59 protein-coding genes (2 of these 59 only partly in view) are annotated in these 56508 nt (G+C 58.5%); 45 read left to right on the top strand and 14 right to left on the bottom strand.

The window, feature by feature from the left end:
- From BK670_RS16805 to BK670_RS16770, 8 genes are all read left to right on the top strand, one after another.
- A protein-coding gene (locus BK670_RS16805; protein ID WP_123451409.1) for a low molecular weight protein-tyrosine-phosphatase crosses the window boundary here: on the top strand, window positions 1-366 show its 3' portion. 75 nt of this gene lie to the left of the window's left edge; the window shows 366 of its 441 coding nt (coding positions 76-441); its start codon lies beyond the left edge, outside the window; its stop codon occupies window positions 364-366.
- Between the two features lie 39 nt (window positions 367-405).
- The gene (locus BK670_RS16800; RefSeq protein ID WP_123451243.1) at window positions 406-2634 is read left to right on the top strand and encodes a polysaccharide biosynthesis tyrosine autokinase; all 2229 of its coding nucleotides are present in this window, start codon (window positions 406-408) and stop codon (window positions 2632-2634) included.
- A gap of 39 nt (window positions 2635-2673) precedes the next feature.
- Window positions 2674-3756 (top strand): glycosyltransferase, encoded by a 1083-nt coding sequence (locus BK670_RS16795; RefSeq protein WP_123451241.1) that lies wholly within the window; start codon window positions 2674-2676, stop codon window positions 3754-3756.
- Window positions 3757-3771: 15 nt separating this feature from the next.
- Window positions 3772-4884, top strand: coding sequence for a polysaccharide pyruvyl transferase family protein (locus BK670_RS16790; protein WP_123451239.1), 1113 nt, complete (start codon window positions 3772-3774; stop codon window positions 4882-4884).
- Entirely contained in the window at window positions 4881-6113 is a 1233-nt protein-coding gene (locus BK670_RS16785) for an MATE family efflux transporter (RefSeq protein WP_123451237.1), read from the top strand. Before BK670_RS16790 ends, BK670_RS16785 begins: the two co-directional genes overlap by 4 nt.
- Entirely contained in the window at window positions 6104-7207 is a 1104-nt protein-coding gene (locus tag BK670_RS16780; protein WP_016986717.1) for a hypothetical protein, read from the top strand. The genes BK670_RS16785 and BK670_RS16780 overlap by 10 nt, the downstream gene beginning before the upstream one ends.
- Window positions 7208-7219: 12 nt before the next feature.
- Window positions 7220-8266, top strand: coding sequence for an acyltransferase family protein (locus tag BK670_RS16775; RefSeq protein WP_123451235.1), 1047 nt, complete (start codon window positions 7220-7222; stop codon window positions 8264-8266).
- Between the two features lie 207 nt (window positions 8267-8473).
- On the top strand, window positions 8474-9604 hold the full coding sequence (locus BK670_RS16770) for an SGNH/GDSL hydrolase family protein (protein WP_123451233.1): 1131 nt from the start codon (window positions 8474-8476) through the stop codon (window positions 9602-9604).
- A gap of 110 nt (window positions 9605-9714) precedes the next feature.
- On the opposite strand, the gene BK670_RS16765 is transcribed toward BK670_RS16770, so the two are convergent.
- Together BK670_RS16765 and galU are read right to left on the bottom strand one after the other, a co-directional pair.
- On the bottom strand, window positions 9715-10128 hold the full coding sequence (locus BK670_RS16765; RefSeq protein WP_123451231.1) for a phosphohexomutase domain-containing protein: 414 nt from the start codon (window positions 10126-10128) through the stop codon (window positions 9715-9717).
- 29 nt (window positions 10129-10157) lie between these two features.
- On the bottom strand, window positions 10158-10991 hold the full coding sequence (galU, locus tag BK670_RS16760; RefSeq protein WP_123451229.1) for a UTP--glucose-1-phosphate uridylyltransferase GalU: 834 nt from the start codon (window positions 10989-10991) through the stop codon (window positions 10158-10160).
- A 390-nt stretch (window positions 10992-11381) separates the two neighbouring features.
- On the opposite strand from galU, the gene galE reads away from it, so the two are divergent.
- The 6 genes from galE (at window position 11382) to BK670_RS16730 (ending at window position 17581) form a co-directional block, all read left to right on the top strand.
- Window positions 11382-12398 (top strand): UDP-glucose 4-epimerase GalE, encoded by a 1017-nt coding sequence (gene galE / locus BK670_RS16755; protein WP_123451227.1) that lies wholly within the window; start codon window positions 11382-11384, stop codon window positions 12396-12398.
- 230 nt (window positions 12399-12628) lie between these two features.
- The gene (locus BK670_RS16750) at window positions 12629-12865 is read left to right on the top strand and encodes a hypothetical protein (RefSeq protein ID WP_007910552.1); all 237 of its coding nucleotides are present in this window, start codon (window positions 12629-12631) and stop codon (window positions 12863-12865) included.
- A gap of 90 nt (window positions 12866-12955) precedes the next feature.
- Window positions 12956-14071: a polysaccharide biosynthesis/export family protein gene (locus BK670_RS16745; RefSeq protein WP_016985642.1), complete on the top strand. Its 1116-nt coding sequence runs from the start codon at window positions 12956-12958 to the stop codon at window positions 14069-14071.
- An 11-nt stretch (window positions 14072-14082) separates the two neighbouring features.
- On the top strand, window positions 14083-14748 hold the full coding sequence (locus tag BK670_RS16740; protein ID WP_123451225.1) for a YjbF family lipoprotein: 666 nt from the start codon (window positions 14083-14085) through the stop codon (window positions 14746-14748).
- Window positions 14748-15506, top strand: a complete 759-nt coding sequence (locus BK670_RS16735) for a capsule biosynthesis GfcC family protein (RefSeq protein WP_123451223.1) — start codon at window positions 14748-14750, stop codon at window positions 15504-15506. The genes BK670_RS16740 and BK670_RS16735 overlap by 1 nt, the downstream gene beginning before the upstream one ends.
- A complete protein-coding gene (locus tag BK670_RS16730) occupies window positions 15503-17581 on the top strand; it encodes a YjbH domain-containing protein (protein ID WP_123451221.1) in 2079 nt (692 codons plus the stop codon). Before BK670_RS16735 ends, BK670_RS16730 begins: the two co-directional genes overlap by 4 nt.
- Window positions 17582-18850: 1269 nt before the next feature.
- Here BK670_RS16730 and BK670_RS16720 read toward each other — a convergent pair.
- The 3 genes from BK670_RS16720 to BK670_RS16710 all read right to left on the bottom strand — a co-directional run bounded on the left by BK670_RS16720 (window position 18851) and on the right by BK670_RS16710 (window position 22290).
- Window positions 18851-20245 carry an undecaprenyl-phosphate glucose phosphotransferase gene (locus tag BK670_RS16720; protein WP_123451219.1) on the bottom strand — a complete coding sequence of 465 codons (1395 nt, stop codon included), beginning with the start codon at window positions 20243-20245 and terminating at the stop codon, window positions 18851-18853.
- Window positions 20246-20637: 392 nt separating this feature from the next.
- On the bottom strand, window positions 20638-21270 hold the full coding sequence (locus BK670_RS16715) for a winged helix-turn-helix domain-containing protein (protein WP_123451217.1): 633 nt from the start codon (window positions 21268-21270) through the stop codon (window positions 20638-20640).
- A gap of 279 nt (window positions 21271-21549) precedes the next feature.
- Window positions 21550-22290 (bottom strand): winged helix-turn-helix domain-containing protein, encoded by a 741-nt coding sequence (locus tag BK670_RS16710; protein WP_123451215.1) that lies wholly within the window; start codon window positions 22288-22290, stop codon window positions 21550-21552.
- Window positions 22291-22878: 588 nt separating this feature from the next.
- On the opposite strand from BK670_RS16710, the gene BK670_RS16705 reads away from it, so the two are divergent.
- The gene (locus BK670_RS16705) at window positions 22879-23712 is read left to right on the top strand and encodes an undecaprenyl-diphosphate phosphatase (protein ID WP_123451213.1); all 834 of its coding nucleotides are present in this window, start codon (window positions 22879-22881) and stop codon (window positions 23710-23712) included.
- On the opposite strand, the gene BK670_RS16700 is transcribed toward BK670_RS16705, so the two are convergent.
- Together BK670_RS16700 and dusA are read right to left on the bottom strand one after the other, a co-directional pair.
- Window positions 23713-24084 (bottom strand): DUF2388 domain-containing protein, encoded by a 372-nt coding sequence (locus BK670_RS16700; RefSeq protein ID WP_123451211.1) that lies wholly within the window; start codon window positions 24082-24084, stop codon window positions 23713-23715.
- 75 nt (window positions 24085-24159) lie between these two features.
- Complete coding sequence (gene dusA / locus BK670_RS16695; protein WP_123451209.1) at window positions 24160-25170, bottom strand: tRNA dihydrouridine(20/20a) synthase DusA; 1011 nt, start codon at window positions 25168-25170, stop codon at window positions 24160-24162.
- A gap of 102 nt (window positions 25171-25272) precedes the next feature.
- On the opposite strand from dusA, the gene BK670_RS16690 reads away from it, so the two are divergent.
- The gene (locus BK670_RS16690) at window positions 25273-26397 is read left to right on the top strand and encodes a site-specific integrase (protein ID WP_185036780.1); all 1125 of its coding nucleotides are present in this window, start codon (window positions 25273-25275) and stop codon (window positions 26395-26397) included.
- A gap of 1 nt (window position 26398) precedes the next feature.
- Here the strand turns inward: BK670_RS16690 and BK670_RS16685 are convergent, their stop codons facing one another.
- From BK670_RS16685 to BK670_RS16660, 6 genes are all read right to left on the bottom strand, one after another.
- Window positions 26399-26674: a pyocin activator PrtN family protein gene (locus tag BK670_RS16685; RefSeq protein ID WP_123451205.1), complete on the bottom strand. Its 276-nt coding sequence runs from the start codon at window positions 26672-26674 to the stop codon at window positions 26399-26401.
- A complete protein-coding gene (locus tag BK670_RS29975; RefSeq protein ID WP_259697571.1) occupies window positions 26671-27204 on the bottom strand; it encodes a hypothetical protein in 534 nt (177 codons plus the stop codon). The genes BK670_RS16685 and BK670_RS29975 overlap by 4 nt, the downstream gene beginning before the upstream one ends.
- A 98-nt stretch (window positions 27205-27302) precedes the next feature.
- Window positions 27303-27722: a hypothetical protein gene (locus BK670_RS16675; protein WP_123451203.1), complete on the bottom strand. Its 420-nt coding sequence runs from the start codon at window positions 27720-27722 to the stop codon at window positions 27303-27305.
- Window positions 27723-27780: 58 nt separating this feature from the next.
- Entirely contained in the window at window positions 27781-28098 is a 318-nt protein-coding gene (locus tag BK670_RS16670) for a pyocin activator PrtN family protein (protein WP_123451201.1), read from the bottom strand.
- Between the two features lie 158 nt (window positions 28099-28256).
- Window positions 28257-28541, bottom strand: a complete 285-nt coding sequence (locus BK670_RS16665) for a phage antirepressor KilAC domain-containing protein (protein WP_123451199.1) — start codon at window positions 28539-28541, stop codon at window positions 28257-28259.
- 10 nt (window positions 28542-28551) lie between these two features.
- Entirely contained in the window at window positions 28552-29142 is a 591-nt protein-coding gene (locus tag BK670_RS16660; protein WP_123451197.1) for a hypothetical protein, read from the bottom strand.
- 337 nt (window positions 29143-29479) lie between these two features.
- On the opposite strand from BK670_RS16660, the gene BK670_RS16655 reads away from it, so the two are divergent.
- On the top strand, window positions 29480-31237 hold the full coding sequence (locus BK670_RS16655; protein ID WP_123451194.1) for a hypothetical protein: 1758 nt from the start codon (window positions 29480-29482) through the stop codon (window positions 31235-31237).
- A 28-nt stretch (window positions 31238-31265) separates the two neighbouring features.
- Here the strand turns inward: BK670_RS16655 and BK670_RS16650 are convergent, their stop codons facing one another.
- On the bottom strand, window positions 31266-31997 hold the full coding sequence (locus tag BK670_RS16650) for a LexA family protein (protein WP_123451192.1): 732 nt from the start codon (window positions 31995-31997) through the stop codon (window positions 31266-31268).
- Window positions 31998-32076: 79 nt separating this feature from the next.
- On the opposite strand from BK670_RS16650, the gene BK670_RS16645 reads away from it, so the two are divergent.
- The 28 genes from BK670_RS16645 to BK670_RS16510 form a co-directional block, all read left to right on the top strand.
- Window positions 32077-32337: a hypothetical protein gene (locus BK670_RS16645; RefSeq protein ID WP_123451189.1), complete on the top strand. Its 261-nt coding sequence runs from the start codon at window positions 32077-32079 to the stop codon at window positions 32335-32337.
- Window positions 32338-32668: 331 nt separating this feature from the next.
- The gene (locus tag BK670_RS16640) at window positions 32669-33187 is read left to right on the top strand and encodes a phage regulatory CII family protein (RefSeq protein ID WP_185036779.1); all 519 of its coding nucleotides are present in this window, start codon (window positions 32669-32671) and stop codon (window positions 33185-33187) included.
- Window positions 33180-33407, top strand: coding sequence for a TraR/DksA family transcriptional regulator (locus BK670_RS16635; RefSeq protein WP_123451407.1), 228 nt, complete (start codon window positions 33180-33182; stop codon window positions 33405-33407). Before BK670_RS16640 ends, BK670_RS16635 begins: the two co-directional genes overlap by 8 nt.
- Window positions 33397-35613, top strand: a complete 2217-nt coding sequence (locus BK670_RS16630; protein ID WP_123451185.1) for a VapE domain-containing protein — start codon at window positions 33397-33399, stop codon at window positions 35611-35613. The genes BK670_RS16635 and BK670_RS16630 overlap by 11 nt, the downstream gene beginning before the upstream one ends.
- A complete protein-coding gene (locus BK670_RS16625; protein ID WP_123451183.1) occupies window positions 35606-35965 on the top strand; it encodes a PA0613 family protein in 360 nt (119 codons plus the stop codon). Before BK670_RS16630 ends, BK670_RS16625 begins: the two co-directional genes overlap by 8 nt.
- Window positions 35966-36493: 528 nt before the next feature.
- On the top strand, window positions 36494-36838 hold the full coding sequence (locus tag BK670_RS16620) for a phage holin family protein (protein WP_123451181.1): 345 nt from the start codon (window positions 36494-36496) through the stop codon (window positions 36836-36838).
- 145 nt (window positions 36839-36983) lie between these two features.
- Entirely contained in the window at window positions 36984-37574 is a 591-nt protein-coding gene (locus BK670_RS16615) for a terminase small subunit (RefSeq protein ID WP_123451178.1), read from the top strand.
- Between the two features lie 4 nt (window positions 37575-37578).
- Entirely contained in the window at window positions 37579-39603 is a 2025-nt protein-coding gene (locus tag BK670_RS16610) for a phage terminase large subunit family protein (protein WP_123451176.1), read from the top strand.
- A gap of 1 nt (window position 39604) precedes the next feature.
- A complete protein-coding gene (locus tag BK670_RS16605; protein ID WP_008087653.1) occupies window positions 39605-39811 on the top strand; it encodes a phage head-tail joining protein in 207 nt (68 codons plus the stop codon).
- Window positions 39811-41292 (top strand): phage portal protein, encoded by a 1482-nt coding sequence (locus BK670_RS16600; protein WP_123451174.1) that lies wholly within the window; start codon window positions 39811-39813, stop codon window positions 41290-41292. Before BK670_RS16605 ends, BK670_RS16600 begins: the two co-directional genes overlap by 1 nt.
- The gene (locus tag BK670_RS16595; protein WP_123451172.1) at window positions 41289-42437 is read left to right on the top strand and encodes a head maturation protease, ClpP-related; all 1149 of its coding nucleotides are present in this window, start codon (window positions 41289-41291) and stop codon (window positions 42435-42437) included. The genes BK670_RS16600 and BK670_RS16595 overlap by 4 nt, the downstream gene beginning before the upstream one ends.
- A gap of 2 nt (window positions 42438-42439) precedes the next feature.
- The gene (locus BK670_RS16590; protein WP_123451170.1) at window positions 42440-42784 is read left to right on the top strand and encodes a head decoration protein; all 345 of its coding nucleotides are present in this window, start codon (window positions 42440-42442) and stop codon (window positions 42782-42784) included.
- A 62-nt stretch (window positions 42785-42846) separates the two neighbouring features.
- Window positions 42847-43842, top strand: a complete 996-nt coding sequence (locus BK670_RS16585) for a major capsid protein (protein ID WP_123451168.1) — start codon at window positions 42847-42849, stop codon at window positions 43840-43842.
- A 2-nt stretch (window positions 43843-43844) separates the two neighbouring features.
- Window positions 43845-44165, top strand: a complete 321-nt coding sequence (locus tag BK670_RS16580) for a head-tail joining protein (protein ID WP_123451166.1) — start codon at window positions 43845-43847, stop codon at window positions 44163-44165.
- On the top strand, window positions 44162-44827 hold the full coding sequence (locus BK670_RS16575; protein ID WP_123451164.1) for a hypothetical protein: 666 nt from the start codon (window positions 44162-44164) through the stop codon (window positions 44825-44827). The genes BK670_RS16580 and BK670_RS16575 overlap by 4 nt, the downstream gene beginning before the upstream one ends.
- Window positions 44820-45332 (top strand): hypothetical protein, encoded by a 513-nt coding sequence (locus BK670_RS16570; protein ID WP_123451162.1) that lies wholly within the window; start codon window positions 44820-44822, stop codon window positions 45330-45332. The genes BK670_RS16575 and BK670_RS16570 overlap by 8 nt, the downstream gene beginning before the upstream one ends.
- The gene (locus BK670_RS16565; RefSeq protein ID WP_123451160.1) at window positions 45329-45892 is read left to right on the top strand and encodes a phage baseplate assembly protein V; all 564 of its coding nucleotides are present in this window, start codon (window positions 45329-45331) and stop codon (window positions 45890-45892) included. Before BK670_RS16570 ends, BK670_RS16565 begins: the two co-directional genes overlap by 4 nt.
- A gap of 417 nt (window positions 45893-46309) precedes the next feature.
- Window positions 46310-46561, top strand: a complete 252-nt coding sequence (locus tag BK670_RS16560) for a hypothetical protein (RefSeq protein WP_123451158.1) — start codon at window positions 46310-46312, stop codon at window positions 46559-46561.
- A 5-nt stretch (window positions 46562-46566) separates the two neighbouring features.
- Window positions 46567-46893 (top strand): GPW/gp25 family protein, encoded by a 327-nt coding sequence (locus BK670_RS16555; RefSeq protein ID WP_123451156.1) that lies wholly within the window; start codon window positions 46567-46569, stop codon window positions 46891-46893.
- Window positions 46890-47777: a baseplate assembly protein gene (locus BK670_RS16550; protein ID WP_123451154.1), complete on the top strand. Its 888-nt coding sequence runs from the start codon at window positions 46890-46892 to the stop codon at window positions 47775-47777. The genes BK670_RS16555 and BK670_RS16550 overlap by 4 nt, the downstream gene beginning before the upstream one ends.
- 1 nt (window position 47778) lies before the next feature.
- A complete protein-coding gene (locus BK670_RS16545) occupies window positions 47779-48387 on the top strand; it encodes a phage tail protein I (protein ID WP_123451152.1) in 609 nt (202 codons plus the stop codon).
- Window positions 48380-50263 (top strand): phage tail protein, encoded by a 1884-nt coding sequence (locus tag BK670_RS16540; RefSeq protein WP_123451150.1) that lies wholly within the window; start codon window positions 48380-48382, stop codon window positions 50261-50263. The genes BK670_RS16545 and BK670_RS16540 overlap by 8 nt, the downstream gene beginning before the upstream one ends.
- Window positions 50263-50799 carry a DUF4376 domain-containing protein gene (locus BK670_RS16535; protein WP_123451148.1) on the top strand — a complete coding sequence of 179 codons (537 nt, stop codon included), beginning with the start codon at window positions 50263-50265 and terminating at the stop codon, window positions 50797-50799. Before BK670_RS16540 ends, BK670_RS16535 begins: the two co-directional genes overlap by 1 nt.
- A gap of 105 nt (window positions 50800-50904) precedes the next feature.
- On the top strand, window positions 50905-52071 hold the full coding sequence (locus BK670_RS16530; RefSeq protein ID WP_123451147.1) for a phage tail sheath subtilisin-like domain-containing protein: 1167 nt from the start codon (window positions 50905-50907) through the stop codon (window positions 52069-52071).
- A gap of 13 nt (window positions 52072-52084) precedes the next feature.
- Window positions 52085-52588 carry a phage major tail tube protein gene (locus tag BK670_RS16525; protein ID WP_123451145.1) on the top strand — a complete coding sequence of 168 codons (504 nt, stop codon included), beginning with the start codon at window positions 52085-52087 and terminating at the stop codon, window positions 52586-52588.
- A gap of 14 nt (window positions 52589-52602) precedes the next feature.
- Window positions 52603-53202, top strand: a complete 600-nt coding sequence (locus BK670_RS30075; protein ID WP_123451142.1) for a phage tail assembly protein — start codon at window positions 52603-52605, stop codon at window positions 53200-53202.
- 151 nt (window positions 53203-53353) lie between these two features.
- Window positions 53354-56158, top strand: a complete 2805-nt coding sequence (locus tag BK670_RS16515; RefSeq protein WP_123451140.1) for a phage tail tape measure protein — start codon at window positions 53354-53356, stop codon at window positions 56156-56158.
- 9 nt (window positions 56159-56167) lie between these two features.
- A protein-coding gene (locus BK670_RS16510) for a phage tail protein (RefSeq protein WP_123451138.1) crosses the window boundary here: on the top strand, window positions 56168-56508 show its 5' portion. Its footprint extends 505 nt past the window's final position; 341 of the gene's 846 nt are visible here — the first part of the coding sequence; it begins with the start codon at window positions 56168-56170; its stop codon lies beyond the right edge, outside the window.

Raw genomic sequence — 56508 nt, 5'->3', positions numbered from 1 at the left:
GCGTTAGGTTCCGCGGCCATCACGGTGACGTCCGCAGGTCTTGCTGCCCGAGTCGGTGAAGGCGTCGAGGCTTCGGCCCGGCAGGTTCTCGAAGACCATGGGCACAGCGCCGAAACGTTCAAGGCACGGCAACTGACCGCGGACATCGTCAATGACTCAGACCTGATTCTGGTCATGGAAAAACAGCATGTTAATCAAGTACTGAAGATTGCCTCTCACGCCAGAGGCAAAGTGTTTCTGCTCGGCAAGTGGCAGAGCGAGCGCGAAATACAAGACCCGTATCGTCAAGGCAAGGCCGCTTTTATTCATGCCCATGCATTGATTGAAGATGCTGTTAGTTCATGGGCACAGCGCCTCGGGCATTGATAAATATTCTTCAGATCAGTGAATGGTAAGAACAGACTTATGCAGTTACCGTCAGTAATCGGCACCCGTGACAACGATCAAGACAGTATTGATCTGCTCGGCATATTTGGCAGCCTGATCGACCAGAAATGGTTGATCGGTGCACTGACCGGGGCCTTTATGGTCACCGGCGTGGCCTATGCGGTTTTGGCCACGCCCGTGTACCTGGCGAATGCGCTGGTACAGGTCGAGCCGAAAAAGAACGACATGCTCGGGTTTTCCGACCTCAACAGCATGCTCGGTGGGCAATCGCCATCGGTGACCGAAATCGGCATCATCAAATCCCGCGCAGTGATCGGCAAAACCGTCGACGACTTGCGCCTGGACATCGATGTCACCCCCAACACCTTCCCGATGATTGGCGGCTTTCTCGCGCGGCGTTATCGCGGCGAGACCGAGACCAGTGTCGCGGCGCCGCGTTTCGGCTTGAACAGTTACGCCTGGGGCGGTGAGCGCCTGGAGTTTGCCCGGCTCAATCTGCCTAAAGAGCTGTTGGGCAAAAAGCTCAGCCTGATCGCTGGCGAACAGAAGCGCTTCCAGTTGCTCGATGACAACGACAACCTGCTGGTTGAAGGGATCGCCGGCGAAGCGTTTGCGCAGGACGGTGTAGAAGGGCAGATCACTCAGTTGCTGGCCAACCCCGGCACGCGTTTCGAAGTGGTGCGCAATCCACGGATCGTGACGATTCAGGGTTATCAGGACGCGCTGGATATCTCCGAGCAGGGTAAGGAGTCGGGGATTATCAAACTGGCGCTAGCCAGCAGCGACGCCGCTGAAGCGGTGAAAATCCTCAACAAGATTGCCGCGCTGTACGTCGATCAGAACGTGCGCCGCACCTCGGCGGAAGCGGCGCAGAGCCTGGCCTTTCTGCAAAGCCAGTTGCCCCAGGTCAAGCGTGATCTGGCCAAGTCCAGCGATGCGCTGAACGTCTACCAGACCCACGGCAAGACCGTGAACATCTCGCTGGAAACCCAGTCGGTGCTCGGTCAGTCGGTGGCGCTGGAAACGCGAATTTCCGAGCTGAAAATGCAGCAGGCGGAGATGGACCGCAAATTCACCAAACAGCACCCGGCCTATCGCGCGTTGATGAGCCAGATCGGCGAGCTGACCCAGCAACAGAAGTCGCTGGAAGGCAAGGTTGGCGATTTGCCCGCCACGCAACAGGAGTTGCTCAACCTGACCCGCGATGTCGAAGTGGCCTCGCAGATCTACACGCAACTGCTGAACAAATCCCAGGAGCTGGACATCGTCCGCGCCGGTGCCGTCGGTAACGTGCGTCTGGTCGACGCGGCGGACGTTGACCTGACCAGCCCGGTCAAACCGAAAAAAGCTCTGATCGTGCTGATTGCTACCTTCCTCGGTGCCTTCGTCGGCGTGGCGCTGGTGCTGCTGCGCAAATCCCTGAGCCGTGGTCTGGAAGGTCCCGAAGCCATCGAGCAGCTCGGTTTGCCGGTGTACGCGTCGATTCCGTACAGCGCCTTGCAGGATGAAGAAGACAACAAAAAGGGGCGCGCCCGCGACGGCGTCGACAAACCGGCGTACCTGCTGGCCCTGCGTAATCCCACGGATCTGTCGATCGAATCGATCCGCAGCTTGCGCACCTGCCTGCACTTCGCCGGGCTTGATTCAACCAACAACCGCATCATGATTTCCGGGCCGAGCCCGCAAGTCGGCAAGACCTTCGTCTCGTCCAACCTCGCCGCGGTCATGGCTTTGAGCGGTCAGCGTGTGGTGCTGATCGATGCCGACATGCGCAAAGGCCACCTGCACAAAACCCTCAACACACCGATCACCAACGGTTTGTCCGATCTGCTGGTCAAGCGCTGCAGCATCGATCAGGCGATCAACAAGATCGAAATCGACAACCTGCACTTCATCAGTCGCGGCCAGGTGCCGCCGAATCCTTCCGAACTGTTGATGCACGCCAATTTCCGCGAACTGCTGGCGGAACTGAGCGAGCGCTACGACCTGGTGATCATCGATACGCCGCCGCTGCTGGCGGTGACCGATGCGGCGATCGTTGGCCGTGAAGCCGGGATCAGCCTGATCGTCACGCGCTTCGGGGTGAACCCGGCCAAAGAGATCGAACTGACCATCCGCCGCTTCGCGCAGAACGGCATCGAGTTGAAAGGTGCGGTGTTCAACGGCGTCGAGAAGCGCGCGGCCAGCTACTACGGCAACGGCGGCTACGGCTATTACAACTACGAATACGCATCCGACAAATCCTGAGTCTTGGCGATTGTTCATTCTGTTTGAAGTGGGTGAGTTGTGAAAAAAATACTGCACGTGGCAGAGACGATCAAAGGTGGCGTCGCGACCGTTATCCGCACGATTTCGGCTTCTCCCGAAGATGACGCCGCGAATTACGAGCTGGTGTATCTGGTGCCGGATGATCAGGCCAAAGAACTACACGGTATCGGCCCGCAACAGATTCGCACCTTCCCGCGTACCGGGCGCAACGTGCCGTCGCTGTTGCGTTTTGCCTGGCGTTTGACCCAGGTGATGCTCAAGGAAAAACCCAACGTGGTGCATTTGCACAGCACCTTTTCCGGGGTGATCGGCCGTTGCGTGTGCGTGCTGTTGCGACCGTGGCGCCAGCCGAAAATCGTCTACTGCCCGCATGCGTTTTCGTTCCTCATGGAGAGCTCGCCGACCAAGCAGAAAGTCTATGCGTGGATCGAGCGGGTGCTGCAGAAAGTCACTGACGTGATCATTTGCGTCAGTCAGTACGAACTCGACAAAGCCGCGCGCTTCGGCATCGAGCGCAAGCGCATGAAGCTGATCTACAACGGCATTCATCGCAAGGATGACGCACCGAAAGCGGCAAGCCCCGAGCCGATTCATCTGCTCTTCGTCGGCCGCCTCGATTACCAGAAAGGCTTCGACGTGCTGCTCAAGGCCTTTGCCAAAGTGCAGCGCAAAGACTTGAAGCTGACCGTGGTCGGCAGCGCGGTGAACGAGGATTCGGTGGAATGCCCACCGATGGACGCCGTTGAATACCTGCCATGGGTCACGCCGAGCGAAGTGCAGGCGCTGTATCAGAAGGCCGATGCGCTGATTGTGCCGAGTCGCTGGGAAGGTTTCGCCATGGTGCCGCTGGAAGGCATGGCCATGGGTTTGCCGGTGATCGCCAGTAACTGCACCTCGCTGCCGGAACTGGTCACCAATGAAGTCTCCGGTTATGTCTTCCCGTCCGGCGATCACCAGGCACTGGCCGATGTGCTGACGATCATCCAGAAGCCACGCCTGCTCGACCTCGGCAACGAAGGTCGGAGCATCGTCCGCGAGCGCTTCAGCGCCGCGTTGATGATTCGCCAGACCTACGACCTGTATCGCGCTCCCACTTTTTAAGTAGAACTCAAGCATATGAACGTAACGATTTTGCATGGCTACAGTGCGTCCAACTCCGGTGACGGTTTGCTCGTCGATCTGGCCATCGCGCTGGTGCAGCGCAACTTTGGCGAAGACACGGCGATCAGTGTCGTGGCCTCCGATCCGGATTCTTTCAGCTACTTGCCGCACCCGCGTTTCGACGCGCCAGTGATGGCGGCCAAGGGTTTGGGCCGGGTCAAGCAAGCGGTGTTTCTCAATCAGTCCTACGCCGGGCTGGCGGATCTGTTGAAGAAAACCGACCTGATCGTCGGCGTCGGCGGCGGCTACATGCGCTCGAAAAGTGCCTTCGAACACATCAAGTTGAAGCTCGGCCACGCCAAACAACTGGAAACTGCGATCCTCAGCAAAGTGCCGTCGGTGTACCTGCCGCAAAGCATCGGCCCGTTTCACGGCGAGAGCAGCAAGATCGTCGAGCACTACGCCAACGCCGACGCAGTATTCGTCCGTGACAATCGCTCTTCGGCCATGTTCGATGCCTGTGCAAACGTCTACCGCGCGCCGGATCTGGCCGTGCAATCGCTGGCGAGCAAAATCCTTCAGCAAGCGAAGTTCACCCGCTGCGCGTCGTCACCGGCCACGGTGTGCGTAGTCCTGCGCAAGCCGCCGGAGTGGAGCAAGGAAAAGAAAGTCGCTTACGTGGCCAACCTGAAGTTGCTGCTGCAGCGTTTGAAGAACAAAAGCAAAGTGGTTTGCGCCGTACAGAGCGCGGTGCGCGGCAACGATGACGGCGCGTTTTATCGCGAACTGGGCATCACTGAAGATCTGCTGTCGTTGAAGGCGACGATTGCCAAATATCAGCCGGACCTGGTGATTTCCGTGCGTCTGCACGGCGCCATTGAGTCGCTGCTTTCCGGTGTGCCGGCGTACCACATCAGCTATGAGCGCAAAGGCTTTGGCGCCTATCAGGACATGGGCGTGGACGACTGGGTGATCAACGGCGGCGACATCAATGTCGACACCATCATCGACACGGTTTACGCGCCGGATGCGTTGTCGAACTTCGGCAAACGCCTGACCGACACCTGCCGTGAAATCGAAGCGAAAACCGTGGCCATGGACGAGATCATCAAAGGTGTCGTTCGATGATATTTCGGCTACTGCTTCGCGGCGGAGCCTTGGGCGCGAAGTTTTTGCTGGTGTTGGCGATCACCCATTACCTCGGGTATGAGGCGTTGGGTTTTTACGGCGTGGTGGTCGCGGCGTCGCTGATTGCGTCGAAGTTCTACAGCGTCGGCTTCAGTTCCGAGATCAATCGCTTGATCAGTGTCGGCGGCAGTTCGCGCCGGGTAGTCGACAAGGTTTTGCTGCTGTATCTGGCAGTGGGGCTGCTGTTGTCGGTGGTGACGGTGCTGATTTATTCACTGTTCCAGACGGTTGAAGCGACGGCCGCGCTGATCCTTTGCGTGACCCTGGTGTTGCTCACTGAGCACCTGTCGTTCGAGATCAACTCGTTTGTGTTTTCCGCGCAGAAAGCCACGGCGGGCGCACTGCTGTTTTTCATCAAGACCGGCCTGTGGGCGGTGTTGGCCGTGGGCGGGATGATGCTCGGGTGGGTCTCGGGTATCGCCAGTGTGTTGTGGCTGTGGGTGGCCGCCAACGTGCTGGTGATCATCGCCGGTTACCTGATCGTGGTGAACGTTCATCACGGCCGAGAAGCCGGGACACTGGCCACCGCAACGGTGTGGAAAGCGGGATTACCGTTTTACCTTGGCACCGGGTTGATCGCGTTGAGTCAGTACGCCGAGCGGTTTCTGATCGCCGACCTCGAACCGTACGCCAAACTGGGCCAATACGTGTACGCGTGGTCGGCGGCGAACACCTTGCAGACGTTGTCGTACGCGGTGGTGGCGGTAGTCGGTATTCCGCTGCTGGCCAAGCGTTTTCAGGCTGATCAGCAGGCGTTCACGGTCAAGCAACTGTTCATCAACAAGTGGGTCATGCGCTCACTGCTGGTGTCGGCGGCGGTGGCGGTGGCGATCTATGTGTTTTTCAACGTGGTGCTCGATTACGTCGCCACCAGCGTGCCGCGTCCGGACAACGCCATTCTCGGTGTGCTGATTTTTTCCTTCGCCTTGCGCGCGATTGGCGACATCGTCTGGGGCGGTTTGATCGCCTCGAAAAACAGCCGGGTGTCACTCGCCAGCGCGGCGATCTGCCTGTTGGTGTCGGTGCCGGTCAGCTATGTGTTGATCAAGCACTATTCGATTTACGGCGCCGCTTGGGGCAACGTCTTCGCGATCATCGTGCAACTGCTGGTGATTGCCGTACTGACCCGCGCGACGGCCGGGAAAAAGGCCACATTGTCATGGGCCTGAAACTGCCGTGCATCGAGTTTCGTGGCAAGCGACTCGATTCGTATGTTTCGTTCCTGATCCTCTTCACCGGGCTGTTTCTGTCGGTGGCGATGCCGCTATTGATCCCGCGTGATCCGGGGCCGGATGCGATGACCTTGTGGTCGTCCTACGCCCGCGCCGACAACTGCAATTTCTGGAACCCGTTCTCGCCGGATCGCTCGTCCTACGAGTGTTCGGCATTCCTGCTGCGGCCCACCGGGATCAACCTGACCAATGCCTGGGCCTACGGCATGTTCTGCAATTTCTTCCTCACGGCGATTCCGGTGGTGGTGTTCCGGCGCATGCCGTTGGCGATCTTTGGCACCTTGTGTCTGTGGGGCATCGTGCGCTCGTTCTTCCTCGAGAATCTGACCAAGGAAATCATCGTCTCGGTGGCGGTGTTGAGCATTCTGCTCAGCTCGCTGACGCGCAAATATCGCGGCGGTTTTTTCCTCTCGGCGGTGATCTACGGTGTGCTGATCCGGCCCTACTGGATTCTGTTTTCGCTGTCGTGGGTTGGCGTCTGCGTGATGAAAAAGTACGTGTCGCGCACGACGTTCTTTCTGATGCTGTTCCTGTTCTACCTCGCAGTGGCAATGTCGATCCAGCTCGCCTTGGGCTTTCCGGTGTCGTCGATTCGCGCCAGTAACAATGAACTGCGCACGGCGGGCGAGGAGGGCTCGAAATCGTTGATCGTCTCGTGGCTCAGCGGCAGCGACTTCGTCTCGCAAGCGCTGGACTCGATGATCATCTTCTTCCGTTTGTCGTTTCCGGTGGAGCTGATTCTGTTGTCCGGTCCGGGCCAGGTGATCTTCGTCGCGTTGATGATCATGACCGCGTTGCTGCTGTTCAAAGTCATCACCTCGACCGATTACAAAGGCGCGCCGATCCAGACCAAACCCAAGGAACTGATCGCGATTCCGCTGGCGTTCCTGCTGGTGCAAGGTCTGTTCGAGCCGGACTTCGGCTCCTTCGCCCGGCACTTTTCGATGGTGGTGCCGGTGTTGTTTGTCGGCCTGGGCTTGATGCTGCGGGCGAACAAACCGGTGCAGGTTGAATCACGAATTCTGAATTGAGGCAGGTGCTTTATGTCGAGCAAGAAAAAGTCCCTGGAGATCGAAACCCTGCGCGGCCTGGCGTGCCTGTTGCTGGTGCTCTATCACGTCATCGGCCCGCTGGGCGGTGGCTTGAAGATCGACATCGGCTCGCCGTTCCGGGTGATCGCCGACTCGATGGTCTATGTGCGCATGCCGCTGTTCACCTTCATCTCGGGGTACATCTATTCGATCTACAAAATTCGCGGCAATGACTTTTCCGCGTTCTTCAGCGGCAAGGTGCGTCGCTTGATCGTGCCGCTGTTTTGCGTCGGCGTGCCGTTCTCGGTGTTGCAAGCGGTGGGGCCGGGGGTGAACAAGGATGTCGGGGTGATCGACGCGTTGTTGTCGTTCTGGGTGCCGATCAACCACTTCTGGTTCCTGCAGGCGGTGTTCATTATTTTCATGTTCGTCGGATTGCTGGAGTGGCGCGGGATGCTGCGTTCGGCGACGCGCTTGTATGGGCTGTTTGCGTTTGCGGCGCTGCTGTTTCTGTTGCCGCCGTTCAAGTTCGATGCATTCGGGATCAACGGCGCGATTTACCTGCTGCCGTTTTTTGTCGCGGGGATGATTGGCCAGGAAAACGTCGACGCGCTGAAGCAGCGCTTCAAAGTGATCGGGCCGCTGGTGTTTGTGTTGATCTCGCTGACGTTGCTGTATGTGGCGGCGATTGATCGTGAGTTGATTGTCGATCGTCGCAGTCTGATCGGTCTGACCGTGGGTTGCGTGTCCTGCATCGCTTTGCTGTCGAGTGATATGCGCTCCAAAGCGCTGACCTGGCTCGGTGGCTATTCCTATGCGATCTTCCTGTTCCATGTGCTGTTCGCCGCGACGTCGCGGTTTGTGCTGGGGCGGTTGGGGGTGAAGGATGAGAGCCTGCTGGTGCTCGGTGGTTTGACCTTTGGCTTGCTCGGGCCGGTGCTGTTGTCGATGGTTTTCAGTCGATTCAATTTCACCTCGGTGTTGTTTCTTGGGGAGCGGGCGGCGAAGAAGAAAGCGGCGGCGCCTGTCACCCCGGTGGTGCAACCACAAAACAGCTAAGAGCTTCGCGAGCAAGCTCGCTCCCACACTAGGGCCGTGTCGTACACAAGATCTCTTGTAGGAGCTGCGGCACGCTGCGATCTTTTGATCTTGTTTTTGAAGCGCAGGATCAAAAGATCGCAGCCTCGTTTCACTCGACAGCTCCTACAGTTGATCTGTGTACACCCCGGCATTCAGTGGGCCATTCCAGACTGAAGGAAATTTTGCATGTTGGCAGTAGATGATGCGCAACCGGTCGCAGCGTCGGTGGTTCAGGTGGGCGATGCCCGTGAGCGTTTTGCGCAATGGCGTGAAGGCAAGGCCGGCAAGGTTCTATCGGTCTCGGTGATCGGCGACAGCTACAGCGCCGGGCAGGATTTCTACCTGAACAAACTGGTGCAGCGCGTGGCCGGTGAGGTGGGATTTGCCGGGCCGGGTTATGTCGGTTTCAACCACGGTGCCGCGTTGGGCGGCACGCATTTCAAATACACCCGCAGCAGTGACAAGTACTTTGGCGGCGACTGGAAGGTTTCAGACCTGGGGCAAGCGAGCCCGGACAGCCGCACGGTGACAGGCCGGCCCGGCGCGTGGTTGCAGGTGGATGCCAATCCTTCGCCGCGCATCGATACGGCGGTCACTCAGGCGAAACTGCTTTATCTGGGTAACGGCGAATCCAGTGAGATCCGCTACCGCTGGACACCCACGCAAGACTGGCAACCCCTGAATCTTGAAGGTGAAGGCGTACAGGAAGTACCGCTGACAGGGCTCCCGGCCGCGAAAGACTGGTCCTTCAAACTGGAAGTGGTGAAGGGCGCACCGACGTTGTTCGGCCTGTGGATGAGCAACGATCAGAACGGCGTGCGGGTCTCGAAACTGGCGGCATCGGGTGCGGCGTCTGCGGACTTCTATCACAAGGATCCGCAATGGCAGGTGCAGTGGAAAGCCGCGGTGTCGAGGATCCCGGCCGACGTTTACCTGATCATGCTTGGTGGCAATGACCAGGGTTTCGGCGTGAAGCCTGCGCAGTATCTGCAGAACGTTCAGGGTCTGGTCGGGATGCTGCGTGAGATTCAACCGAAGGCGAGCATCAACCTGATCATGCGCCAGGACACTACGCGCTCCAGCGCTTATCCGATGTCGGCGTACGCGCAAGTGCTTGAACCTTGGGCGCGCGAGCAGCATCTGGGGTACGCCAACCTGCAATGTGCGTTCGGGCCGGACGTCAAACGCTACGCGGCGGCAATGATCGGCCCGGACAAGATTCATCCGGTTCCGGCCACGGGCGGGAAGGTGATTGCGGATTACTTTTATGGCTGGATCATGGGCGTCAAGGACCGGTGCGACGCCGCTCCGAAATAACACGGTAAACCCACGGTAGGAGCTGCCGAAGGCTGCGATCTTTTGATCTTGTCTTCTAAAAAACAAGATCAAAAGATCGCAGCCTTCGGCAGCTCCTACATCGGGAGTGATCAGACGTCTTGCGTGAAGGCGTCGACTTGCTCGAGCAGCTCCGCAATCTTCTGCGGCATCAACCGCGTATCACACCGCGTCTCAACGTTGATGATGATCGCCGGGTCGTTGCAGCAGATGCGCACGCGAAAGCGCCAGTCGCTGAAGATCACCTTCAGACCATCCTGATCATCCATTTCCAGCGCCTGCTCGCCATACAGGTTTTTCAAATGAGCGAGCAGGGGATAGGGATCGCGCAGCGGCCGGCGGATATCACCGGACGCCGGAAACACGCCAATCCGCTCCACCAGCAAAATCGTGCCCAGCCAGGACTCGTTGGCGCTGGGCAACGGCTGATGGCGGGACAACCAACTCATCACCCCGAGGTTACCCACCTCGCGTTCAATCTCTACGGAATGTTGTGCAATGTTCATGGTGGCCTCGTCGGGAGAAGGGAGCCGTCTCAGCGGCCCTTGAGATAGACGTTTTCGTAGCAGAAATTGGTCGCCTGCAAGTAACCCTCGGCGTCACCGCAGTCAAAGCGCAGACCTTTGAATTGGTAGGCCAGCACGCAACCGTTTTGCGCCTGTTTCATCAGTGCATCGGTGATCTGGATCTCGCCGCCCTTGCCCGGCTGGGTGTCGGCGATCAGGTCGAAAATGTCCGGGGTGAGGATGTAGCGACCGATGATCGCCAGGTTTGACGGCGCGTCTTGCGGGGCCGGTTTTTCCACCATGTTGTTGACCCGGTAGATGCCGTCGGAGATCAGCTCGCCGGCAATTACCCCGTACTTGTGGGTCTGGTCGGCCGGGACTTCCTGGATGGCGACGATCGAGCAGCGGAATTTTTTGTACAGCTGAATCATCTGCGTGAGCACGCCGTCACCTTCCAGGTTCAGGCACAGGTCATCGGCCAGCACCACGGCGAAGGGTTCATCGCCGATCAGCGGACGACCGCTGAGAATCGCGTGGCCCAGGCCCTTCATTTCCACCTGACGGGTGTAAGAGAAAGTGCAGGTGTCGATCAGCTCGCGGGTGCCGGCGAGGAATTTCTCTTTCTCGGTGCCGCGAATCTGGTGTTCGAGTTCGTAGCTGATGTCGAAATGGTCTTCCAGCGCACGCTTGCCGCGACCGGTGACGATGGCCATGTGTTGCAGACCGGCGTCCCGCGCTTCTTCAACGGCGTACTCGATCAACGGCTTGTTGACGATCGGCAGCATCTCTTTCGGCATGGCTTTGGTGGCCGGCAAGAAACGCGTGCCATAGCCGGCAGCGGGGAACAAACATTTACGAATCATAAAAGTATCCTGGACAGTCATGGAACACAGGCGACGGATGCGAGCCATAAACAATGGCTGCAAGTTTCAATATTGATTGAAGGACTACTTTAATACCTGAGTCAGGTTGTTAATGGCAATTAGTTGGGCCGGTAAAACATGACAATGTTATGAGATGTCGGCGAGTGCGTTATTAGTTATTTTTAGTCGGTATCTGTTGATAGTGATGAGTGCGCAGGGAGTGCTAATAAGTAACGGGCAATACAGTGTGACCTGCAAAAATATTTATTGCCAGTCATTGAACTAGTTTTGTTTTCGGTTGTTGTCGCCTTATTTGTGTGGATTGTGACACATCTTCAATGAATCAGGCTTGACACGCTACTTGTCACTCATTCAAAGACGGATCGCACTATGAAGATTCTGGTAACGGGTGGTGCCGGCTATATCGGCTCGCACACCACACTTGCACTGCTTGAAGCAGGTTATGAAGTTGTCGTACTGGATAACCTTTGCAACAGCAGCGAAGCCGCGTTGCAGGCGGTTGAAGGCATTTGCGGCAAGAGTGCCTGGATGATCCGCGGCGATGTCTGTGACCGGGCACTGCTCGACCGGATTTTCCGCGAGCACAACATCGAAGCGGTGCTGCATTTTGCCGGCCTGAAAGCGGTCGGCGAGAGTGTGCGCAAGCCGCTGGAGTACTACGAGACCAATGTCAGCGGCAGCATCAATCTGTGTCAGGCGATGGCGGCGGCGGGGGTGTTCCGGCTGGTGTTCAGCTCATCCGCTACGGTGTATGGCGAGCCTGAGCAGATGCCGATTCGCGAGGATTTCCCCACCGGCAATCCGACCAATCCCTACGGCCAATCCAAGCTGATTGTCGAGAATGTCCTGCGTGATCTGAGCCAGGCCGAGCCGCGCTGGAGCATTGCCTTGCTGCGCTACTTCAACCCGATCGGCGCCCACGCCAGCGGGCACATGGGCGAAGACCCCAACGGCATCCCGAATAATCTGGTGCCTTACATCAGCCAGGTTGCGGTCGGCAGCCTTCAGGAGTTGTCGATCTTCGGCAACGATTATCCGACCATCGATGGCACTGGCGTGCGCGATTACATCCACGTCGTCGATCTGGCGGACGGCCACTTGAAGGCGTTGCAATCCATCTCCGAACGCAGCGGCATTCATACTTGGAACCTCGGCACCGGCGATGGCTACAGCGTGCTGCAAGTGCTCCACGCGTTTGAGCAAGCCTGCGGGCAACCGGTGCCATACCGGATGATGCCGCGTCGTTCCGGGGATATCGCCGAGAGTTGGGCCGACGCCTCCAAGGCGGCAAAAGAGCTGGGCTGGAAAGCCACGCGCAACTTGCAGGACATGGTCACTGACACTTGGCGCTGGCAATCGAATCATCCTCAAGGCTACTCGCGATGATGGCCATTTAGTCCAATGTTATTTTCAGTCAGGTTGTTAGATAACGTCGGGAAATTACACTGGCAATGCCTTTTACAAGTCCGTAGATATAAACCTGCCGTTCGACTTTTATCAGTTGGGTAAGACTGTGAAAGAACGACGGATCATGTTCGCGCTTTTTGCGGACTTGAACTCACCACCGCTAACTCAGACGAGTTTTTTAACAAGTCGAATGTTAGAAAGGAGTTGATATGAAAAAAGTGATGGCAGTTGCCCTGTTGACGATGTTGAGCAACTGGGCTGCCGCCGCTGAAGCACCGCTGACAGCGGTAACCAATGTAGGTGGCAACGTGGCGGCTTCTCAAGCGCCCGCAGCCAGTACTGCAATGGTTGCCAGTGCTGTAGCGGCGTCTAACAGCGGTGGCAGTGCCAACGGCGGTACCACCGGTACGACGGGTACCACCGGTACAACCGGCACGCATAACTAACAGGAAGTTCTGTTAGTGCAGTACAAGGTCGCCCGACGCAAGTCGGGTGACTTTGTTTTTGGATTCGCCCTTGAATAGCGTAGTGCCATTATGACTCGTAGTGTTTATCTTTTAATGTTGGCAAGTCTCGCTTTGCAAGGTTGCATGTTTTCCCCCGGTCAATACCTCAGCACCAGTGACATCACCCGCCAGGGTGCCAGCGAGAGCAGCCGGGTCGAGCTGATTCCGATCACGCCGAAGCTGATTGCCATGAACCGCGCCACGCAAAAGCGTGAGTCGCTGCCGCCGGAGTTGTTGGCGACCCCGGCCGAATACCGCATCGGCAACAATGATGTTCTGTACATCACCGTGTGGGATCACCCTGAGCTGACGGCCCCGTCCGGCGCGCAACAACAGATCGATGCCAACGGCCGTCTGGTGCGCTCCGATGGCACGCTGTATTACCCGTTCATCAAGGAAGTCCAGGCCACCGGCCGGACCATCCAGCAACTGCGCTCGGACATTGAACAGCGGCTGTCGGCATTTATCGCCGAGCCGCAAGTGGATGTCGCGGTGTTGCGTTTCGCCAGCCAGAAAGTCGTGGTGACCGGCGCGGTGGCCAAGGCCGGCCCGCAAGCGATTTCCACCAACCCGCTGAGCGTGGTCGAGGCCCTCGGTTCGGCCGGCATCGACACCAACAACGCCGACCTGTCCGGGTTGTTGCTGACGCGCAAGGGGCGCACGTATCCGCTGAATCTCGACTCGCTCAATCAGCAGGATTCCGAGTTGCAGAACGTTTACCTCAAGGGCGGCGATCAGCTGTATCTGCCATACAACGACAACAAGCGCATCTACGTGATGGGCGAGGTCAATCAGCCCCGTGCGTTGAGTTTCAAGACCGCGACGATGAACCTCACCGACGTGCTCGGTTCGGTTGGCGGCCTGGCACAGACCACCTCCAACGGCAACGCGGTGTACGTCATTCGTGGCGTGGAAAACCTCGATGTCGAACCGGCCAAGATCTACCAGCTGGAAGCCGAATCGCCGACCGCCATGGCCCTCGCTTCGCACTTCGAAGTTCGCCCGCAGGACGTGGTGTATGTCGGGCCTGCCAACGTGACTCGCTGGAACCGTCTGATCAGCCAATTGGTGCCGTCGGCATCGATTGTCGGCACCGGTGCTTCCGCTGCGAAGAACTGGAGCGAATACAGTAACAACAGCAAATAAGGTCGCCGACTTTGAACATTTTGAAAGTTGGCCTGTGCCTGATGGCGGCCTCGTTGCTGTGCGGCTGTAACCCGCTGATGAGCGCTTCGTTGAATAACCTTAAAGCGGCGGTTGTCGGCCCGGATGAAGTCGACGTGTCGGCGGCCGAAGTGGCCGGGGTCAACTACCCGCAACTGAAACTGACCACGCCGTCCGGCTCCGGGGTGCTGGCGCTGGTGCGCGAGCGGGAAGACCTGCAGTTCTGGGTCGCCTCGGGCAAACAAGTGCTGCTGCTGCGTAATGGTCTTGCTGTGCGCAGCATTGGCCTGGGCCTGGAAGGCGATCTCGATGGCACGCGGCTGGCCGATGACTCGCCGTTCAAACAAGGCCTGCATCACGTCGCCGACGGGTTCACCACGCGGCGCTGGATCGACCTCTACAAGGGCCAGGAAGTCGGGGTGATCGTCAACAGCCGCTTCTCGCGCCGCGCCGAACAAACCCTGCAGATTCTCGACAAGGAATACACCGTGCTGCGTGTCGATGAACACATTGACGCCCCGGCCATCGGCCTGAGCGCGACCAATCGTTACTGGGTCGACCCGCGTGACGGTTTCATTTTGCAGAGCGAGCAGCAACTGACGTCGCAGTTGCGCGTCAAGGTTGTGCAACTGACCCCAGATCGCAGGCACCTGCCGTGATGCGCCTGAAAATGTTATCGGCGAGCCTGATGCTGGTCGCCAGTGTGAGTCAGGCGGCCGTCACGGTGTCGGGCGATGTCGCCAATCCCGGGCCGGTCGCGTTGCCACCGGGCGGGCGCTTGCTCGATGTGATCGGTGAAGCCGTGCCGAATGCCGAAGGCTATTGGCTGGCGGGCGGATTGCTGCGGCAGTCGCTGATTGAAGAGCAGACGCGGCTCAAGGTCGGCGTGCTGTTCGATCTGGATGTGCTGCAACGTATGTCGATGCTGTTCGACCGGCCGAGTCGTGCGGCGCTGGCGCAGCGTCTGGCCGAAGAAGTGCGGCAGATGCCGGTGACGGGGCGGCAGATTGCCGATCTCGATCCGGTCGCATTGGAGGTTGGCTTCGCGCGCAACATTCGCCTCGACGACGGCGATCGTCTGGTTTATCCGAAACGCGTCGATGAAGTGCAAGTGCTGGGCGCGGTCGCCGAGGCGTGCCACTTGCCGTATCAGCCGTTGCAGGAGGCGCGTGAGTACCTGGAAGGCTGCTCGATTCTGGCCGATGCCGAAGCTGATTATCTGTGGCTGATCCAGCCCAACGGCGTGTCGCGGCGCGTCGGCATTGCCCACTGGAATCGCGAGTCCGGGCAGTTTCCGGTGGCCGGCAGCAAGATTCTGGTGCCGGTGAAAAATGATGATCTTGATCCGCCTCTTCCTGAACTGAATCAGCAGTTGGCCGAATTCATTGCCACGCAGTTGGCTGAGGTGGTTCGTTGAAGTTACGTTTTGCAGCTGTGTTGTTATTGCCCTGCGGTCTGGCTCATGCCGAGCCGCGCATTACCCAGAATGACTTCGGTGGCACCGGTCTGTTGCAGACGCCGACCGCGCGCATGGCCCCGGCCGGCGAGTTGAGCGTCAACGCCAACCGCACCGAACCGTACAGTCGCTACAGCGTTTCGTTGCAGCCGCTGGACTGGCTCGAAGGCTCGTTTCGCTACACCGCGATCACCAACCGGCCGTACGGCTCGGAGGCCCTGAGCGGCAGTCAAAGCTATAAGGACAAGGCGGTCGACGTCAAAGTCCGGCTGTGGCAGGAAAGTCACTGGCTGCCCGACGTGGCCCTGGGCTTCCGAGACATCGGCGGTACGGGTTTGTTTTCCAGTGAGTTTTTCGTCGCCAACAAGCGCTACGACAATTTCGATTTCAGCGCCGGGATTGCCTGGGGTTACCTCGGTAATCGCGGCGACATGGACAATCCGTTGGGTTACGTCAGCGACCGCTTCGATACCCGTCCGGCCCTGGAAGGCACCGGTGACGTCAACTCGGGTTCGTACTTTCGTGGCCAGCCATCGTTCTTCGGTGGCGTGAGCTATCAGACGCCTTGGGATCGCCTCAGCCTGAAACTCGAGTTCGAAGGCAATGACTACAAGCATGAGCCGAAGGAAAACGAGATCAAACAGGACTCGCCGATCAACCTCGGCGCGGTGTTCAAAGTCACCGATTCGGTCGATGTCAGCGCGGCGTGGGAGCGCGGTAATACGGCGATGTTTGGCGTGACCTTCCACACCAATTTCGTCAGCCGCAAAGCGCCGGCCAAGACCTACGACCCGACCCCGGAACCGCTGCCGGCGAAGGCACCGAACACAGCGATGGATCAGGTCAACTGGGCCAACGTCTCGCAACGCTTGCAGCAGAATGCCGGTTACAAGGTCGAGCGCATTACGCAGCGTGATTCCGAGCTGATCGTGTATGGCGAGCAGCAGCGCTACTTCCATTCGTCGAAGGCGGTCGGGCGGGCGAGCCGGATTCTCGATAACAGCGTCAACGACGACATCGACTGGTTCACCGTGGTCAACAAGCGCTACGACCTGCCGCTGGAAGAAACCAGCGTACCGCGCCAGACCTTCCGCGAAGTGATCAACAATGAGGAACCACTGGAGTCGTTGCACCGCACCACCGAAATCAACCCGGCGATGCCGCACAACGAGAAGACCCTCTACACCGAAGCGCCGCAGCATTTCAGTTATGGCGTAGGGCTGGGCTTCAAGCAGAACGTTGGCGGCCCGGATGGCTTGCTCTATCAATTGAGTGCTGATGCGGACGCTGAATACCGCTTCAACCGCAACACCTGGTGGAGCGGTTTGCTCAGTGCCAACCTGGCCAACAACTTCGACAAGTTCACCTACGACGCGCCGAGCGGTTTGCCGCGTGTGCGCACGGATCTGCGTCAGTACCTGACCACCTCCAACACCACCATGCCGTTGTTCCAGGTCAGCCATGCCGAGCAACTGGATAAAGACCTGTATGGCATGGTGTATGGCGGTTATCTGGAGTCGATGTTTGCCGGTGTCGGCGGTGAGGTGTTGTTCCGCCCGACCGGTGAGCGCTGGTCGGTGGGTGCGGATCTGAACTGGGTGCGTCAGCGCGATTTCGATCAGGGTTTTGCCCTGCGTGATTACTCGGTGGTGACCGGGCATGTCACGGCGTATACCGATTTGCCGTTCGATACGCTGGCGGCGGTTAGCGTCGGGCGCTATCTGGCCGGTGACTGGGGCGGCACGCTGGACATCTCGCGGGAGTTTTTCAATGGCGTGCGTTTCGGTGCGTGGGCGACGATCACCACGGCGGGTAGCGCGGAGTATGGCGAAGGTAGTTTCGACAAAGGCATCTACCTGTCGATCCCGTTCGACGAAATGATGAGCATGTCGACCATGCGCCGCGCGAACCTGGTCTGGGCCCCGTTGACCCGTGACGGTGGTGCGCGACTCAATCGCAGCTACCAACTGCACTCGATGACCGATAGCCGGGAAGGGGATATGTTCTATCGCAATTTCGAGAAGATCACTGAGTAACCTCCAGTCTTCCGAAAACCCTGTGGGAGCTAGCCCTGCTAGCGATGGCGCCAGGTCAGCCGACATCGACTTCGCCTGATTCGCCGCCATCGCCAGCAGGCTGGCTCCCACATTGGTGATCTGTCACGCCACAAATCCCGATCCCAAGCCCAAATCCCACATTGGATACTGGTTACACCACAGATCCTGAGCCGATCCCGATTCCCCTGTGGGAGCTAGCCCTGCTAGCGATGGCGCCAGGTCAGCCGACATCGACTTCGCCTGACCCGCCGCCATCGCCAGCAGGCTGGCTCCCACATTGGTGATCTGTCACGCCACAAATCCCGATCCCAAGCCAGTTCCCACATTGGATATTGGTTACACCACAGATCCTGAGCCGATCCCGATACCCCTGTGGGAGCTAGCCCTGCTAGCGATGGCGCCAGGTCAGCCGACATCGACTTCGCCTGACCCGCCGCCATCGCCAGCAGGCTGGCTCCCACATTGGCGATCTGTAACGCCACAAATCCCGATCCCAGCCCAAATCCCACATTGGATATTGGTTACACCACAGATCCTGAGCCGATCCCGATACCCCTGTGGGAGCTAGCCCTGCTAGCGATGGCGCCAGGTCAGCCGACATCGACTTCGCCTGACCCGCCGCCATCGTCAGCAAGCCAGCTCCCACATTGGTGATCTGTCACACCACAAATCCCGATCCCAAGCCCAGCTCCCACATTGGATATTGGTTACACCACAGATACTGAGCCGATCCCGATCCCCCTGTGGGAGCTAGCCTGCTGGCGATGGCGCCAGATCAGCCGACATCGACTTCGCCTGACCCGCCGCCATCGCTGGCAAGCCAGCTCCCACATTGGATATTGGTTACACCACAGATCCTGAGCCGATCCCGATTCCCCTGTGGGAGCTAGCCCTGCTAGCGATGGCGCCAGGTCAGCCGACATCGACTTCGCCTGACTCGCCGCCATCGCCAGCAGGCTGGCTCCCACATTGGTGATCTGTCACGCCACAAATCCCGATCCCAAGCCCAGCTCCCACATTGGATATTGGTTACACCACAGATACTGAGCCGATCCCGATCCCCCTGTGGGAGCTAGCCCTGCTAGCGATGGCGCCAGGTCAGCCAACATCGACTTCGCCTGACCCACCGCCATCGCCGGCAAGCCAGCTCCCCCAGGTTTTTGCATCCCACCACAATCTACTCCCACCCCCAAATCCCAGGCACAAAAAAGGGGACTTTCGTCCCCTTGCGGTGTACAGCGTTGAACCTCAGTAAATATCCTTCGACAACAAGGTAAACGGCGTCTTCACCAGGATCTTCAGATCCAGCCACAACGACCAGCTGTTGATGTACTGCAGGTCAATCTCCACACGCTTTTGCATCTTGTCGATGGTGTCCGTTTCACCGCGGCAGCCGCTGATCTGAGCCAGCCCGGTGATCCCCGGTTTAATCCGGTGACGCGCCATGTACGCGAGGATTTTCCCCGAGTAATAGTTGTTGTGCGCGACGGCATGCGGGCGTGGGCCGACCAGGGCCATGTGCCCCTGCAACACGTTGAACAGTTGCGGCAGTTCATCCAGCGAAGTGCGGCGAATAAAGCGACCGACTGCGGTAATGCGCGAGTCATTACGGCTGGCCTGCTTCACGTCACGGTCATCGTGAACACGCATCGAGCGAAACTTCCAGACCTTGATCACCTTGCCGTTCCAGCCATGGCGATCCTGCTTGAAGAATACCGGGCCGGGCGAGTTGATCTTCACCGCCAACGCAATGATCAGCAGGATCGGGCTCAGCGCGATGATCGCCAGAAACGCCACGGTTTTCTCGACCAGACTCTTGCTCAAAGCAGCGGTAGGGCGGCTGGTCAGCGGGCTTTCGTTCAAGTAGATCGCCGGCAGACCGTCCACAACCTTCACCGAGTGATTGAGCAGGGTCAGACTGTTCAGGTCCGGCACCCACACCACGTCGACGTTGGCGCCCAGCAAATCGACATACATCGCTTCGATTTTCGCCGCTTCGCACAGCGGCAAGGTGATGTACAGCCGGCGGATGTCATGTGCCTCGATCAGCTCCAGCAACTGTTCCTGATCACCGACCACACGCGGTGCATCGGAACCCAGCGCAGACACCTCACCATTGCTGACCAAACCTACCAGCGGCAGGTTTTCCAGTTGGCTGAGCTTCTTCGCCAGACCCAGCGCCAGTTCGCCAGTGCCGACGATCAGCGTCTTGTGTTCGCTTTTACGCGACCGTTGGTAGTACTTGGAAAACGCATGCAGCGGCGCGTAGAGAAACGCCTGACCGAGGAAGCCATACACCGCCCAGCTCAGAATCACCTGCCGCGAAAACAGCTCATCGGCCTGGCAGACAAAGGCGATGCACGCCAGCGCCGCCATGGTCATCGACCAACCCATGAACAGTCGACCGAGACCGGTCAGGTAGTTGTCACGCTTGCGATAAACACCGCTAAACGTATAAGCCGGCACCGACGCCAGTACCGCCAGCGTTGCACACATCCGGTAGTAGAACGCGACCGTCCCGGTGTGCTGTTCGGCGAGTATGAACAACAGCGTCACGACAAAGCCTTGTGCCAGCGCCCATTGGCCCCAAAAGGTCAGTCCCTTGAGGCCTGTGCTTCGATTGATACTTAAAGAAAGATCCATACGGTATCCCCAAAAGACGTCCATTCAGGTTTCAACAGTTGAAATCCGAGTTGTTATGCAGACTTATTGTTTTTGTTGTAACGAGTGTCCTGAGGTAACAACATCGATATGCCGAACTGTCGTCAGTCAATAGACTAAGTTATTGGCTGGAGTGGTGTCTGACGAGTTCTAACAAGATGGCATAGTGCCAACTTTTTAATAATTAAATAGAAGGGTGTTAGAAAAGGTCGCAGAGCGGGGGGTGAATAAATGATGTTGTATTTGTTACTGTTGGAGGGGTGGAGGCAGGGAATGTTTAATTCAGGGAGGAAGATGAAGCCAAACAGAGTGCTCTTGTTATTTTTGTAATCGCACTTTGGTCTGTTTGTTCTGTTCGTGGAAGTCTTGCGGGGTTACGCGACGACTTCCTGAATCAGGCAATAACCGCGATTTCTGACGGCACGAAACAGTCGCTCTCCATTACTGGCGCTTTTGAATTTGTCTTGCAGGCGACTCAGGCACATTTCCAGGCCGCGATATTGTTCCGGTTCTCGACCGATGCTGAGAATCAGCTCGTCACGACTGACAACGCGCTCTTCATGGCTGAGCATTTTCCTGACCAATGCTGTTTCCAGGCCTGTCAGGTTGATTTCGACACCCTCTTTGACCAGCGCACCCTGATCAGGGTGGAGATGCCAGGTTTCATTGCCGGGCATATCACCTTCAACGGCAGGCGGCATATTGCGGGACTCCCCGGTAATTACCGGGACATTCTGGAAAGGATTAGCCGATTGTGCGGCGCGCCATTCGGACTCGAGCGTGGCCAATATTCGCTGAGTATCGTGCTCGATACTGCGCGGGACATTTTTGCGGTTGATGCCTGGATATGTGAACTCCATCACCATCGGAGCGGAAGAGGGCGAATCAACCCCTTCAAACGAATTGAAACGTTCACTGGACAGCATGCTCTCCAGTTCGCGTTGCGACGTTGTACTGTGAGTCACGACAACAAAATATTTCCTTGGGAGGGTTGTACTAGTTTCCATGTCTCTCTCCTGAATACATACCAAAATTGGCTAAAAGATAAATCGGCAGGCGAGCAATGACTTCCTCGGAAGTAATCGATAGGCAGGGTTTGGGCCCAAAAATGGCCCTCGATAAATTCCACTCGATCTGCTGCTATGTTATGGAGTTTTATTGTTATGGGTCGTGTTGTCGCGCTCATTCAATTGCTTGATTTCAAACAGGCGTGAAGCAGAACGGGAGCTATATGGTTGCATTAGACGATCCTTCGTACGTATGCAAAAGGGATGGCTGCCCGAGAGTCAGGCAGTCGATATCAGACCTCGCAGCAGGCGATAGCCATAGCCGCGAATGCTCTGAATCGCGTTTGTACCATACATCTCCTTGATTTTTCCACGCAAGCGACTGATTGACTTCTCCAGTGCTCGAGGGTCGTAGAAATTGGTGTTGAGGCCCATGATGCTGGCGATTTCATCATGGCTCAGAATGTGATTACTGGTTTGCGCAAAGGCTTCGAGGATCTTCATTTCGGCAAACGAGATATCGAGTTTCTTGCTGGTGCTCATCAGGCAGATACGGGTCGGATCAAGCGTCAGATCGATATCGCGTTGCCATTCTTCACTGTTGAAGAACTCGCCCAGCAACTCGGCACCATCGTCGGAAAGGGTATTGAGCTTGATACAAACATCCGCGCCAGCCAGATAATATTTGATCTTGTTGAAGGCGCCGCGACCGGTGATGACCGCGCATATGATCGGTTTCAAGTTGTCGCTGCGCAGGTTCTCGACCAGGGCAAGATTGTCTTCGAGGGCCTGTGGGCTGTCGATAACAAGGAAGATCGCTCGATACGAACCAGACTGTTCATTTAACTGATATGAACTAGTGTACGCGCTGGCTTCGAGCGCCATATCGGTACGTATATGCTGGGCGACTAGCGCTTTGAAATGTTCAGCCACGCCACGGGTACGACCCAGAGTAAGAACACCAGGTTCGTCATTTGTCGGGCGCGGGCATCTAGTCGCTAAGTTCCCTGAGAGCATCATGCATTGACTCGAATTAAGTGCTGACATCGGGATGTTAAAGCACCGGTTCTCATCTGTGACTGACAATTGGTAACATTCACGCGATTTTTAGACGTGGCTCCCGAGTTTTCTAACAATAATTAAGCATTTCAAGCTTTTAGTTGATTTTCTCGGAAGGGTGAACTACTGCTTAGATGGTGGCGATATGCAATTGTGCCACTATTTTGAGCTTATTGCGATAGCCTTGTCCATGTCCAATTGCCACTGTCTGGCCATCTCTGGATAATGTGATATTGATCACACTTTATTGCCAGAGCAACTTTTTTCTGCAAAAAGGCCTAAATATTTTCTGCGTAGTTTCGTCAGCCGACGATTACTAACATGGCTTGAGTGTGGCAATTCATAAGACCTATTCTTCAAGATCAAAAGATCGTCCGATCGCGGCCCGAACCTTCGGCAGCTCCTACATTTGAAATGCATTCCCCTGTAGGAGCTGCCGAAGGCTGCGACCTTTTGATCTTCATAATGTGCCAATTGTGTAACTTCAGATACTCAACCCCTGAGTGTTATTACCCGGTCGCTCGTCAAGAGCGCTCTGACGGAGGATTAATGGATTTCTGGACCCTTTTCCAGGTGTTGATATTAGGTGCGGTAGAAGGCCTGACCGAGTTCTTGCCGATCTCGAGTACCGGCCACCAGATTATCGTCGCCGACCTGCTGGAATTCGGCGGCGAACGCGCCATGGCGTTCAACATCATTATTCAACTGGGTGCCATTCTTGCCGTCGTCTGGGAGTTTCGACCGAAGATCTTCGACATCATCAAAGGCCTGCCCACCGAACGTAATGCCCAACGCTTCACCCTCAACTTGCTGATCGCCTTTCTGCCCGCCGTGGTGTTGGGCGTGTTGTTCGCAGACGCGATCCACCAATACCTGTTTAACCCGATCACCGTCGCCGTGGCACTGGTCGTCGGCGGCATCATCATGCTGTGGGCCGAACAGCGCAGTCATGTGATCAGCGTCGAACACGTCGACGACATGCGCTGGTCTGACGCGCTGAAGATTGGTTTCGTACAATGCCTGGCGATGATTCCCGGCACCTCGCGCTCCGGCTCGACCATCATCGGCGGCCTGCTCTTCGGCCTGTCGCGCAAAGCCGCCACCGAGTTCTCGTTCTTCCTCGCCATGCCCACCATGGTCGGCGCCGCCGTGTACTCCGGCTATAAATACCGCGACCTGTTCCAGCCCAACGACCTGCCAGTCTTCGCCCTCGGCTTCGTCACCGCGTTCATCTTCGCCATGATTGCCGTGCGCGGCTTGCTCAAGTTTATTGCCAACCACAGCTACGCCGCGTTCGCCTGGTACCGGATCGCGTTTGGCTTGCTGATTCTGGCGACGTGGCTGTTTGGCTGGGTCAACTGGACGGCCGCAGCGGCAGCCTGATCATTGCGCGCTGATCAACGCCGCAACGGCGAGATCGTTTAACGCTGAATTCGGCGACTCCTGGCGATAGCGCTGCAAGGCCGACGTGAAATACGCGGCCTGCAGCATGCCGTCGCTGGCCAGATAGAGTCGCGCGTCTTCCTGCTCCTCGGCGGAGTAAACGCGTTTAAAGCTTTCCGTGGTGTTATTGGTGGCAGAGAAGGGCGTCAGCAACAGCACCATGATCGATAGGCCAGAGAACTGCGTCACCTCCCACGGTGTTTCGGTACGGCCCATGCAAAAGCCATCGCAGTGCGCATAAACGTCGGAAGTGAAGCAGAACAAGGCGAGGAGGGTGAAACGCTTGAAAGCAGAAAAACTAAACGCGGGCATAAACAAAAGACATCCTGTCAGTACAACAAAACACCGGGCAACGCTCATGCATCGCCCGCACACTCAAACCATCAATCAACGACCTTCAAGTAACTCAGCCGCCTGATCCAGCAACGCCAGCGGATCCTTGGCCTTATGAATATCCACCGACAACAACTGACGGAATTTCCGCGCCCCCGGGAACCCCGTGCCCAAGCCCAGCACATGCCGTGTGATGTGATGCATCGCCCCACCGGCCAACAAATGCTCGGCTATATAAGGACGCAACTGCGCCAGCGCCTCAGCCCGACTGATCACCGGCGCCGAACTGCCAAACAACTGCTGATCCACCTCCGCCAGCAAATACGGATTGTGATAAGCCTCACGCCCCAGCATCACGCCGTCGAACGTTTGCAAATGCTCGTGGCAAGCCTCCATCGTCTTGATCCCGCCATTCAGCACAATCTCCAGCTCCGGAAAATCCGCCTTCAACTGCGCTGCCACGTCATAGCGCAATGGCGGAATGTCACGATTCTCCTTCGGCGACAACCCCTCCAGAATCGCAATCCGCGCATGCACGGTGAAACTGGTGCACCCGGCATCGCGGACTGTGCCGACGAAATCACACAACTCCGCGTAACTGTCCCGACCGTTGATGCCGATGCGATGCTTCACCGTTACCGGAATCGACACCGCATCACGCATCGCCTTCACACAATCCGCCACCAGTTGCGGGTGACCCATCAGGCAGGCGCCGATCATGTTGTTCTGCACACGATCGCTCGGGCAGCCGACGTTTAGGTTCACCTCGTCGTAACCGTGTTCCTGAGCCATGCGGGCGCAGGCGGCCAGATCCAACGGAACGCTACCGCCCAACTGCAACGCGAGAGGGTGCTCGGCTTCGTTGTGACGGAGAAAGCGTTCGTGATCGCCGTTGAGCAGCGCGCCGGTGGTGACCATTTCGGTGTAGAGCAGGGCGTTCTTCGATAGGAGGCGTAGGAAGAAACGGCAATGGCGGTCCGTCCAATCCATCATGGGCGCAACGGAGAACCGCCGAGATAGCGCAGGGCTTGAATTTACTGGGCTGGAGTGGGTGTTTGGTACCATTTGGCTCAACGTATTTATAGCGTGTTTTTAGGCGTTTTCAGGCGTTTTTTCGATTGCACTGGTACAATGTACCAATCACTCTCGGAATTGTACCAGTCGACCATGGCAACGATCAGAGCACGAAAACGCACCGATGGCTCAGTCAGTTACACGGCACAGATACGCCTGTTTCGCGATGGAGCGCAAGTCTACCAAGAGAGCCAGACCTTCGCCCGGAAACAGGCGGCACAAGCGTGGGTGCGGCGACGTGAGGCAGAGCTAAATCAGCCTGGTGCGATTGAGCGCGCGAACCGCAAGGGCGTCAACGTAGAGGACATGATCAAACAATACCTGGCCGAAATTGAGAAGGTCCGGCCGCTGGGAAAGACCAAAGAAGCCACCCTCAATGCTATTGCAGCATCGTACTTTGGTCAGACCGTGGACTCAGATATCAATAGTCAGCGGTTGGTGGACTTTGCGCTTTGGCGAATGAGCAAGGAGGGCGGTGGTGTTCAGCCACAGACTGCAGGCAACGATCTGGCGCACCTTGGGGCTGTCCTTTCGATCGCGCGACCTGCTTGGGGGTATGAGGTAGACCCACACGCGATGGCGGACGCTCGGAAGGTGCTTCGGAAGTTGGGCTACAACATGAAGAGCCGAGAGCGCGACCGACGGCCGACCAAGGAGGAACTGAATGAGTTGCTCGAGCATTTCACTGGCATGCAGCAACGTCGACCCAGTTCGATCAACATGCTTAAGGTTATTGGCTTCGCGGTGTTCTCCACGCGTCGACAGGATGAGATCAGCCGAATCCGATGGGAAGACGTCGATGAAACGGGTCAGCGGGTGCTGGTGCGCGACATGAAGAACCCAGGGCAGAAGATCGGCAATGACGTTTGGTGCCACCTTCCAGATGAAGCATGGAGCATTCTGCAGAGCATGCCAAAAGAGCGTGCGGAGATTTTCCCGTACAACTCGTCATCGATCTCCACGGCTTGGGCGAAGGCATGCAAGTTTCTGGAAATTGAAGATCTCCACTTCCACGATCTGCGACACGATGGTGTGAGCCGTTTGTTCGAAATGGATTGGGATATTCCGCGAGTAGCCAGTGTTTCCGGGCATCGTGACTGGAACTCGTTACGTAGATATACCCATCTGCGAGGGAGGGGTGACCACTATGCCGAATGGCCGTGGTTAGAGAAGGTTATCCAGGCGCCCGTGAAGCTTGGCGCCTGGGGTAAGCAGTGAATCAGCTAGCTCGGCGGTATCCGTTGAGCTGGTTAAATTCTTTCACCGCAGCCTCCCGTTGCAGATCTAGATAAGCCGCCAGATCAGTAATGTGAATACCTTTTGCGCTTTTTTGGCTCGGCTCCATCCGCGTGATCGGGATTTTGATCTGCCCGGCCATGACCTTGCGCTGGAACATATCGGTGGTTAGGTGCGTAAAGTAGTCCTTGCAAACCATGTCCAGTGGGATGATCGCCTGGCCGTTGTACTGAGCCATCAGGATGAAAGCAGTGTTCATTTTACCTCCTGGACTGCGGGTTGATCCTGTTGTTCTCTCCTGAGTTTCAGCCATTCCGGCGCTGCCTGCTTCCACGCCCGACGCATCCATGCTGCGAAACCCGCTTTATAGGCGTAATGCTCGCGGGCGAACGTGTCAGACGTACTCGCTCCTGGTGTCCTGATGTACGTCACGCGCTTTATGCAGTACTGCAGGCCTTCAGGTATTGGAAACTCTTTCTCGAACTCGACTGGCTCGTCGATCTGAACTACTTCGACGACCAGCCTTGGCGGTCTTTCGAAGATGCATTCAGGGTGCGTATACCCCACAGCAGGCTGCGCGGGCGGGCGATTCTGAGCGATTAGCGTTGCATTGGGTGTGGCTGCCTCGCGCAGCTTTTCGTGGGGTATAAGCGCCTCGGTGGTGCTGTTGGAAGGAGCAATAATGCCTGCTGCTGCGCAGCAGAGGCTGTTTGTTTCTGGTGTGTCGACGCTGGTTTTCTTGCAGAGCAAAGCGGTCGTGGATTGAGTGTTGTGCGGGTCCTTTTGCATGCCGCTTTCCTCCGAGGTTCGAATGCGCGTGGGTTCATCTGCCGCTGGTGGGGCGTGAGCCGGGATGCGGTGGGTGTTGGATTGGGGGCAGATCTGGCTCATGCGGCGCTCTCTTGATTTGCCGGCTCCAGAAGGGCTGCGATGGCGAGCGCTTGATCGCGCAAGACGCGGGTTTCGCGCTCGAGTTTTTTTCCCGTGCGGAACGCTGCATATGTGTCGGCGGCAATGCGAAGTTTTTCCGCGATCTCGAGCAACGTCTGGCGTTCGGGTTCGCCAAGCGTCAATGCTTGCTGAAGGCGCTTGCTGAATTGCGCCAAGCGAGCGTGGTCAGCCTTGATGAAGTCGAGGGAGGCCCTTAATTCGCGGATGGTCTTGGCGCTTTCTACGCGCTGGATGTTGTCGCTTTCTTTCATGCCGGCAGACATGCCGTCGCTGTGGCCCATGAAGTAGCCGGCCCATACTAGTAGTCCGGCCAGAATGATCAGGGCGATGAGTGCGCAGATCTGAATTGCGGTCATGTGGTGTGCTCCTGTTGATGTCACAGGCTGGTGGTGGCAGCCGTTCGGTTTGTGGGTGTTACTCGTTGGTGTCGTCCTGCTGTCGCTGCATGTCTTCGTCGGCCTGGTAGGCGCGGATGTCTATCAGGGAAGCGACGTGCCGGATGTGTGCGTACTTAGGTGCCTTGCGGCTGGTGTCCAGCGTGGTGATGGGGAGCTGGATGCGACCGCTGCTGATCTCGGCGACGAAGGACTGCTCGTTGAGGTTGCGAAAGTACTGCTCGCGCACTTTGTCGAGCGGGATCAGAACATCGCCGAAGATGCGGTAAAGCAGTTCGACGGTGGCTGACTCCGGCGCCGGGTGCAGGAGCAGCGGTTTTTGTGCTGTGTTACTCATGGCTTTGTTGGGCCTCCTTGCGTTGTTTTCTGGCCGGGTGGTTCCAGGCGTTCAGGCAGTGCGTTCTGGTCAGCTCGCGCAGATGTTCGGGCACTTCGAGGAGCGCGGCGTTGCGCTCCTCTCGTGTCCGCATAGCGATGATCTGGCGGGCGTATTCCCTAGGCCACGTCACGGTTGTCTGCCGGGATGGCGGGTAGATCGATGCCCAGTTGTTCGGCTAGCCAGCGGATGCCAGGTTGTTTGATCCGGGTTGACTGGCTGTACTGCATGCCGAGCTGGTCGTGGTACCACTGGCCGTCCTTGATTCGCAGGTACTCGCGGTCACGGTTGGGGTAGGCCGGCAGGTTCCGTTCGTTGAGCAGGCCTTTTTCCCGCATGCGAGCGATTAGCTTGGGCCGGGTCAGGCCGAGTTGTGTTGCGGCTTGGGCGAGGGTGCGTTCCATGGTGTGCCCCTCATGCCGCGTGCGCAGCAGGAGTTGCTGCTGCAGCAAGGTGGTAGATGGACTCGCTGACCTTGCCGTAGATCTCGACATCGGTGCCGTAGGCGGTGAAGCAGCGGGTGTGCGGGCTTGTGTTGCCGATGCTCAGGATGATGGTGACGCCCGAGCGTGATTGCGTGCGGTGCAGCGCGACCTTTAGGGGGTAGTCGAAGCCCATGTCGAGGCTCAGCACACCGCCGGTGCGGACCAGCTCGAAAACGCGTTGTTTGTCCGAGACTTCGAAGCGGCCGTATTCGCGGGTGGCATGCGGGCGGTGCACCAGGTCGCTGGTGTTGCTCGCGTCGAACGGGCCATTGGCGATTTCTTCGATGAAGTCGGCCAGCTTGAGGTGCGTTTTCTTGTCGTTCTGCAGGGTCAGCGTGTGGCGTTCGCTACCCAGCTCGACGACGAAGGTGCTTTCCAATGTGCCGCGTTCGACCTTGAGCCGGAACGCCAAGCACTCACGCTTGGGCGCTGTTCTGAGGACGTGGTTAAAGGTCTCGCTCAGGTTGACCTGGGCATTCAGCAATTGCAGGGTGCGGTTGTCGATTTTGAACTTGATCATGCTGCGTGCCCTCCGCCGTTCGGATCGAATGGGGTGGAGGCTGTGCGAGGTTGCTGCTTCGGTTTGGTGGTGACAAACGAGCAGCCGCTTTCGCGGGCCAGACGGCGGATCTCGAAGATTCGGAAGGGGTCAGCAGCGGCCGGGTGGACGTGCAGGGTTGCTGTGGTGTGCATGGTTTTGCCTCGCTCTGTGGTGGAAGAGTGAGGTCAATATCAACTGTCAGTTGATATTAGTCAATGATTTTGTTCGCTACCAGGTGCGAGCTGGTGGCGCATTGACATAGTGAGAAAGATTCTATATTGATTTGAATTCATAAAGTATTTCAAAAGGATTGGATATGGTAGGTGCGGTGGAAGAAATTAATAAAGACAAAGCTAAGCACGAGAAGCCGCTGATCTGCGTGTTTGATGTTGATCCTAGTGTAACTGATGCGCTAATTGAAAAGCGTTATGACGTGGTTTCGGCATCGTTAGGAAAACCTATTCGGGTAGGAAACAGAAATAGGGGCGATGCGAAACATGTGAAACTAAATTTTAGCCTCCCAGAAAATTTACACGAATATGATGTCGTTGTGATTGATTTGGGTGGGGAGATAAAAGAGACTCAATACACTTCCGCCCCGCTAGGAAATGCTACGGGCGGTGTCGCCTACGCTTTTTATAGTGCATACCCTGAGAGTTTATTCAATCCAAGACCTGGCGGAATGCATATCGTCGGAGGTGAGCTGGATCTTTTATTGAGGAAGTTGTCAATAGTTGTGATTTTTTCCAGTACTATTGAAGAGGCGAATTACCAGACCGTCAAGATTGATAGGGGAGGGAGTTCGTGGGATGAATCGTACTCTTGCTCGACTAGAAACTTGTATGCAGGGTTTCCGTCATGTTCCAATAAAGTAGGGCGACGCATAAAATCGCCTGAGGTCGAAAATGTTTATTTTTCGCTAGTTAAAAAGTATTTTGGTAGTAGTCAATATCAAGTTGTTTTTGAGCATCCAACTTATTGGGATTCAGACCAGTTTGCATCCGTTCAGAATGAAGATTTTGTTCCTCTGGTTCTTAATGACAGCGATGAGATAATTTCTTATTTTCATGCGGTGGGGGAAGGGGCTGTTTTTGTATTCCCTCAAGTTGAGGATAAAGCAGGTTTTATCAAGGATTTATTTGAGCACTGTTTGGCTGAGCACTTTCCACAAGTCTTTCCATTTAGTGGGCAATTCGCATGGCTGGACAGTGGGAATTTCCCTGTGCCGGGAGAGATCGAGCTACAAGCTCATAGGGTGAAGTTGGAGGAGGTCTATAGATCACAAGTTGCAAAAGCTGAAAATGATCTTGTTGCTTTGAAGGAAGAGTACAAATTTCTAAGGGATTTGATATCCGAAACTGGCGATTCACTAGTATGTGCTGTCCAGCATTATTTTCGGTGGTTGGGGTTTGATTCGGTCTTAAATCAAGACGAGGAAGCTGAAGGGGTTCTAGAGGAAGATTTGCAGATTGATTGTGGAGACAAGCTATTGGTCGTAGAGGTGAAGGGTATTGGGGGAACCTCAACTGACAAAGCGTGTTCACAGATTACAAAAATAAAAAATAGAAGGATGAAGCAAAGGAAAAGTTTTGATGTTTACGGTCTTTATATTGTTAATCATGAAAGATATGTGGCGCCAGATAATAGGAAGAACCCGCCATTTACGGAACACCAATTACAGGATGCTTTACTGGATGAGCGAGGGCTCTTGACTACGTACCAACTGTATTTGGCTTTCTTTCTGATAAGAGATGAAATCCTAAGAAAGGAAGATGTGCGGGAGCAGTTGTTCGCTTTTGGGCTCATAAATTTGATCCCTTCCGATATGAAGTCGCTAGGGCAGCCATCTGAATATTTAATGAATGGTGCTGTTGTTGTCGTTGATCTTGACGGGGGGGGAGTAAAAGTAGGGGATACTGTTATTGCTAAGAAAGACATGCATTATAGCAAGCATATCATTCAGTCGCTGCAGGTGGATGGGGTAGAGGCTGAGCAAGTTAGTGATGGAGTCGTCGGGATAAAGTCTGCTACCAAGTTTCCTAAGAAAGCGGAAATTTTCATTTATTCAGAATGATAGCTTAAGTTGTGGGCTGTTTTACAGCTTATTCGGGTATAAACGAACCCACAACTTTTCCACATATATGGGTTTCTTCTGTAATGTCTATTATTGGGTATTGCGGGTTAATCGGACGTAAAAACTGTCGACCTGCATCCTCTACAAGGATTTTGAACGTAGCTTCATTAGTGCGGGGAACCCTGGCAATTACTCGGTCACCAGTTTTCGTTTCTGCCTCAGGATCTACAAAAATAATGCATCCTGTAGGATAGCTTCGCCCTGGGCCCGGATTCGTCATCGAATCCCCTAGAACTTTTAAAGCGTAACCATGACTGCTGATCGGAACAGGGCACGATAGCCAAGAGTCAGCATCATAATTCTCAAAATTAGAGATTGCCTCACACCATGCACCTGCTTGAACCCACGATATCAATGGAACCTTACCAAAGCGCTGATTGATTTCGCAGACGTTGCCTCCCTCACCAACTGCTATTTTGCGAACATTACTCTCACCGGTTTGCTCTTTCGGCAGCACGCCGTACTCAAGCCATTCACGCCTTATCTTTAGCCATGAGCAGAGTGCAGTCATGCTGTCAGCTTCTGCCATCGCTTCTCCATTCAGCCACTTGCTGATGGCCTGCGTGGTCTTTTCGACTCCCATGCTTTTCAACTGACGATGGATATCCACCCCACGACCCCGTCTGCGTATGCCGGCATCGTCGAGAGCTTCGTGTAGGCGCTCACTGAAAGCTGCGCGGAGAAAGTTTTTATCAACCATTAGTTGAGAGTCTCATAAAGGTTGCGCAATAGTCAGTTGATCTATAACATCAACCACGGGTTGATAATTGGAGGTTGTCATGCTGGACCCCGCAGATTTTCCGAGCGCGATTGCATTCGCGTTTGAAGCCGTAGGCGGCATCGGGGCCGCCGCGAAGGTATGCAATAGAAGCTATCAGGCGTTGAACAAATGGCGTCGGGCCGCATGCCTGCCGCGAACGGATTACACAGGTGAAACCAAATACGCCGAGCTGCTGGCGACCGCTGCAAAGCAGAAAGGCAACGCCTTCCAAGCAGCTTGGCTGCTGAACGCTTCGGCCCCTCACAAAGCTGCAGCGTAGCAAGAAAAAAGGCGACCCAAGGGCCGCCCAGTTCCTCCCGGCACGCACCACCACAGCGCTGTCGGGTCGCGATTAAGATAGGCGGGCACACCACATGCAACCACTTCTCTTCATCGCGCTTTTCCAAGGCTCGGAAGCCTTGGTGTTGCTGCCTCTTCCACCACAGATTTGGCAGCTGTTGCGCCAGGGGTGAGCAACGGATTGCTCGTCCCGGCACGGTGCCGGTATCGATCCCTAAGATCTAGCCGGCGTTTGGGCCCTTTCAAGCCACGCGGCAAATGTATCACCACTGCATGTCGCGCGGCACTGGCAACTTACAAGGATTAATGCCATGAGCCGTATTGCTCTGAGTTCTGTTGAGCGGGCGCAGCGGGAAGTTTTGCCGCTCGATCTCGCGCTTTACCATGCTGCCCGGGACTACCCCGGCGGCGCCGCAGCCATCGCCGCCACCACCGGCCGGAATGCAACCACGCTGCAGCACAAGTTGTCCCCAACCCACCCCAGCCACACGGTGAACATTCAAGAGTTCGGCGAGATTCTGGAGTTGACAAAGGATCGCCGTATTCTCGATGCAGTGCATGCTTTAGTAGGTGATACGACTTGGCAGGAATTGGCTGAGGCTTACACGAATGACATGCCTGAGACACTGACCACCGGGATTGCCGAGTACTTCCGGCAGGTGGCGGATCTGGCGGATACCTGGGCCAAGAGCATTGGCGACGGGGTTGTTTCCGATGAGGAACTGGCCGCGATTCGCCTGCAGGTGTTTCGTGGGATTCAGGGGCTGTTGGGTTTGTTCAACCGCGCCACGTATGTCAACCAGACGACGGGGGGTGTTGATCGTGGCTGACATTGCTGACTTCGCTAATGACCTGGTGCAAGAGCGTATCGATCAGGCGCTCGCTGCACGCAACGCCGCTAAATCTGCATTGGCGGCGCATTCGTTTTTATTCTGTGAAAACTGCGACAGCCCAATTCCCGAGGGACGGCGTTTAGCTGTTCCTGGCTGCACGCAATGCGTGAGCTGTCAGGAGGTCAAAGAGATCATGGAGGCCATCCATGCTCGATGAAGTGTTGGGGCAATTCGCGGACTACGGCCTTGAGCCTGCGCAACCGCTGGTGCTTGGCAAGCTGACCCGGTGTAAGACTTCGCAGGACAAAGGCAAGGAAAAGAACGGTTGGTATGTCGTCCATGAACAGCACACGGAGAAAGGCGAGACGCTGATCTTCGGTGCGTTCGGTGACTGGCGTTCTGGCGAGTCTCAGAAGATCAAGGTCAAGGCTGGACGGATGTCGCCTGAAGAACGCGAAGTTATGCGCGCTCGACAGGAAGAGGCCAAACGCCGCGCGGCTGAGATATCGGCCAACGCGGCACGTCGTGCGGCCAAGCGAGCGGCCGGTATGTTCAAGCGCATGCCGGTGAAGGGCCGTAGCGACTATCTGGATCGCAAGCAGATTGTCGGCTTCGGCGTTCGGTATGCGCCACGCTCCGGTGCGTTTCTGGTGCCGATGAGCAATGTGCGCGACGAGATTGTCGGCCTGCAGGTGGTGTTCCCGACCAAGCAAGAGGACACCGGACGGGACAAGTCCTATTGGCCTTACGGCATGTCCAAGGAGGGTGCTTTCCATCTGATCGGGCCGCACCCGGATCCGGGCGAGCCGGTACTAGTGTGTGAGGGCTATGCGACCGGCGCAAGTCTGCATATGGCCACGTCACTGACCGTGGCGGTTGCGTTCGATGCGGGCAATTTGCTGGTGGTTTGCAAGGCCATGCGGGAGCGCTTCGCCGGTTGCCCGCTGATCATCTGCCGAGACGATGACTGGAAAACCACCAAGCCGAATGGCGAGGCGTGGAACCCCGGTGAAGAGAAAGCGAACAACGCGGCGCTGATTGTTGGTGGCCAAGTGGTTGCGCCGATCTTTTCCAGTGAGCGGGAAGCCAAGTGGACCGACTTCAACGATCTGCATATCGCGGAAGGTTTGGAGGCGGTACGCCGTCAGGTGTTGGCGGTGGTCAAGCCACCGGCCGCTGGTGGTTGGAAGGACATGTTGGCCCGCAGTGAGAGCGGTGCGTTGATTGCGCACATGCAGAACGTCGAGTTGATTCTGGCCAACGATGAGCGCTGGGCCGGTGTGATCAGTTACAGCGCATTCAGTTCCAAGATCGTGAAGCTACGTGCGGCACCATATGGCGGCGGCACGGGTGATTGGGCGGACATTGATGATGTGCGGGTGATGAAGTGGCTCGCGCAGCAGTACAACTTGCGGGTCAAGGCCTCGCATGTGATCGAGGCGGTGAGCGTTGTTGCGCATGACCATGCGTTTCATCCAGTGCGGCAGTACCTGCGCAAGCTTGAGTGGGATCGGGTGCCGCGTCTTGAAAGCTGGCTGACGGAGGTCATGGGTGTTAAGGCCACGGATTACTCCTCAAAAGTCGGCAAGCGTTGGATGTTGTCGGCCGTCGCGCGAGTGATGAAGCCGGGTTGCAAGGCTGACTCGGTGATGATTCTGGAAGGGGCACAGGGCGCCGGTAAGTCGACGGCGATGAGTATCCTCGGCGGCGAGTGGTTTATGGACACGCCGTTTGCGCTGGGTGACAAGGACGGCTTTCAGGCGATCCGGGGCAAGTGGATCGTCGAGCTGGGCGAGCTGGATAGCTTTAACAAGGCCGAGAGCACGAAGGCCAAGCAGTTCTTTTCGGCGTCCACTGACACTTATCGCGAGAGCTACGGCCGCAGAACGATGGACGTGCCACGCCAGTGTGTTTTCGTGGGTACGACCAACCAGGACGAGTACCTCAAGGACGCCACCGGCAACCGGCGTTACTGGCCGGTCGCGTGTACCAAGGTCGATCTGGAGTTGTTGCGCTCGATGCGCGATCAGCTGTGGGCCGAGGCGGTGTTCTGTTACGACGCGGGCGATCTCTGGTGGGTGACGCTGGATGAGGCGCCTATGTTCGGCGAGGAGCAGGATGAGCGCTTTGTTGTGGATGAATGGGAAGGACCGATTCTGACCTGGTTGGAAGAGTCGCAGATCGGTGAGACCACCACCGGGAGCGAGGTGCTGGCCAATGCGCTGAAGTTGGACTTTGGGCATTGGGGCAAGCCGGAGCAGATGCGGGTCGGGGCGATCATGCATCGGCTGGGTTGGCGACGTGTGCGGTTGCCTGCGTTGGCTAAGAGCGGGCAGCGGCCATGGGCTTACAAGAAACCGGAAGGGTGGGGCGGTGCCTCGGCGCTGCAGCGTGAAGCGTTCGAGGAGCCTTGTTTTGATTAAGGAGATCGATTCGCTGCTTCGGTTATGGGCGCAGGAGCTGCATTCAGAACATTCGAAAGGAGGGCTGGCTGGGGGAAATATGGTTGCCATGATGATGGAGAGCAACGGGCAACTGATCAGAGGGCGGCGTGCATTCCGTGCGCCGCTCGAAAGTTCGTTGGACATTGAGCTGATCGTGAACAAGCACCTCGCGCCAGAGCTGGTGACGGTGGTGCGGGAGCATTACTGCACGCTCGATCTGGATATGCGCTTGCGGTATGCCCACTGCGGTTGTGGCCGCGATACGTACTATCAGCGTTTGCATGAGGCGCATCTGCAGATCTTCGGCGTGATGATGGGGCTGGCTGCGTGACCCCAAGCATTCGTCCGGCTGTTGCTGTCCCGCTGGCCCGTCTTGTCTCGCTGCGTTTTGATGCAGTGGGACAGGTGCGGGCCTTGTCGTTGTTGGGCTGTCCCACCGTCCCGCCTAGAAGTGCCTCCCTCCCGTGTGAGCGTAGCGGGCAAGCAGTACGCGCTTACGCGCGAACGCGTGTTCTTTAAATTTCTACCTTTACACGAGAAAGTAGAAAGATAAGTAGGACAGTGGGGCGAGGCCCTGAATTTAGGCGTTCTCAGGTGTCCTACTTCGACTCTGAATAGTGGGACATATGGGACACCGCCGAGGCAAGAGAATGCCGAGTAGGTGTATTCGCCGACATTCGCTAGGCGTTCACCCTACGTTGCCCACTTATTCACCGGGTGGCATTAAAACAGGGTTGCTGCCACCGGAATCGACCTGTAAAAAGTAGTCATCTTCGATAGGTGCGACCGCAGAGCGCGGCAGGCACCACACCACCAAACCCGGCCATTGCGCCGGGTTTTTGCGTTCATGGGGTAGGCGATGACAAGCGAGCAACAAGCACTGGCAGAAATGCCGATCTGGTTAGTGATCGTCCTGGCTCTGGTCGGTGGCGTATCGGGGGAAATGTGGCGGGCTGACAAGGACGGGGCGCGAGGCTGGGCATTGTTGCGCAGACTGGCACTTCGGTCCGGCGCCTGCATTGTCTGCGGGGTGTCGGCGATGATGTTGATGATTGCCGCCGGCATGACGATCTGGACGGCGGGCGCCTTGGGTTGCCTGACGGCAATGGCCGGCGCGGACGTAGCCATTGGGTTGTACGAACGATGGGCCGCCAAGCGACTGGGCGTGTGCGAAGTTCCGCCGAATGGCGGCGGCCAGGCCTGAAACCGCAGGGGACCCTGGGGTTATTCGGTGGGTACGGGGTCGGAAACCCGCGGGATTGTGTTAGCGGGCGGTTCACCAGCTTAGTGAACTGAGGTGAACTGGGGGTGAACAGGTGAACTCGCGGGGTGAACTGGAGAAATTAACCATGACTGTTATCAGCAAAACGGAGTTTGCGGCCCGGCGCGGTTGGGCCAAGTCCTATGTTTCCAAATTGGCCAGCCAGGATCGGCTGGTGCTTACTGAAAACGGCAAAATCGATCTTGAGGCCACGGAGGCGCTGCTAGATAAAACCAGCGACCCTAGCAAGGCCGCCGTCGCCGAACGTCACCAGCAGGACCGGATTCAGCGTGATGTTTACAGCCAACTGTCCCCTCTGACCGAGCCGACTTCCACGGCTGCGCCGCCGCAGCTGATATCCGTCGACGGCAAACACCCCGACTACCAGAAATCCCGCGCGCTACGCGAGCACAACATGGCCAAACTGGCCGAGATCGAACTGGGCAAAGCGCAAGGTTCATTGGTGTCCAGGGAGGCCGTGGAGACCGGCGCCTACGACGCCGGCCGCTTGTTGCGCGACCAGTTGTTCGGCCCGCTGCCTCAGCTGTCGTATGACCTGGCGGCAATGACGGATCCCTGGCAGATCGAAAAGCACCTAACCGCGACAATTCGACGAACGCTGGAAGAGGCCGAGCGCCTCTCCTCAGCAGATCTTGAACATGCCCTGACATCGGATTGAAACCATGCACACGGAATTTTCTGACGGTGCAAAGGTGTACCGTGAGAACTACTTCCGTGGACTGCGCCCGGATCCAGACCTCTGGATCGATGAATGGGCCGACGAGTACATGCGAATTCCGCGAGACACCGGCGCCCCGGAGCCCGGCCAGTACCGCACCTCACGCACACCTTATGCCCGCGAGCCGATGCGCTGCCTGTCGCCAGCTCATCCCTGCAGGCGGGTGGTCACCATGGTGGCCTCGCAGTTGATGAAAACCCAGATCGCGCTGAACTGGATGGGTGGGCTGATCCACATGGCCCCATCGAACATCTTGGCCTTGCTGCCCAGCCTTGGATTGTCCAAGCGGGTTTCGGGGCGGATCAGCAAGACCATCAAGGCCACCCCGGTGTTGCGCGAGCGCGTGGCAACGAGCCGCTCACGGGATGCGCGCAATACGATGGATACCAAGGAATTCGAAGGTGGTTCGCTATACGTCACCACCGCCGGTTCTGCGGCCAACCTGTCGGAGCTGTCGGCACGTTACATCTACGGCGACGAAGTCGATCGCTGGGAAAACGATGTTGGCCAGGAGGGTGATCCCATCCGGCTGGCCGAAACTCGGGCGACCAACTTCGGTCGCAACGCCAAGATCTATTTCTCCAGCTCGCCGACGATCAAGGGCGCCTCGCGTATCGCCGATTTGTTCGAGTCCAGCGACCAGCGTCACTACTACGTGCCATGTCCTACCTGCGGTCATATGCAGGTACTGGAGTGGGAACGGCTGTACTACAGCGCGGACTACGCCACCGTGCATTACGAGTGCGCCGCCCCTGAGTGCGACGTGCTGATCGAGGAGCACCACAAAAGCGACATGCTCGCCCGAGGTGAATGGCGTGCGCATGGTCGTGGCGATGGTAAGACCGTTGGGTTTCATCTCAGTGCGTTGTATTCGCCGACCGGCTGGATGGATTGGGCCTCTCTCGCCGTCGAGTTCGAGGACGCAAAAAAAGCCCAGTCGCAAGGCGATACCAGCCTGATGCAGGTGTTCTACAACACCCGTCTGGCCAAGGTTTGGGACAGCGCGCTCGAACAGACCAAGGCCGAAGTGTTGATCGCTCGGGCGCGGCTGGAAAACTACAGCCTCGGCGCGATGCCGCCGGGCGTGCTGATGCTGACCGGCGCCGTCGACGTCCAGGCCAACCGCTTGGAGTTGATGGTGATGGGCTTCGGCGTCGGCATGGAACGCTGGGTGGTGGACCACCAGATCATCTGGGGCGACCCGGCCGACGAGCGCACCTGGGCGGTGCTGGACGAGAAACTCAAAGCGCGGTACCGGCATCCCTGCGGCGTCGGCTTGGGGATTCTCGCCACGGGCGTCGACTCTGGTGGTCACCACACCGATGAGGTTTACCAGTTCTGCCGCGTGCGTCGTTGGCGCAACGTCTTCGCCATCAAGGGGGCGAGCAAGCCGGGTAGACCGGTGATCGCTCAGCGCCCGTCCATGGTCGACGTGACCTGGAAGGGCCAGACCGAACGCAACGGCGCCGAGCTATGGTTTGTCGGTACCGACACCGCCAAGGACTGGATCTACAACCGTTACCCGTTCCCGGATGGGCCGGGATCGCTGCATTTTGCCAACGACCTGCCGGACGAGTTCTTCGCCCAGTGCGTGGCCGAACGCAAGGTCGCCCGCTATGTGCGCGGTCACAAGCGCATTGAGTGGGTCAAGGGCAAGGCCGAGCGCAACGAGGCACTCGATCTGATGGTGTATTGCCTGGCGATGGCTCATTACCTGGGTATCAACCGATATCAGGAACACGATTGGGAGCGGGTCCGCCAGTCACTGGCACAGGCCGGTTTATTTGACGACGCAGCAAACACCAAACCTGTTCAGGGCGAACGTGTCGCCATTGCATTGCAATCATCATCTAACGCTGTGGCCGCGTCACCCGCACCGCCACCTGCTGCACCGGCCGCCACACCGCGACCGGCTGCAGCATCCCCTCAACGCCGCAGCTCTGCCAGCGGTTATCTGAAGAGACGCTGATATGTCATTTACGAAAAAGCACCTCGACGCGGTTGAGGCGGCCATTGCTCGCGGTGAAAAAACTGTGCGCTACACCGACCGTACCGTGGAATACCGCACGGTCGATGAGCTGCTGAAGGCGCGCGAAGAAATACGTTCATCGCTGGCCAGCGCCGCTGGGCCACGTTCGCGTGTGGTCCGGCTGTACCACGCAGGGAAGGGGGTCTGATGGCTCGGCATTTTCCGACGCTGACCCGTAACGGCTTCGTGCTGCCGTCCAACATCAAAGCCAGTTACGAAGGCGCTGGTGAGGGCCGCCGATCCGCCGGCTGGGACGCTCCCGACAACGGGATCAACAGCATCAACACCCCGGCACTGCGCAACCTGCGATCGCGCTCCCGGGCAGCGGTTCGCAATGACCCGTATGCCTTCAACGTCATCGACAAGCGCGTCAGCAACCTGATCGGCACCGGCATCACCCCTCGGCCAACAACCGACGATGATGCCCTGCGCAAACTGCTGCAGGAGCTGTGGGGCGATTGGGTTGATGAGTCGGATGCGGATGACCGTACCGACTTCTACGGCCAGCAGGCGCTGGTGGCGCGCACCGTGGAAACCTCAGGTGAATGCTTTGTGCGCTTGCGTCCGCGCGGGCTTGATGAAGGCTTGGCAGTTCCGCTGCAGCTGCAGATTCTCGCACCGGAATTCGTGCCGCACGACAAGTTCGAGACCACCAAAAACGGCAACGTCATCCGCGCCGGCATCGAGTTCACTCCCGGCGGCAAGCGGGTGGCGTACTGGATGTACCTGGCGCATCCGCGTGACTCGGCCTCGTTGAATGCCGGTTACAACCAGCTGGTGCGCGTGCCAGCCGCCCAGGTGCTGCACATCTTCGAACCGGTCGAGCCTGGCCAGTTGCGTGGCGTGCCGCGATTGTCGCCGGTGCTGAAACGCCTGCGCAGTCTGGACAACTACGACGACGCGGTGCTGTTCCGCCAGGAAGTGGCCAACCTGTTTGCCGGTTTCATCAAGCGGCCGGCGCCAGATTCGGGTCCGGCTCCACGCGATCCGGTCACCGGCGCGTTGCTGGATCTGGACCGCGACGGTTTCACCCCAATGGTTGCGCTTGAACCCGGCACCATGCAGGAGCTGGGGGCAGGCGAGGAGGTTGAATTCTCCAAGCCACCGGACGCGGGCAACAACTACCCGGACTTTATGCGGCAGCAATTGATGGCTGCAGCAGCGGGCTCGGGCACGCCTTACGAGATTCTCACCGGCGACATGCGCGGGATCAACGACCGCGCGCTGCGGGTGGTGCTCAACGAGTTCCGTCGCCGCCTGGAACAACTGCAATTCAGCGTTTACGTGCATCAACTCTGCCGCCCCGTACGGGCCGCGTGGATGGACATGGCGGTGCTGTCGGGTGTTCTGGTGCTGGACGATTACGCACAGAAGCGCCGCCAGTACCTGCGCACTCGCTGGGTGCCGCAAGGCTGGGCCTACATCCAGCCGGTGCAGGACGTGCAGGCGCGGCGGATGGAAGTGCAGGCCGGGTTTGCTTCGCGCAGCGAGATGGTCTTGCGCACCGGCTACGACGCCGAAACGGTCGATCTGGAAAACGCTGCCGATCTGGCGCGGGCCACAACACTGGGCCTCAACTACAACACCCTGGATGCCGTCGATGACAACGACGACAAGGAGCAATCATGAGCAAACAAGCGCGACCGCGCATTTACAACCGCGCCGGCAAACGCGTCGAGGTGCAGGACAAGACCTGGTACGCGGTGCAGGCCAGCGGCGAGGCCACCGAGCGAGTGATCGAAGTGTTTGTCTACGGCGAGATCGGCGGCTGGGGCATCACGGCCAATCAGTTCGTGCAGGATCTGCGCGCCATGGACGATGGCGTGTCACCGGTGGTGGCCGCGTTCAACAGCATCGGTGGCGATCTGTTCGACGGGCTGGCCATGCACAACGCGTTGTCGCGTCTGGGCGAGCGCTGTACCGGACGGATCGATGCGCTGGCGGCAAGTGCCGCGAGCGTGGCTGTCTGCGGTGCCCACCGTGTGGTGATCGCCTCCAACGCCATGTTGATGATCCACAACCCCTGGACCTACGCCGCCGGTGATGCGGAAAACTTTCGTAAGGTGGCCGACGTCCTCGACCAGACCATGGAGGCGATCATCGCGGCGTACAAGGCCAAGGCACCGGATATTGACGAGGTCGAGCTGCGGCGTTTGGTGGCGGCTGAAACCTGGCTGACCGCCAACGAAGCGGTGGCATTGGGTCTGGCCGATGAAGTGGGCGACGGCGTCAAGGTCAAAGCCTGTCTCGGTCAAGGCGCGGTGCTGCAACGATTCCAGAACGCACCGGCTGATTTGCTGGCCCAGCTCGACGAGGAACCCGAACCGGATCCGGATCTTGATCCTGTCGAACCGCCGCCGGTGCCGCCCGTCGTAGACTCGGCCAAGTTGGCATTGATGGTCAGTCAGCGCTGCACGGCGGCGGGCATCAGCAACCTGATCGAGCCGCTGCTCAAGTCCACCCAGCTTGAAAGCGAAGAAACCGTTTTGGCCGGCCTGGCACGCGCCAAGGCGGTGAACGACCTCTGCGTGGCCGCGCGGCTGCCGGAATTCAGCGCCGAGTATGTCGCGGCAGGCCTGGATGCGGCGGCGGTACGGGCGCGTCTGTTCGACAAGATCGTCACCAGCGGCAAAGGCTTTGAAATCGACAACAGTCTGCCGTTGGCCGACGACCTGGCACCCAAGGTGCTGGCCAAACAACCTGACCCCAACTCGATTTGGGCTGCTCGCCAAGCGGCTCAAACTCAAACCGCGCGCGGCGCAAAAGGAGCATGAGCATGACCATCAAACGGGAACCGATGCACGCAGGCGAGTTCCTGCTGTCCGAGGGCGCGGGCACCATTTCGCGCGAGGCGATCAATGTCGCGGCCGGCCCCGCGTTGTGGCCGGGGCAAATCCTCGGCCTGGTGACCGCCTCCGGCGAATTCGCACCGTACGAACCAACGGCCGAGGACGGCACTGAAAACGCAGTCGCGATTCTCTATGGCTCGCTTGGCGAATCCGATGTGGTGCGTCGCGGTCGCGCCGTGGTGCGTTTGGCCGAAGTCAGCGAAGCACACCTGACCGGTCTGGATCTGGCCGCCGAGAAAGCACTCGCCACTCATTTCGTGATCGTCCGCTAAGTCCATCCTTCTTTTTTATGCATCCCGCCGCGTGCGGGATTTTTCGTTTCTGGAGAGTACCCATGGCCGATATCGCCATTTTTGATGACGAAGCATTCACTGTCACTTCGCTGACCGCTGCACTCAATGATCAACCCTACCTGCCGGGCCGCATCAGCGCCTTGGGCCTGTTCCGCGAGGAAGGCATTACCACGCTGACCGTGCAGATCGAAAAGGACGGTGACACCCTGGCACTGGTGCCGGCCGGTGAACGCGGTGGTTCGGGTTTGGTGGTTGCTGCCAGCAAGCGCACCCTGATCCCGTTCAACACCGTGCATCTGCCGGAGCGCTTCACCATCAAGGCCGATGAGATTCAGGGCATTCGTGCCTTCGGCACTCGCACTGAGCTGCAGGCGGTGCAGGACGTGGTCAATGCGCGCCTCGCTAAGGCGCGGCGTCAGTTGGACGCCACGCACGAATTCCAGCGTATGGGCGCACTGAATGGCCAGATCCTCGACGCCGATGGCAAGACTGTACTGCTGGATCTTTATGAGCGCTTCGGTGTGCAGCGTCAGAAGCTGTCCATGGGTCTTAAGGATCCTAAGACGGAGCTGCGCGTTAAATGTGTCGAGGCGTTGGATATGCAGGAGGACGCACTCGGTGCCGTGACCAGCACGGGTTCTCGTGCTTTTTGCGGTAAGCATTTCTGGAACGAACTCATCGTCCACCCATCGATCAAGGAAACCTATCTCAATAGCCAACAGGCCGCGTCCTTGCGCGGTGACGCCCGGGAGAGCTTTGAACTCGGAGGCATCGTCTGGGAACGCTACCGTGGCAAGGTTGCCGGTGTGTCTTTCGTCCACGACGATCAGGCGTTGCTGGTTCCTGAAGGTGTACCCGATTTGTACATCTCGGCGTTTGCGCCGGCCGATTACATGGAAACGGTCAACACACAGGGCATTCCCTACTACAGCAAGATCGAGCCGATGCAGTTCGGCAAAGGCATGGCCGGCGAAGCGCAGTCCAACCCGCTGCACATTTGCACCCGGCCTCGCGCTCAGATCACCCTGGAGCTCTGACCATGGGCTTTCGCGATCTGGTCGCCGAGGTGGACGCGGTGGTGTTCGAGACGCTGGGTGATACCGCACGGATCGAGGGTCGCGAAGAGCGAGTGTTCGGCATGTTTGCCGCGCCCTGGCTGCAACCCAAGTTCGGCAAGCTCAACACCGGGCTGCGCGAGCCTCGCTTCGAGATCCGCGTCAGTGATTCGCAAGGTCTGGAACAGGGCATGCTGGTCAGCGTCGAGTTGCCGGCCTTGGATGGCGGCGGCGACTACGACCTGATCCAGCTCGAGCCGAGCGGTGACGGTCTGGTCGCCCTGATTCTGAGGTTGCGTCCATGAGCGTCGGCAGCTATTTCAAACCCTCGGCCGCCGGCGGGATGATTTCCATCCAGTCTTCGGCCCCAGACTTTCAGGCGTTTCAGGACTTCGCGGCGTTGGTCCCCAAGGCAGCGGCAGCGGCGCACCGGCGTGCGATCAATAAGACGTTGGGAAGATTGCGCACGCACATTGCCCGGGCTGTTAGCCGGTCAGAACGCATTGCCGTAGCAGCGGTGCGTCAGCGCTTGCGCAGCTATCCGGTTTCCGGCGGTGCCGCGAGCGGCAAACTGTGGTTCGGTTTGAACGCCATCGAGTCCAGCCGGATCGGCCGGGCGCGGCAAACCGGTAGTGGTGTGTCGGTGGCGGGTCGGCGTTACCAAGGGGCTTTCCTCAAGAAGGTCTACGGCAACAAACCCGACATCTGGATCCGCACAGCCAGCAAGCATTTCAACGGGGACGACTACCCCGACAGCACGGTCTCCCCCGGTCGCGGGGCGAGTTCTGGCTGGGTCGCCGAACACGGCAGTCGTTTCCCGCTGGCCAAGGCCAAGGTGTCGCTGGAGCAAGCCCGGCCCCATTTCGACAGCTGGGTCAAAAAGGCCGATGAGATCCTGTTGGCGATTCTCAAACAAGAACTCAACTTTGAGCTGCAGAAGTACCTCAAGAGGATCGGCAATGTCTGACGAACCGTTCAGCCTGGACCAGCTTTATCGGGCGGTAGAACAGCATCTGCGTACCCACTTGCCGGGCGTGCAGGCTGTCACTGCCTGGCCGAACATCGCGGATCGCGTGGTGCTGCCGGCGGTATTTCTGGAACTGGCCGAGATCGAGCCGGGTACCGATATCGGTACCGGCGAAACCTCGCTGGTCTGCAAGTTCGAGGCGCGCGTCATCGTCGACCCGATCAAGCCGAACCATCACCAACAGGCCGTGCAATTGGTGACTCAATTGGCCGTGCTACTGCGTGCGCAGACGTGGGGGTTGGCTGTCGAACCCGCCGAGTTTGTCCAAGCACTGCAGGACTGGACCCAGCCGCAGCTCGATGGTTATACGGTCTGGCTGGTGGAGTGGAACCAACAGATTTGCCTCGGCACCGAACAATGGCCATGGCCAGATGATCATCCGGGTGAACTCCTGTTGGAAGACTACGCCGTTGAGGTGGTTGTCGATGCGGAGCAAGAACCGTGAGTTACGCAACGGCCCAACATGACCGCATGCTGGCGGGGGTGGTCAAAGCTTGTTATGTGGTGGCGGTGGACCTCGCGGCGTCGCCGCCGGTGTGTCGGGTATCGGATGGTGAATGGACAAGCGCCTGGGTGCGCTGGCACAGCATCGCTGCTGGTAAGGCCCGCCACTGGCGCGCGCCGAGCATGGGCGAGCAGGGCAGCCTGATCAGTGCCAGCGGTGACGTCTCGCAAGGTACTTTTATTCCCGGCCTGTACGGCAATGCCGGCAGCCAACCGGACAACCGCGATCACGTCGAGGTCTGGCGTTTTGATGACGGCGGGTCGTTGGTCTACGACTGGCAGGCCAAGTCTTACACCATCACCCTACCAAGTGGCACGGTCACTATAAAAGTGGCCAGCACGGAAGCAGTTGTAACTGAGAGCGCCGTAAACGTGACCACTGGGAACATCAACCTGAAAGCAGCGGTGATGATCGACGGCTCGTTACACGTCACGCGAAACATTACGAGTGATGCGGCGATCCTCGACACCACGGGTAACACTCCTAATCACAAGCACTGATCTCTACGGCCGTGCGCTTTTAGGGATCAGAAAATCAAGTAGAGGTGGGCTGTTATATGACCAGAAAGATGTCATCTGCCGACTTTGAGCTGTCTTGGAATCTTTGTCCGGACAAGGTATTGCTCATTGGCACTAACCCCTTTACCAAAAAGGGCAATTGCTCCAAGAAAATGGCTCGCTCGATTTTGGTTGATGGAGCCTTTATCACGAAAATATCCACATCCAATTGGTTGACCTCATCTGACGTTCGCCGTTTAAAAGCACTGATCCAAATTCTTTCTCAGCAAATTCTGGTGCGCGTAGGGTTGTCCTCCTAGGCGTTTAAAGAAGTGCGTTGCTGGGGCTTAATTAGAAATCAAGTAAACCCTCTCTCATTGACCCGCCGCGTGCGGGCTTTTTTATACCTGGAGAAAACCCATGGCCAAGATCAATGACCAGTCTGTCGAGGAGCAACTACCGTCGACGATTCGCCAGCCTGTTACCGCCCCACTGCGCGCGCCAGATCTGCTGCTGAAGTTTCGCGACAAAGTCTATACCTCGCGCACGCTGTGCATCCCTGGAACGGATCGCACGCTGGCGGTGGCCAAGCACGAGGTCGAGGTGTCGGCGTCCGATGAGCAGGCTGTCAGCTTCCTGAAGGCGCATCCCGAACTTGAACCGCTGGAGTGACATAGATGATCGGAATGGATCGCCACACCGGCAAACCCATTTCCGGCATCGCTCACTTGCGCCAGTCGATCCCCGACATTCTGGGCACGCCGCTGGGTAGCCGGCGGCACCGGCCGGAATACGGCAGCAAGATACGGCGGTTTATCGACTTGCCCGTTAACAAGGGCTGGATCAGCTCCGTGCAGGCGGAAGTCGCGCGCGCGCTGGGCCGCTGGGAGCCGCGTTTGAAGCTGGATCGGGTCAGCGTCGTTTCGGTGATCGGCGGGCAAATCAATCTGGAAATCGCCGGGCAGTACCTGGGCGATAGCGTCACGTTAGAGGTGACCGTATGAATATCGTGGATCTGTCGGCGTTGCCGGCGCCGACCGTGCTGGAGCCGCTCGACTTCGAGGACACCTATCAAGACACGCTAGGCGTCTTTCGCGGATACATGGGCGACAACTGGACGGCGGTGCTGGAGAGTGATCCGGTGGTCAAGGTGCTGGAGACAGGCGCCTATATCAAGATTGGCAACCGCGCCCGGGTCAACGACGCCGGCAAAGGGTTGCTGCTGGCGTACGCCATTCGCGGCGACCTCGATCACCTCGGGGCCAACGTCAATTTGAAACGCCTGGTTATTCAGGCGGCGGATCTGCAAGCGGTGCCGCCGGTGCCTGAGGTCAAGGAAGAAGACGACCCGTTTCGCGAGCGCATCCAGTTGGCCTATGAAGGCCTGACCACGGCCGGCCCGCGTAACAGCTACATCCTGCACGCACGCAATGCCTCGGGGCTGGTGGCGGATGCGTCGGCCGAAAGCCCGGCGCCTTGTTACGTTACGGTAACGGTGCTGAGTTCTGAGGGTGACGGGCGCGGCGTGGCCAGTCCTGAGTTGCTGGCCACGGTGCGGGTCGAGCTGAACGACGATGACGTGCGCCCGGTTGGTGATCGGGTCACTGTCAAGAGTGCGGAAATCATTGATTACCGCATTGACGCGATTCTGCACATGACCGGCGCCGGCCCCGAAATGGATGCCAGTTTGGCGGAAGCCAAGGCCCGGCTAGCGGCATGGATCAATCCCCGCAAGCGCCTGGGTGTGGAAGTCGCGCGTTCCGCGATCGACGCGCAATTGCACGTTGCCGGCGTTTCCCGGGTGGAGTTGCCCGACTGGGTCGATCTGGCCCCGACGAAAGAGCAGGCGGCGTACTGCTTGGGCTACACCGTGACGATGGCGGGCTGACATGAAGAGTTTTCTGCCGATCAACAGCACGCAACTGGAACGGGCCATGGAGGCCGGTTTTTTCGAGAAGACGATTGTCCCGCTGCGTGACCTGTACAACGCCGATACCTGTCCGGCGCATCTGCTGCCGCATCTGGCGTGGGCGTGGTCGGTCGATCGCTGGGACTACCGATGGCCCGAGGCGACCAAGCGCGCGGCCATTAAGGCCTCGTATTACATCCACAAGCACAAGGGCACGATCGGCGCGCTGCGCCGGGTGGTCGAACCGCTGGGCTATCTGATCGAGATTGTCGAATGGTTCCAGACCGTGCCCGAGGGCGTGCCGGGCACCTTCGCCTTGAAGGTCGGCGTGCTGGATACAGGTATCACCGAGGAAATGTATCAGGAGCTTGAGCGCCTGATTGACGACGCCAAACCCGTCACGCGGCACCTGACCGGGCTGGCGATCAGCCTCGAAACACAAGGCGATTTGAATATTGCCGTGTCCCTCTTTGAGGGCGACGAAATCGACGTTTACCCACCCGTCATGCGTGACATCGAGGTCACCGGCAGCTTCGGCGTGGTCGGTCGCGAACACACCATAGACACCCTGGACGTTTATTATGATTGATGCGAATTCGCAGTTTTTCGCGATCCTCACGAATGTGGGGATGGCCAAGCAGGCGAACGCCGACGCGCTCGGCATTCCCTGGCTGATCACCCAAATGGGCGTTGGCGATGCCAACCCGACCGGCTTGGAAATCCCGCCCAATCCTGTGCCGTCGGCCGGTCAAACCAAACTGATCAACGAGTGGCGCCGCAGGCCGCTGAACCAACTGAAGATCGATCCGGTCAACCCGGCGGTGATCATCGCCGAGCAGGTTATCCCGGCCGACGAGGGCGGTAAGTGGATCCGCGAAATCGGCCTGTACGATGCGGACGGCGATCTGGTGGCGGTGGCCAACTGCGCGCCGAGCTTCAAGCCGCTGCTGTCGCAAGGCTCGGGCCGCACGCAAATCGTGCGCATGAACTTCATTGTCACCAGCACCGGCAACATCACACTCAAGATCGATCCGGCGATTGTCCTGGCCTCGCGCGTCTACGTCGACGCGGCCATTCTGGAAGTGCTGCCGAAGAACAAGACGCCCGGCGAATACACACGGGTCAAGGTCAACGATCGCGGGATTGTGGTCTCGGGCGACAACCCCGACACGCTGGCGAAAATGGGGATCAAGGACAGCTACACCAAGGCCGAGATCGAGGCGATGATTGCCCAGGCCTCGGCGTTGCCCGTGGGCGCAATGGTCGCGTTTCCGGTGGACAAGGTCGCGCCCGGCTTCCTGGAGCTGGACGGCAGTGTCAAGAGCGCTGCGCTCTATCCCGATCTTGCGATGTTTCTCGGCACGGTGTTCAACAAGGGTGACGAGGGCGCCGGTAATTTCCGCTTGCCGGAATCGCGCGGTGAGTTCCTGCGGGGTTGGGATCATGGGCGCGGTGTCGATGTGGGCCGTGTTCTCGGTACGCTTCAAGAGGACATGTTGAAGGCGCATAACCATCGTTATTTCGATGACGTTGCGGCAACCATGGATCCTGCTGGCGGGACACTTTCCGCGAAAGTGAACGGCAACCAACAAACAATTTCGACCGGCGCGTTTGTGGCTGCTGGCGCCAACAGTGGCGACGCATGGCAGATGGTCAACGCCATGAACACGGTAAACAGTGGTGGCGTTGAGACGCGCGGGCGAAATCTTGCGGTCATCTGGTGCCTCAAGGCCTGGAACGCGCCGATCAATCAGGGCGTTATCAACATTGCGGCGCTAGAACAGCGGGTCGATAACAACGAATTCGGACGCCTGCTGAACATTCAGAAGTTTACGGCCGGCGGCACCTACATTCCGACGCCGGGGATGAAGAAGGTACGGATTCGTATTGTGGGGGGCGGGGGTGGATCTGGCGGTGCGTCGGCTACCACCTCTACCCAGACTTCTGCGTCTGGTGGCGGTGGAGCTGGAAGCTATGCGGAAGCGCTGCTGACGGCGGCAGACATTGGTGCGAGCCAGTCGGTGATTATTGGCGCGGGAGGTATCGCGGGCACCGGGTCGGGAACCAGTGGAGCCAGTGGTGGTGCAGGGGGGGCGACTTCGGTGGGGGCCTTGATGTCTGCGCCGGGTGGTTTGGGGTCAGGCTTTGGCGCCGGGATCTCAGGGACAGGTTTTGGATTGATGTCAAACGGTTATCCGGGAGCGCCTGCCTCTGGAGGAAATATTGTCAGCATGGCAGGCGGCCCGGGTGCGCCCGCCATTGTCGTGAATTATTCGACGCTGGCGGGTCACGGTGGTAGCTGCCCACTGGGTTCGGGTGGATATGGAGCCGGCTCTAGCGCGCCGATTTCTCCCGGTGTGGGATATGGGGGCGGGGCTGGTGGCGTGGCTGTCGGCCCATCTTTACCAGCTCGCAACGGCGCGCCGGGAGCTGGTGGCGTGGCAATTTTCGAGGAATATGCCTGATGAAAAAGTATGCCCTTCTTTACATGGGGAAGGCCGTTCAGCTGTTTGAAACCGACAGCGACATAAAAACGATGTTTCACCCGGACATGATTTGGATCGAGTGCCCTGGTGAGGTCGAGGAAGGCTGGTTCTATGACGGCAAGCAGTTTGCGCCAGAGGGTGTTCCGGTTGTCTCGCTGGATGAACTCAAGGCTGCTGTAGCGTCTGAGCGCTTCGCGCGTGAGGGCGTTGGCATTGTCGTCGACGGCCTGCAAATCGAAACGACCCGCGACAGCCAGGCGCTGATTGCCAGTACCGGATTGTCGGCCGTCCTCGATCCTGAATACCGCTGCAACTTCAAAACGGTCGGCGGCTTTGTCGAGATTGGCGCGGCGCAGATCATCGCCATCGCCAAGGCGGTGCGGGCGCACGTCCAAGCCTGTTTTGACCGTGAGCTGACGCTGTTGCGCGCGATCGAGGCGGGCGACTTTCACGACGACTTGCTGTCGCAAGGCTGGCCGGATTCCCTGCCGCCAGATCCTGCCGAGCTGCAATAAACGCCCCGCACTGACGGGGCGTTTTCTTTTCCGTTACGCGTAACACGAACACCCCACAACAGCCTCGCGGATGCGGGGCTTTTTCGTTTCTGGAGATTGGACTTTATGAGTTTCTTTCACGGCGTTACGACCACCGAAATCAAGACGGGCGCGCGCACCATTTCGCTGCCGTCGTCTTCGATCATCGGTCTTTGCGAAACCTTCACCCCGGGCCTTCTCGGCGGCGGTACGGCCAAGGCCGGCGAACTGAAGTTGATCACCACCGAGCGCGAGGCGATCGCCGCCTTTGGTGCTGACTCGGCTATCACCAAGGCCTGTCAGGCGATCTACGTCAAAGCCAAGGCGGTGATCGTCGCCATCGGCGTGCCCAAGCTTGAAGACGCTGCACTGCAAACCTCGGCGATCATCGGCGGCGTTCTGGTCTCGGGCAAGCGTACCGGCCTGCAAGCGCTGATCGACGGCAAAAGCCTGTACAACGCACAGCCTCGGTTGTTGATTGCGCCGGGTCATACCAGGACTCAAGCGGTGGCCACGGCGATCGACAGCGTGGCGCAGAAGCTGCGCGCGATCGCCATCATCGACGGCCCTGGCACCACCGATGAGGCCGCCATGGCCTACGCCGAGAACTTCGGCAGCCGCAACCTGTACATGGTCGACCCGGGCGTGCAGTTCTGGGACACCGTCACCAGCGCGACGATCGACGCGCCCGGCTCGGCTTGGGCGGCGGGCCTGTTTGCGTGGACGGATGCTGAGTACGGATTCTGGGCCTCGCCGTCGAACAAAGAGTTCGCCGGCATCACCGGCACCGGCCGCGCGGTCGAGTACCTGGACGGCGACGAGACGTGCCGGGCCAACCTGCTCAATAACGCCAATATCGCCACGATCATCCGTGACGACGGTTATCGCTTGTGGGGTAACCGCACGCTGTCGAGCGATCCGAAATGGGCGTTCGTCACCCGCGTGCGCACGCTGTTCATCCTGATGGATGCGGTACAGGCCGGGCACAAGTGGGCGGTCGATCGCTCGATCACCAAGACCTACGTCAGCGACGTGACCAACGGCCTCAACGCATTTATGGCCGACCTGAAAGCCCGGGGCGCGATCATCAACTTTGAAGTGTTCCCGGACACCGAGCTGAACACGGCCAGCCAGATCGCCCAGGGCAAGGTGTATTGGCGCATTCGCTTCACCGACGTGCCGCCGGCAGAAAACCCGAATTTCCTTTTCGAGGTCACCGATCAATGGATGACCGAAGTGCTTGAAGCAGCCTAAGGGGGCCTAGCAAATGATTCCTCAGACTTTGTTTAACACCAACCTGTTTGTCGACGGCGTGAACTTTTCCGGCGACGTGCCGAGCATGACGCTGCCCAAGCTGACCACCAAGACCGACGAGTATCGCGGCGGCGGCATGGCCGGTCCGGTCGAGATGGATCAGGGTCTTGAAAAGATGGAGGCGAGTTTCGTCACCAAGGGCGTGCGCCGTGAGTCGCTGAAGTATTTCGGTCTCGCCGATGGTACGGCCTTCAATGCGACGTTCCGGGGCGCCTTCAAAGGCTTGAAGGGTGCGACCACAGCCGCCGTCGCCACCTTGCGCGGCCGCCTCAAAGAGGTCGACCTGGGCGACTGGAAGGCCGGTGATGCGGCCGAGATCAAGCACGCCGTCGCGGTCACCTATTACAAGCTCGAAATCGACGGTCGCTTGATGTACGAAATCGACATGGTTGCCGGCATTCAAGTCGTCGACGGTAAAGACCAACTGGCGGAAGTACGCGCCGCGCTCGGCCTCTAAGGGACTGGAACAACATGACTCAAGCAACTAATAAACCACTGCCGGCCTGGCTGTCGATCACCGCTGACGGCGCTGTGGTGACGCTCACGCGTCCGAGCGAGGCCAACGGCGTCAACGTCGAAACGCTGACCATGCACGCGCCCTCGGTGCGCGCGGTACGTGCTGCTGATCACGCGTCGAACGGTAACGACGAGCAGCGCGAGCTGATGCTGTTCGCCGGCCTGACCGAGGTCGGACTCAAGGATCTGGAAGGGCTCAAGCTGACGGACTATCGCCGTGTGCAAACGGCTTATTCGACTCTGGCACCTGATACCGATTACTCCACGTCGAAACCGGCTTGGCTGTCGGTCACCACCGATCAGGCGCTGGTGACGTTTTCCAGCCCGAGCAAGATCAACGACGTGCTGGTCGACAAGCTCGCCTTGCGTTCGCCGACCGTGCGTGATGTGCGCGAAGCCAACCGCGAGGCCGGCGGTGACGCCGAGCAGCGCGAGCTGGTGCTGTTCTCCGCGTTGTCCGGTGCGCCGGTGGCGGATCTGGAGAATCTCAAGCTGGTGGACTTCAGCCGCTTGCAGGCCGGCTATTTTCGCATGGACAACGACGACGGGCTTTAACCCCAACGTGATCAAAGGGGCGGCAAAACGTCTGGCGGCGGAGACTGGATTCTCTGCTGCCGAAATCCAGGCAATGCCCTTTGCGGAAATGGTGTGGTGGCTCACGGACTGAGCCGCTTTCCGGTAAGGCTGGGCACATGGGGGCCATGACATGGCGAACAAACTTGCCCTCGGGCTGGTCATTGGCGGGGCTGTCAGTGCGACGGTCGGCGCCGCATTCAAGGACGTCACCGGGCGCATCAAGCGCCTTGAGGAAGAAGGCAAGAAAGCGCGCATTTTGCAGCGTGCGATCGGCGACACCATTCGCCTGCGCGATGAGTGGAAAAAGGCGCATGACAGCGGTGCGGCCGGCGCGTCGAAACTGCTGGGCCGGTTGAATTCCAATCTAGACAGCCTGAAAAAACAGGGGGTCGAGGTCGGCAGACTGGAGAAGGCCTATCAGTCGATGGGCCGGGCGGCGAACAAGGCCGAGCAGAAAGCCCGGGGACATCAGCAGCTTGATGCCGGCGTTAAAGGCATGAAGGGAACCGCTGGTGCGGCAGTGGTGGGGATCGGCGCCTTGGCGGTGCCAACGAAGGTCAGCGCTGATTTTGGCGCGATCGTGCGGGACATCGCGATCAAGGCCGGCATTGCCAACAAGCCGCAAGAGCAGGAGATGTCGCGCAAGATCATCGACACCTCGCGCGATACCGGCATGGCGCGCAACGACGTGGCCGACGTGGTCAACCAGTTGGTCGGCGCCGGCATGGATCTGAGCAAGGCGCTGGAGTACGCGCCGGTCGCGGCCAAGTTCGTAGTCGGGCAAGGTTCCAGCGGCGTCGACACGGCGAAAATGATCAATGCCCTGGGGCAGAACGCCAAGATCACCGACCCCAAACAGATGCAGCAGGCCCTTGAAGCGATCGCCTATCAAGGGCAGGCGGGCAGCTTTGAAGCGGCCGACATGGCCAAGTGGTTCCCCGAACTGCTAGCCAACATGGCCAGCAACGGCATCACCGGTATGGACGCGGTGACGCAACTGGGTGCCATGCTGCAGGTGCAGATGAAACAGGCGGGCAGCTCGGACGAGGCAGCCAACAACCTGAAAAACTGGATGGGCAAAATCGGCTCAACCGACACCGTGAAGGCGTACGAGAAGGCCGGCATCGACTACAAAGGCTCGATGCAGACCGGTTTGCAAAACGGCATGTCGACGCTCGAAACCAGCATGGCGTTGGCTCAGAAGTACATTCAGGCCACGGATCCGAAGCGTGCGGCGGCGATGGCTGAAGCGACGTCGAAGATCAGCAAGGAGGCCGACCCGGACAAGGCCAAGGCCATGATGGCCTCGCTGGAAGAGTCGTTGAAAACCGGTGACCTGTTCGCTGACATGCAGGTTAAGGCCGCGCTGTCGGCCTACATGCAGAACAAAGCGCTGTATGCGCAGCTCAAGAACGATTCGCGCGATGCGGCCGGGATCCTCGACAAGAACCTTGCCGAGCGGCGTCAATCGTCGTCGCAGAAGTGGGCCGAGGTGGCGCAGTCGATGGACGACGCCATGCGCAGCGTGGGGGACGCGTTACGGCCGGTCACGGATCTGGTGGCCGATTCGCTGACCAAGGTCACCAAGGGCATCACGTCGCTGTCTGACAGCGCGCCCGGGGTGGTGACGGGTGTCGTCGCCGTCGGCGGTGGCCTGATCGCGCTCAAAGGCTTGTTCAGTTCGTTCAAGATCGGCAAAGGCCTGTTCAATCTGGCGCGCGGATCCTTGGGCGGCGGCAAGTCCGGCGAAGTGCAAAAGGTCTTTGTGACCAACGCCAAGGACGGGGATGGCGGCGACGACAAGGAGGCCGAACCCAAAGGCAAGGCCGGTAAGGCGCTGTCGCTGGTAGAAACCGGCCTCAAGGCTGTGGCCGCGTACAAGGGCGTGCCCGTCGACGGCGAAGGCGACGACGAGGGCGGCGAGGGTGAAGACAAGAAGGCCGGCAAGTTCGACTTGATCAGCACCGGCCTCAAAGTGGTTTCAATTGCCAAGGAAGCGGCCTCAGGTGGCAACGACGATGGCGACGGCGGCGAGTCAGGCGGTGGCGGCGACGAGGTCAAAAAGGTGTTTGTCGTCAACGGCAGTGCCATGGGCGGCGCCGGCGGTGCGGGTGGTGCGGACGGGCCGGGTGAATCGCGTCGACGTTCGCGAGGATCGAGACGCTCCCGCCGTCGTGCCGGTGGCTCGCGTCCGCCCGTGCCCCGTCCGCCGGTGCCTGTGCCACGGCCGCCGATTCCGCCAGTACCGCCGGTACCCGGGGCGGCGGCGTCCAAGCTGGGCACTGTCATGAAGGTGGCCGGCAAGGTCGGCAAGGTCGGCAAGTTCATTCCCGGCGGTTCGCTGATGGAAGCCAGTTCCATGGCTTACGACACCTTTGAGAACGCCAAGACCAAGGATGAAAAGGCCGAGGGTTACGGCGCGGCGGCCGGCAATATGGCGGGCACCATGGCCGGCATGGCCGCAGGGGCGGCCATCGGTTCGGTGGTGCCGGTCATCGGCACAGCGATCGGCGGCTTGATCGGGGCTTACCTCGGTAGCCAGGGCGGCGCCGCGCTGGGCGGTTCCCTGGGCAAAGCGCTGTTCGGTGGCGAGGAAGAAAAGCCCGAGGAAAAAAACCCGGTGCCGACGACCCCGCTGATGATGGCGCAGGTTCCGCCGCAAGGCCCGGTGCTGGGTGATGCCGCCCGCTCGATGGCGGTCAACGAGCCACTGAAGTCGGCGGCGTTGGCGATACAGGCCAAGGAGCCAGAAAAGCCGGTGCCGGCGAAAGTCGATCAGCAGTTTCAATACTCGCTGAACATGCCGGTCACGGTGCAGGGTGATGTCAAAGACCCGCAGCAAATGGCTCGGGATCTGATGCCGCACATGCAGCTAATGATGGCCGACGCGGCTAAACAGAACGCCGCCAAGCTGTACGACGAACCGCATATCTAAGGGGCATTCATGGCTTACATGGAGCAGATGCAATCAAGCCTCAAGTATTTGACCGAGGCGGCCGAGACGGGCCGGCGCAGCGCCGAAGGGATGTTGACGCCGGTCAACGGCGCAATCAGCGAACTGACCGGCGCGGCGTCCGAGCTGGAAAACATTCCGTTCGTGGGGCCGGCGATCGGCGCCAAGCTTCAGCGGGTGATGCGCAGTGTGGATGCCGCGCAAGCCAAGGTCGGTCAGGTGGTGGCGGTGTACGGTCGAGCGACCCGCGCCGCCGCCGAGGTGCAGGAGCGCCTCGGCACACTGAAGGAGCAGGCGGGCAAGGCGGCGACGGCGATCAACAACGTCGCCGG

The organism is Pseudomonas fluorescens (genome assembly GCF_003732425.1).
Taxonomy (GTDB): Bacteria; Pseudomonadota; Gammaproteobacteria; order Pseudomonadales; family Pseudomonadaceae; genus Aquipseudomonas; species Aquipseudomonas fluorescens_BE.
This window is presented reverse-complemented; position numbering and strand designations above follow the sequence as displayed.

Excerpts from the sequence above, each read along its gene's own strand:
- BK670_RS29975 (WP_259697571.1), bottom strand. The coding sequence starts at position 27,204 with ATGCAAAAGGACCCGCACAACACTCAATCCACGACCGCTTTGCTCTGC.
- BK670_RS16610 (WP_123451176.1), top strand. The coding sequence starts at position 37,579 with ATGCACACGGAATTTTCTGACGGTGCAAAGGTGTACCGTGAGAACTAC.
- BK670_RS16525 (WP_123451145.1), top strand. The coding sequence starts at position 52,085 with ATGATTCCTCAGACTTTGTTTAACACCAACCTGTTTGTCGACGGCGTG.
- BK670_RS16700 (WP_123451211.1), bottom strand. The coding sequence starts at position 24,084 with ATGCCCGCGTTTAGTTTTTCTGCTTTCAAGCGTTTCACCCTCCTCGCC.
- BK670_RS16530 (WP_123451147.1), top strand. The coding sequence starts at position 50,905 with ATGAGTTTCTTTCACGGCGTTACGACCACCGAAATCAAGACGGGCGCG.
- BK670_RS16570 (WP_123451162.1), top strand. The coding sequence starts at position 44,820 with ATGTCTGACGAACCGTTCAGCCTGGACCAGCTTTATCGGGCGGTAGAA.
- dusA (WP_123451209.1), bottom strand. The coding sequence starts at position 25,170 with ATGGTACCAAACACCCACTCCAGCCCAGTAAATTCAAGCCCTGCGCTA.
- BK670_RS16735 (WP_123451223.1), top strand. The coding sequence starts at position 14,748 with ATGCGCCTGAAAATGTTATCGGCGAGCCTGATGCTGGTCGCCAGTGTG.
- BK670_RS16575 (WP_123451164.1), top strand. The coding sequence starts at position 44,162 with ATGAGCGTCGGCAGCTATTTCAAACCCTCGGCCGCCGGCGGGATGATT.
- BK670_RS16685 (WP_123451205.1), bottom strand. The coding sequence starts at position 26,674 with ATGAACACTGCTTTCATCCTGATGGCTCAGTACAACGGCCAGGCGATC.
- BK670_RS16580 (WP_123451166.1), top strand. The coding sequence starts at position 43,845 with ATGGGCTTTCGCGATCTGGTCGCCGAGGTGGACGCGGTGGTGTTCGAG.
- BK670_RS16540 (WP_123451150.1), top strand. The coding sequence starts at position 48,380 with ATGATTGATGCGAATTCGCAGTTTTTCGCGATCCTCACGAATGTGGGG.
- BK670_RS16800 (WP_123451243.1), top strand. The coding sequence starts at position 406 with ATGCAGTTACCGTCAGTAATCGGCACCCGTGACAACGATCAAGACAGT.
- BK670_RS16790 (WP_123451239.1), top strand. The coding sequence starts at position 3,772 with ATGAACGTAACGATTTTGCATGGCTACAGTGCGTCCAACTCCGGTGAC.
- BK670_RS16650 (WP_123451192.1), bottom strand. The coding sequence starts at position 31,997 with ATGGTTGATAAAAACTTTCTCCGCGCAGCTTTCAGTGAGCGCCTACAC.
- BK670_RS16690 (WP_185036780.1), top strand. The coding sequence starts at position 25,273 with ATGGCAACGATCAGAGCACGAAAACGCACCGATGGCTCAGTCAGTTAC.
- BK670_RS16705 (WP_123451213.1), top strand. The coding sequence starts at position 22,879 with ATGGATTTCTGGACCCTTTTCCAGGTGTTGATATTAGGTGCGGTAGAA.
- BK670_RS16545 (WP_123451152.1), top strand. The coding sequence starts at position 47,779 with ATGAAGAGTTTTCTGCCGATCAACAGCACGCAACTGGAACGGGCCATG.
- BK670_RS16775 (WP_123451235.1), top strand. The coding sequence starts at position 7,220 with ATGTCGAGCAAGAAAAAGTCCCTGGAGATCGAAACCCTGCGCGGCCTG.
- BK670_RS16720 (WP_123451219.1), bottom strand. The coding sequence starts at position 20,245 with ATGGATCTTTCTTTAAGTATCAATCGAAGCACAGGCCTCAAGGGACTG.
- BK670_RS16535 (WP_123451148.1), top strand. The coding sequence starts at position 50,263 with ATGAAAAAGTATGCCCTTCTTTACATGGGGAAGGCCGTTCAGCTGTTT.
- BK670_RS16710 (WP_123451215.1), bottom strand. The coding sequence starts at position 22,290 with ATGATGCTCTCAGGGAACTTAGCGACTAGATGCCCGCGCCCGACAAAT.
- BK670_RS16630 (WP_123451185.1), top strand. The coding sequence starts at position 33,397 with ATGCTCGATGAAGTGTTGGGGCAATTCGCGGACTACGGCCTTGAGCCT.
- BK670_RS16600 (WP_123451174.1), top strand. The coding sequence starts at position 39,811 with ATGGCTCGGCATTTTCCGACGCTGACCCGTAACGGCTTCGTGCTGCCG.
- BK670_RS16555 (WP_123451156.1), top strand. The coding sequence starts at position 46,567 with ATGATCGGAATGGATCGCCACACCGGCAAACCCATTTCCGGCATCGCT.
- BK670_RS16620 (WP_123451181.1), top strand. The coding sequence starts at position 36,494 with ATGACAAGCGAGCAACAAGCACTGGCAGAAATGCCGATCTGGTTAGTG.
- BK670_RS16595 (WP_123451172.1), top strand. The coding sequence starts at position 41,289 with ATGAGCAAACAAGCGCGACCGCGCATTTACAACCGCGCCGGCAAACGC.
- BK670_RS16765 (WP_123451231.1), bottom strand. The coding sequence starts at position 10,128 with ATGAACATTGCACAACATTCCGTAGAGATTGAACGCGAGGTGGGTAAC.
- BK670_RS16605 (WP_008087653.1), top strand. The coding sequence starts at position 39,605 with ATGTCATTTACGAAAAAGCACCTCGACGCGGTTGAGGCGGCCATTGCT.
- galU (WP_123451229.1), bottom strand. The coding sequence starts at position 10,991 with ATGATTCGTAAATGTTTGTTCCCCGCTGCCGGCTATGGCACGCGTTTC.
- BK670_RS16655 (WP_123451194.1), top strand. The coding sequence starts at position 29,480 with ATGGTAGGTGCGGTGGAAGAAATTAATAAAGACAAAGCTAAGCACGAG.
- BK670_RS16550 (WP_123451154.1), top strand. The coding sequence starts at position 46,890 with ATGAATATCGTGGATCTGTCGGCGTTGCCGGCGCCGACCGTGCTGGAG.
- BK670_RS30075 (WP_123451142.1), top strand. The coding sequence starts at position 52,603 with ATGACTCAAGCAACTAATAAACCACTGCCGGCCTGGCTGTCGATCACC.
- BK670_RS16615 (WP_123451178.1), top strand. The coding sequence starts at position 36,984 with ATGACTGTTATCAGCAAAACGGAGTTTGCGGCCCGGCGCGGTTGGGCC.
- BK670_RS16660 (WP_123451197.1), bottom strand. The coding sequence starts at position 29,142 with ATGATCAAGTTCAAAATCGACAACCGCACCCTGCAATTGCTGAATGCC.
- BK670_RS16560 (WP_123451158.1), top strand. The coding sequence starts at position 46,310 with ATGGCCAAGATCAATGACCAGTCTGTCGAGGAGCAACTACCGTCGACG.
- BK670_RS16515 (WP_123451140.1), top strand. The coding sequence starts at position 53,354 with ATGGCGAACAAACTTGCCCTCGGGCTGGTCATTGGCGGGGCTGTCAGT.
- BK670_RS16770 (WP_123451233.1), top strand. The coding sequence starts at position 8,474 with ATGTTGGCAGTAGATGATGCGCAACCGGTCGCAGCGTCGGTGGTTCAG.
- BK670_RS16745 (WP_016985642.1), top strand. The coding sequence starts at position 12,956 with ATGACTCGTAGTGTTTATCTTTTAATGTTGGCAAGTCTCGCTTTGCAA.
- BK670_RS16665 (WP_123451199.1), bottom strand. The coding sequence starts at position 28,541 with ATGGAACGCACCCTCGCCCAAGCCGCAACACAACTCGGCCTGACCCGG.
- BK670_RS16715 (WP_123451217.1), bottom strand. The coding sequence starts at position 21,270 with ATGGAAACTAGTACAACCCTCCCAAGGAAATATTTTGTTGTCGTGACT.
- BK670_RS16785 (WP_123451237.1), top strand. The coding sequence starts at position 4,881 with ATGATATTTCGGCTACTGCTTCGCGGCGGAGCCTTGGGCGCGAAGTTT.
- BK670_RS16585 (WP_123451168.1), top strand. The coding sequence starts at position 42,847 with ATGGCCGATATCGCCATTTTTGATGACGAAGCATTCACTGTCACTTCG.
- BK670_RS16645 (WP_123451189.1), top strand. The coding sequence starts at position 32,077 with ATGCTGGACCCCGCAGATTTTCCGAGCGCGATTGCATTCGCGTTTGAA.
- BK670_RS16780 (WP_016986717.1), top strand. The coding sequence starts at position 6,104 with ATGGGCCTGAAACTGCCGTGCATCGAGTTTCGTGGCAAGCGACTCGAT.
- BK670_RS16590 (WP_123451170.1), top strand. The coding sequence starts at position 42,440 with ATGACCATCAAACGGGAACCGATGCACGCAGGCGAGTTCCTGCTGTCC.
- BK670_RS16675 (WP_123451203.1), bottom strand. The coding sequence starts at position 27,722 with ATGACCGCAATTCAGATCTGCGCACTCATCGCCCTGATCATTCTGGCC.
- BK670_RS16750 (WP_007910552.1), top strand. The coding sequence starts at position 12,629 with ATGAAAAAAGTGATGGCAGTTGCCCTGTTGACGATGTTGAGCAACTGG.
- BK670_RS16670 (WP_123451201.1), bottom strand. The coding sequence starts at position 28,098 with ATGAGTAACACAGCACAAAAACCGCTGCTCCTGCACCCGGCGCCGGAG.
- BK670_RS16640 (WP_185036779.1), top strand. The coding sequence starts at position 32,669 with ATGAGCCGTATTGCTCTGAGTTCTGTTGAGCGGGCGCAGCGGGAAGTT.
- galE (WP_123451227.1), top strand. The coding sequence starts at position 11,382 with ATGAAGATTCTGGTAACGGGTGGTGCCGGCTATATCGGCTCGCACACC.